This is a genomic window from Paracoccus sp. R12_2 (assembly GCF_017744015.1).
Lineage (GTDB): Bacteria > Pseudomonadota > Alphaproteobacteria > Rhodobacterales > Rhodobacteraceae > Paracoccus.
The window spans coordinates 1-56,085 of record NZ_JAGHRA010000002.1 but is presented as its reverse complement, the minus strand read 5'-3'; the positions used below and the strand labels follow the sequence as shown (position 1 = coordinate 56,085).

Below are 56,085 nucleotides of genomic sequence, written 5' to 3'. Positions count from 1 at the left end.
TGGCCGCGCCGAGGAGATCTATCTCATGCGCCCGGATCTGGTCATCGCCGGGCAATATGCGTCGGGTCCGACGGTCGCGATGCTGCGCAGGCTGGGTGTCCGGGTCGAGGTGCTGCCGCCCGCCGAAGACATCGACGCGATCCGGGCCGAAATCATCCGCATGGGCGGGCTTCTGGGACGCGAGGACAAGGCCGCCCAGGTTCTTGCACGGTTCGACCGCGGTCTGACCTTGGCTGAAAGCAATGCGGACCGCGGTCGCGCGGCGCTGTATTACGCCAACGGCTATACATCGGGGCGCGACACGCTGGCCGGCACGATCCTGACGGCGGCGGGATACCGCAATGTCGCCGACGATCTGGGGATCACCGACACACGCAGCCTGCCGCTGGAAATGCTGGTCATGGCGCGACCCGACCGGCTGATCACGGGGGCGAAATGGCCCGGCCAGTCGCGTGGCGAGGCGATACTGGATCATCCGGCGCTGGCACGGATCGCCCCCGAGACCGCCGAGGTCACCGATCGCGACTGGGTTTGCGGCACACCCTTCGTCCTGCGAGCCATCGAGGCGCTGAAGTGAAACGCCTGTTCGCCGCTCTCGCACTGCTGGTCGCGGCGCTGTTCGCGATTTCTCTGATGACCGGGCCGGCGGGGATCGGGGCGCTGGACGGTCTGCGGGCGCTGATCCTGGGCGGCGACGGCCCGATGCCCATTGTGATGCGTGAAATCCGGCTACCCCGCGCCCTTCTTGGGCTGGTGGTCGGGGCGGGGCTTGGCTTGACCGGCGCCGCGATGCAGGGCTATCTGCGCAACCCGCTGGCCGAGCCGGGCTTGATCGGTGTTTCTGGCATGGCGGCATTGGGCGCCGTGATCGCAATCCAGACCGGTCTGTCGCTTGGCACCGCACTGGCCCTGCCCGCCACCGCGCTGGCGGGCGCCGCGATCGGCGTCGGGCTGCTGGTCGCGCTGGCCGGGCCGCGCGGCGGATCGGTGACCTTGATCCTAGCGGGCATCGCCATCTCGGCCCTTGCGGGCGCGGGCACGGCGCTGGTCCTGAACCTGTCGCCCAACCCCTATGCCGCGAACGAGATCGTGTTCTGGCTGATGGGATCGCTGGCGGACCGGTCGATGGTTCATGTCTGGCTGGCGCTGCCGCCGATGCTGCTTGGGGCGGCGCTGATCTGGACGACCGGGCGCGGGCTGGATGCGCTGACACTGGGGGAATCGGCGGCATCGGCGATGGGTGTCTCAGCGACCTGGCTGCGCTGGCGACTGATCGCCGGTGTTGCGTTGATCGTCGGACCCGCGACGGCGGTTGCCGGGGCGATCGGCTTTGTCGGGCTGGTCGTGCCACATATCCTGCGCCCATGGGTTGCGGCCCGGCCATCCGCACTGCTGCCAGCCTCGGCGCTTGGCGGGGCTGCGCTGCTGCTTGCGGCAGACATTGCAGTGCGGCTGATCCTGCCGGAACGCGATCTGAAGCTGGGGGTTCTGACCGCGCTTGTCGGTGCGCCGCTGTTTCTGCACCTGATCTGGAAAACCCGCAGCGGAGGACGCGTCTGATGCTGGAACTGCAGGGCCTGACCGTCACCCGCCGCAAACGGCCGGTGCTGGATCGCGTCAGCCTGACCGTGGCAGCCGGTGAACTGGTCGGCCTGATCGGGCCCAACGGGGCGGGCAAATCCACCCTGATGGAGGCGGCGCTGGGACTGATCCCGTTCACCGGCGCGTCGAACCTTGCGGCGATGGCAGCGACCGACCGGGCGCGTGCCGCCGCCTATCTTCCGCAATCGCGCGAGATCGCCTGGCCCGTCAGCGTCGAGGATCTGATCGCCCTTGGCCGTATTCCCTGGCCCGGCGGCGGACGCGGCCCCGCCGATCGGGCGGCCATCGACGCGGCGATCGCGCGCATGGACCTGCAGGATTTCCGCACGCGCACTGCCCTGCGCCTGTCGGGGGGCGAACAGACCCGCGCCCTGATCGCACGCGCACTGGCCCAGGAAACACCACTGCTGATCGCGGACGAACCCATCGCCGGACTAGACCCCACGCAGCAGCTTGCCTGTCTTCGCCTGTTTCGCGCGCTGGCGACCGAAGGCCGCGGTCTGCTGGTCTCGATCCATGATCTGGGAATGGCCGCACGGTTCTGCACACGCCTTGTCCTGCTGGACAAGGGGCAGGTTCTGGCGGACGGCGCCCCGGATCAGGTTCTGACCGACGATCTGTTGCGCCGCGCCTTCGGGATTACCGCGCGGCGCATCGATACGCCGGATGGGCCCGCGATCCTGCCGATCTAGACCGCCGAACGCCTCCTCAGTTCCCGTCTTCCTCGACCGGTGCAGCGCCGTCCTTGGCAGCCTCGGTCGTGGTTTCATCGACCACCGGGTTGCCGGACCCACCCGCGACGGTCAGCCCCAGAAGCCGCCAGGTCTGCATCCCACCGCGATAATAGCTGATCCGGTCGGCGGGAAATCCCGCATCGATCATCGCCCGGATCGCGGTCGGAGACTGTCCGCACCACAGACCGTTGCAGAACAGGATCGCCCGGTCGGCATTGGCACAGTCGAACTGCCCGTCGAAATCTGGTTCGCAGCTCAGTTTGGCAAGCTGTTCGACCGCCTGGGTATAGGGAATATTGATCGCACCGGGGATCGTGCCGGTCGCGTACCAATCGGGCGTGCGGGAATCCACCACCGTCGCATCGCCGGTCTTCAGGGCGTCCAGCACCTCGAGTTCGCCGATGGTTTCCACGCCCTCGGCGGGTGTATTCGGCTGGATGCAGAATGGCGGACAGTCGCGCCCTACCAATGCCCAATCACCTTCCAGCGCAGCCCCCTCGGCCTGTTCACGCTTGATCTCGATAGGGCCATCGGCCGTCTCGACCGTCACGCTGGCCATGTCGGCAGTGATCCCCACGCGGGGTGCATCCTGCGCTTGCGCCAATTGCGGTGCGGCGACAAGCGCCGACAAAACGACAAGATTGCGAAACATTCCGTGCCTCCTCCTCGGATTTGAAGAAGCGTAACACGGATGGCTGCGAGAGGGCAGTTGATATTCTAATATCAGAATTTCAGCCGATGATCGACAGAACCTCGTCGGTCAGCGCCGTCACCTCGTCGCGCGCGGGGCCGGTGCGCGCACGCTCGATCGCGCCTAACCCTACGCCCAATGTCTCGGCATAGACGACGCGATTGGCGATCTGGGTATTCGCGACCGTCGCGCCCAGTTCGACGGCCTTTTCCGCGACCTCGACCGACAGGCGCGTGTTCGGACGCACGCGGTTCAGCACGACCAGCACAGGCGCCTTTTCACGCCGCGCAAGGTCCAGAACGCCCTCGGTCGCCCACAGATCGACATGACTTGTCGCGACCGGCACCAGAACCAGATCAGCGACCCGCAACGCCGGCCGCAGATCGCTGTCGATCTTTGGCGGCGTATCGACGATCACATAATCGAAGCGCTTCTTCAGCTTTTCGGATTCGTAGCTGGCCCCCCAGGCCGACGAGGTCGAGAAATCCATTGCCTCATCCTCGCCCTGCGCCTGCATCCGCTCTATGAACCAGCGGCCCATGCTGCCCTGCGGATCCGTATCGACCAAGGCGACCGAATGGCCGCGCCCATGCAGCGCAACCGCCAGGTTCACTGCCAGCGTCGTCTTGCCCGACCCGCCCTTCTGCTGCGCCACCGTGATGATCCTGCCTGCCATGCCTGCCGCTCCTTCACCGTGATTTTACCGGACGTTAGCGCCCCGTTGGCACGATTGCACGGGGTATTTGCACACGCAGCATCAGCCGTCGAAAACAGATTGCAGTTCGTACATGACCGGCTCGAAGCTTTTGCACATCGAGTGGATGGCGCGGTTGCGGGCGCGCATTTCATCGGTGCGCAGCATCGCCTGGTAGTCCTTGCGATCGCGCCATTGCGAATAGGTGGCGATCCGGGTCTGCGCGTCGTTCAGATGGATCGCGCCAGAGATGAATCCCGGCTGGACCCGGATCACCTGATCCCACGCATCGGTCAGCAGGTCCAGCACGTCATGGGCGCTGCCCGGCGTGACCTCGAACGTGCAGATGACGGTCTGGCCGTCGAAATCGGAACGGATATCGGGCATGGCTTGCCTCCCTCTGGCTGTGCCTTTGTCCCAGCCTAGGCGGATTTTCCCTGCTGACAAGCCACCAAGGTGCGGGGCATTGTCGCCGCCCCGCGCACGGTGCATGGTCGGCACAAAGCGGTAAAGGAGCCTTGCGATGATCCCGGTATTCGACGGCCACAACGATTTCATCCAGCGCGTCGTGGCGGCCGGCGCCGATGGCACGCGGGTCTGGCTGGAAGGCGATGGCACCGGCCATCTCGACCTGCCCCGGATGCGCGCGGGCGGCATGGTTGGCGGTTTTTTCGCGATCTGGATCCCCTCACCCTCGGGACCGAACGACGCCGAGACCGTCACCCTGATGCAGAATCCGCCCTTCGCGCTGCCGTTGCCGGACCAGATCGACCATGATACCGCCCTGCCCCACGCATTCCGACAAGCCGCCGCGCTGAAAGCGTTGGAGCGGACCGGCACGCTGGATATCGTGACCGATGCCGCCCATCTGCGGCGCAGCATCGATGCGGGCCGGATCGCGGCCATCATGCATATGGAGGGCGCCGAAGCGATCGGTGACATCGACGCGCTGCATCTGTGGCACGCCGCGGGTCTGCGGTCATTGGGGCCGGTCTGGTCGCGACCGACTGCCTACGCCGAAGGAGTGCCGTTCGCATTTCCGGCCGGACCCGATACCGGCAGCGGCCTGACGCCGGCTGGGAAGGATCTGGTCCGCGAATGCAACGCGCTGAAGATCATGCTGGACCTGTCGCATCTGAACGAGGCCGGTTTCAACGACATCGCGCGACTGTCGGACGCCCCGCTGGTCGCCAGCCACAGCTGCGTGCATGAGATCTGCCCCAGCGCCCGCAACCTGACCGACCGGCAATTGCAGGTCATCGCCGACAGCGGCGGGCTGGTCGGGCTGAACTATGCGTCAAGCTTTCTGCGTGAGGATGGCAAGCGCCTGCCGCTGGAAGAGCTGGATACGATGCTGCGGCATCTGGATCATCTGCTGGCGATTCTGGGTGAGGATGGCGTGGCGCTTGGATCGGATTTCGATGGGGCCCTGATGCCCCGCGATCTGCCCGATGCCTCGGCCCTGCCCGTGTTGCTTCAGGCGATGGCTGCGCATGGATACGGCGAGGCGCTGATCCGCAAGATCGCCAGCGAAAACTGGATCGGCGTCCTGCAGCGCAGCTGGGGCGGCTGACTGCGGACAATCAGATACTGCGCTGATGACCAGTCGCGGACGCGAAAGCAGCAGCGCATCTGCATCGAAGGGTTAAGGCCTCCTGCCCCGTCGTTCCGAACCCGGGACGACGGGCATCAGACCGGCGCGGGTTCAGACCACATTACTCGGTCGCCTGCGCCTCTAACCCCGTTGTGGCCGGGCTGGCCTGCGCGATCGAGACCATCTGCGCCAGTTCGGGATCGGCATCCAGATCGGCAAGCGCGAATTTCTCGCTGAGCGCGTCGGGTGCAAGTTCGATGTTCTTTACAACCTGCGGCCCGGGGGCGGCTGGACCATAGGTCTGACCATTGACGGCGAAATACACGGCCCCGGAATTGCCGGTCCGCAGCCTCGGCGCCTCTTCCAGTTTGGGCAGTGCAAAGCGTTCGCCTGCGTCCATGATCTTTTCCAGCAGCACGGTGCCATCCGCAGTCGTCACCCGGACCCACGCGGGACGAGCGGCCAGCAGCTCCAGTTGCGGTGCATCCTCGGCCAGAGTGCGGACGGGTGCAGACTGTTCATCGCCGTCATCAGGCATTTGCGGGCCATAGGCCATCGCGCGCGACGCCGGGGCGGATTGTGATGGGGCATCGCCCTGCGTCGTCGCATCGGAGGACGCAAGCGACAACTCTCCGGGCAGGCTAAGGCCCGGGTCGATGGCCGCGATGGGACCGTCGCGCGCGGTCAGCACCGGCGCTTCCAGCGTGCGCGGACGATAAAGCCTGTCCAGCGCCTCGGGCTGGGGCAGATTCTGGGCAAGGACCGCGACATCCGTCATATCAAGCGCGGGATCAGGCATCGACGCGCCCTCGACCGGGTCCAATGCGGTCACGACGCCGGGCCTGTCGTCGCCGGGCGTCAGCGTCACACGCTGCACCTCTTGCAGGACAGACCAGCCGCCATAGGCAAGACCGCACAGCAAGGCCACCAGCACCAGCAGCGATCCGATCGCGCGTGGCTCGACATCCGACCAGAAGCTTTCCTGCTTGGGCAGAAATAGCGCGTGCGGATTGGCCAAGGCCTCGGCCGGGTCGGAAGGACGCCTGCCCGGTTTCGGACCGGATGCGGACGCGGCCATTCCGTGGGTCGGCTGGAAACCCGATTCGGCACAGAACCGCCGGAACGTCCAGTCGGTGTCCATGCCAAGATAGCGCGCATAGGACCTGACATAACCCGAGACGAAGCTGGGCGTATCAAAGGCCGTCACATCGCAATTTTCTATCGCCGCAACATAAGAGGCGCGGATTCGCAACTCGCGCTGCACATCCAGCAGCGATTTACCCAAGGTGGCGCGTTCGCCTCGCATGATGTCGCCAAGGCGTGTGTCATCGTCGAGGAAATGATGCACCTCCTCCACCCGATCGCTCTCCTCTGCCGGGACGTCAGCCCGCAGCCTGCTCATTCCGTTTGCCTCATCTGCCCGGTGACAGGAACGCCCGAATCGGACGCTACCTTGGTTTGATTAATCCAAGGTTATCACGCTGGCGAGAGCAGTTCACCCGTCGATTTGGTCACGCGCTCAATTCATTGCGATTCAGCGCACAGTGCGACCACAGCGCATCCATCGCGCGCACCAGGTGATCGATCTGTTTCGGATCGTGCACCGGCGAGGGCGTAAAGCGCAGACGTTCCGTTCCGCGCGGGACGGTGGGGAAATTGATCGGCTGGACATAGATCCCATAGTCACGCAGCAGCATGTCGGACAGTTGCTTGCAGTGAACCGGATGGCCGACATGGACCGGAACGATGTGGCTGCCGTGATCGATGATCGGCATGCCAAGCGATTTCAGTCGCATCTTCAGGATCCGCGCATGCAGTTGCTGGGCATCACGCAGATGCTGTCCGCCTTCGCCTTTCAGGAAACGGATCGACGCCGCCGCACCCGCCGCCACGGCAGGTGGAAGCGACGTGGTGAAGATGAAGCCTGGTGCGTAGGACCGGATCGCATCGCACATCTTGGCCGAGCCGGCGATATAGCCGCCGAAAACCCCGAATGCCTTGCCAAGCGTTCCGTTGATCAGGTCGATTCGACCGGACAGACCATCACGCTCGGCGACGCCGCCGCCGCGGGGGCCATACATGCCGACCGCGTGTACTTCGTCCAGATAGGTCAGCGCGCCGAATTCCTCGGCCAGGTCGCAGATCGCCTCGACAGGGCCGAAATCGCCGTCCATCGAATAGATCGATTCAAACGCGATCAGCTTTGGCGCGGCAGGATCGTCAGCCTGCAGCAACTCGCGCAGATGGGCCAGATCGTTGTGCCGGAAGATCCGCTTGGCACCGCCATTGCGCTTGATCCCCTCGATCATCGAGGCATGGTTCAGCGCATCGGAATAGATGATAAGGCCCGGAAACAGCTTCGGCAGGGTCGACAGCGTGGCGTCATTGGCGATGTAGGCGGACGAGAAGACAAGCGCGGCTTCCTTGTCATGCAGATCGGCCAGTTCGGCTTCCAGTCGCTTGTGATAGACGGTGGTGCCGCTGATATTGCGGGTGCCGCCCGACCCTGCGCCGACCGCGTCCAGAGCCTCGTGCATGGCGGACAGAACGGCCTGATGCTGGCCCATGCCCAGATAGTCGTTGCCGCACCATACTGTGATTTCCTGCTGCTCGCCATCGGGGCGCGTCCAGACTGCCTGCGGAAACCGGCCCTTGTCACGTTCGATATCGATGAACGTGCGATAGCGGCCTTCTTCGTGAAGACGTCCTATCGCCTGATCCAAGGCAGCATCGTAATTCATTGCAGGCGTTCCCTTGCGTAGCTTGCTGGGTGCGATCATGTTCCGATCACGCGCGGCACGTCGTTGATACATGTCAAATCTTGAAAATGACAGGTCAAAATTGTCGCAGCGGGACCAAAGTCCCTATAGAAAACCAAGGAAATCAGTCAAAATAGGATGCGAAAAATGGGGCAAGGAACGGATCTTGATGCCGTGCTGGCGCGGCTGGATGCGGGGCGCGGGGCCGCCATCGACAGACTGCTGGAGTTCTTGCGCATTCCCTCGATCTCGACCGATCCGGCGCATAGCCAGGATGTGCGCTCGGCCGCGGAATGGCTGCAGAAGGAACTGACCGAACTGGGTTTCGATGCGACAATCCACGACACGACCGGGCACCCGATGGTCGTCGCACGCTCGCACGCAGGTACGGAACGGCCCCTGCTTTTCTACGGGCATTACGATGTCCAGCCGGTCGATCCGCTGGACCTGTGGCACCGCCCTCCCTTCGACCCGGCGGTTGAGGCGACCGACGACGGAGAGGTGATCCGTGGTCGCGGTGCGGCGGACGACAAGGGTCAGTTGATGACGTTCGTCGAGGCATTCCGCGCATGGCGCGATGTGCACGGTCAGCTTCCATCCGACCTGATCCTGCTGTTCGAGGGGGAAGAGGAATCCGGCTCGCCCTCGCTGCGGCCTTTCCTGCACGGCCACGCCGACGACCTGCGGGCGTCGCTGGCAATGATCTGCGACACGTCGATGTATTCGGACGGACGCCCCGCGATCACGACGCAACTGCGCGGGCTGGTCGGCGAGGAAGTCGTGCTTCGCGGCGCCGATCGCGATCTGCATTCGGGCAGTTTCGGGGGACTGGCCGCGAACCCGATCATGGTGCTGGCGCAGGCGCTGGGGTCGCTGAAGGATGCACAAGGCCGGGTCACGCTGCCCGGTTTCTACGATGGCGTCCACGACCTTGACGACGCGTTGCGCGACGATTGGCAGGCCCTGGGTTTCGACGCCGAGGCGTTCCTGGGACGCGTCGGGTTGCGCATCCCGATCGGTGAGGACGGCCGCCCCCCTCTGGAGATGGTCTGGAACCGCCCCACCTGCGAGATCAACGGCATCGCCGGCGGCTATGCGGGCGACGGCTTCAAGACCGTGCTGCCCGCCGAAGCCCGCGCCAAGGTCAGCTTCCGGCTGACCGGAACCCAGGATCCCGATGCCGTTCGCACGGCCTTCCGCGACCATGTCCGCCGCTTCGTGCCTGATGACTGCCAGGTCGAGTTCCACCCGCACGGCGCCAGCCCCGCCAGCGTCATGGACGTGTCCGATCCGGCCTTCGATGCCGCGAAAGCCGCGCTAGGCGAAGAATGGGGGCGTGAGGCAGCCCTTATCGGGGCGGGCGGCTCGATCCCCATCGCGGGCGATTTCAGGCAGATCCTGGGAATGGATTCGATGCTGATCGGTTTTGGCCGCGATGACGACCGTATCCATTCTCCGAACGAGAAATACGATGTCAGCAGCTTTCAGAAGGGCGCGCGGTCCTGGGCGCGTATCCTGTCCGCGCTGCGGCCTGCGCAGGGCAGCGGATCATCATGAAAAGCGGCGCCGCGCAAATTTCCACGGCGATTAACGACAAATTAAACATATCGAGACAAAAAGGCTGTGCGGAGATGGCAAGAAATCCAGATCCGCACCCAGCCAGTCACCCCGGTCCCCGCGCGGTCCCCTTCGCCGGAACCGGGGTGATCTTTACGACCGCGATCGAAATCGGCGAATAACCTTCGTGGGTTTCCGTGCGTGGAGCCAGAGGCGGGGAACGCATCCATTCCCGCCCGCATCCGGTTGAAAGCCAGCAACTTTCGTCGAATCAGATCTGACGTTCGGGCATCTGGACCACCAGCCCGTCCAGATCTTCGGACACCTTGATCTGGCAGGTCAGGCGCGACCGCGCGGGGTCGGGTTCATAGGCGAAGTCCAGCATGTCTTCTTCCATCGGGTCCTTCGCCGGCAGCTTTTCCAGCCACGCGGGATCCACATAGACGTGACAGGTCGAACAGGCGCAGGCCCCGCCGCAATCGGCGTCGATGCCGGGAATGCCGTTGTCGCGCGCGCCCTCCATCACGGTCATGCCGGGCTTGACCTCGACCTCGTGCCGGGTGCCGTTGTGTTCGATATAGGTGATCTTCGCCATGGCTCGTCTTTCCTTGCTGCGGATCAGATATTCAATCCCGGCCGCAATGAAAAGAGGCGGACCGGACGGCCCGCCTCGTCTGTGTCTCAGGCTTGGCGCCTTCGCGGTCAGTCCGACTGCGGAATCGGCAGCGCGACAAAGCGCGGCTCGCCCGCGCGTCGGATCAGCACCAGAAGCGACTTGCGCCCGGCTTCGCGCGCCTCATCGATCCGGTCGTTCAGATCGGACAGGCTGGCCACAGGCTGCTGACCGGCCTCGGTGATGATGTCACCGGCGGCAAGACCCTTGTCGGCGGCCACACCTTCGGGATCGACCGATTTCACCACCAGCCCCTGCCCATCGCCGTCGATGCCCAGTTCCGCGGCAATCTCTGGCGTCAACGTGGATAGCGTCATTCCCAGCAGATCGGATTCGCTCGGCGTCTGCGGGTTCGCACTGGGGGCTTCGTTGCCCTCGGCCACCTCGCGCCGCCCCAGCGTCACGCTGAGGGTCACGGGTTCGCCGTCGCGGTGAACGATCACGTCCACCGCCTCGCCAGCCGGTGCCTCGGCGACGCGACGGACAAGCCCGCGCGTATCCTCGACTTCGGCGCCGTCAAAGCTGGTGATCACATCGCCCGCCTTCATTCCGGCATCCTTCGCCGGACCGTCCGGCACGTCGGTGACCATCGCGCCCTGTTCTTCGGACAGTCCCAGCGCCTCGGCCATGTCGGGCGTCACGTCCTGGATCTTGACACCCAGCCATCCGCGCCGTGTTTCGCCGTATTCGCGCAGTTGGTTTACGACCTTGCTGACCACGTTCGACGCCATCGAGAAGCCGATGCCGATCGACCCGCCATTGGGCGACAGGATCGCCGTGTTCACCCCGATCACGTCGCCGTTCATGTCGAACAACGGACCGCCGGAATTGCCGCGGTTGATCGCCGCGTCGGTCTGCAGGTAATCGTCGTAGGTGCCCGACAATTCGCGATTGCGTGCCGACACGATGCCGGTAGAGGCCGAAAAGCCCTGTCCCAGCGGGTTCCCCAGCGCCAGCACCCAGTCGCCGACGCGTGCAACGTCGGAATCGCCGAATTTCACGAACGGAACCGGCTCGTCACTTTCGACCTTGAGAACGGCAACATCGGTATTCGGATCGGTGCCCACGACCTCGGCCGGAAGCGTGTTGCCGGAATAGAATTCGACCTCGATCTCATCGGCGCCGTCGATGACGTGATTGTTCGTCACGATATATCCGTCAGCCGAGATGACGAACCCGGACCCCAGCGCATTGGACCGCTGTGGCATCCGGCGCTGCTGGCCGTCGGGACCGGGCATGCCCGGAAAGCCGAAATCGCGAAACAGGTCGGAAAACGGGCTGCCCTCGGGGAACATCGGCCCCTGCCCGCCCGCAGGCTGGGTGACCACCGACGTGGTCGTGATGTTCACCACGGCGGGCGAAACCTTCTCGACCAGATCGGCAAAGCTGGCCTGCGCGGCCTGCGGATTGGCGCCGTCAGTGACGTTGGCCCCCAAGGGCTGGTTGTTGTTCGCCGCCTCCTGAGCCTGCTGGCTGGCTTCGGGCGAGACATCGGTTGTCGCCTGCTGCGCGCCTGCGATGCCAAGACCGACCGTTACGGCAAGAACCGACGCGGTCAGGAGGTGCCGAGGAGAAAGCGTCTTCATGCTGGATGTCCTCATCTTTCGGATTTCGTCGCAGCGCATCGGTTGCCCTGCGAACGGGTTTGATATGAAAGGGATTTGGTGGCGCGTTGCAAATAAACCACGCTCTCGGACAGTGAACTGATCGTGACTTTTGTTGCAGCATCCATTCCGCGCGTCAAATGCCGGCGACATGTGCTGGCTGTCGCATCGCACAAGGGACGGTCCTCGAAACCCACCGATCCGCACATTGCAGGCATCCGGCTGAAGCGGCTTGGCCGAAAAGAAAAGGGGCGGCCATGCAGCCGCCCCCGCATCTCAGTTCGTGGCAGGCGCCGGCGCGTCCTCTTCGGTCGCGGGGTCCTCGGTCGCGGAGTCGGCCGAACTCTCCGGATCTGCCGCGTCGGCCGCGGGGGCGCCCTGCCCCGTTGCATCCTCGGCTGCGTCATTCTGACCTTCATCGGCCGGTTCCTGCTGCGCGCCGCTGTCGGTGGCGGGCGGCACGACGCTGGAGGGCTGTTCCGGCGGTGTGGCAAGGCTTTCAGGCACGGGTGTCAGCTTGACCCCTGCCGATTCCCCCAGCTGATTGCCCTCGCGGTCGGTCACCTTCGGGGTCACCAACTCCTCGTCGGAATCGCCTGCGGCAGCGGACGATCCGGCGTTGCTTCTGGCCGACGATCCCGGCGGAACCGGGGTCGGTGCCGGTTCGGCGCGTTCAGAACCCGCATCGCGCAGATAGGTGAAGAATTCGCCGTCTGGCTGCATCACCATACTGCTGTTTTCGCCTTTCAGCGCGCGTTCATACGAGGTCATCGACCGGGTAAAGGCGAAGAACTCGGGGTCGCGACCGAATGCGTCGGCATAGATCGCGTTGCGTTCGGCGTCGGCCTCACCGCGGACGATCTCGGCCCGCTTCTGAGCTTCGGATGTCAGTTCGACCACGGTCCGGTCGGCAGCGGCGCGGACGCGCTGTGCGGCCTCGCCACCGCGGGCGATCTCGTCTGCGGCCTCGCGCTGACGTTCGGCGCGCATCCTTGCATAGGTTGCGTTCAGGTTCTGCTCGGGCAGATCCGTCCGGGTCAGGCGAACGTCGATGATCTCGACCCCCAGCCCGGACGAATTGTTCCGCGCCTCATCGCGGATCTGGTTCATCAATGTGGTCCGGTCATCGGACAGCACATTCGTGGATGGAACCGAACCCAGCACTTCGCGGATGGCCGCGTTCACGATCGGCTCCAACCGGCCCTGGGCGGCCTGGATGCCACCGGTGCCGACCGCCTGACGGAAGCGCACCGGATCGGTGATCCGCCAGCGCGCGAAGGCATCGACCACAAGGCGGCGGTCATCCAGCGGCGTGACTTCCAGGGGCGATGTCGGCAGGCCCAGAATACGACCGTCATACTTCACGACATTGTCCAGAAACGGCACCTTCACGCCAAGGCCCGGCTGTTCCTGCACATCAACGACCCGGCCCAGACGCAGGACCAGCGCCTTTTCGCGTTCGTCCACGATGAAGACCGAGGCGATGCCGACGACGCCCACCACGACCAGCGCGGGAATGGCGAGGGCTGAAAACTTCAAAGCGCGTGCCATCAGTTCGTCCCTCCGGTCGTCATCGAATTGCGATTGGTGTTGTCCGCGTTGCCGCTGTCACCGCCAGAGCCTTGCGACCGGCGCAACTGATCAAGCGGCAGATAGGGCACCACCCCGGAACCGCCCTCGGTCGTGCCATCGTCAAGAATGACCTTGTCCACGTCGCCCAGAACCTTTTCCATCGTCTCAAGATACATCCGTCTGCGCGTCACCTCGGGGGCCTTCACATATTCCTCGTAGATCGAGTTGAAGCGCGATGCCTCACCCTGCGCGTTGTTGACGGCCTCGGCACGATACCCCTCGGCCTGTTCCAGGGTCGCGGCGGCGTCGCCGCGTGCCTGCGCAAGGACGCGGTTGGCATAGGCATCGGCCTCTTTCTCAAGCCGGTCTCGTTCCTGCTGCGCGGCCTGCACCTCGCGGAAGGCGTCGATCACCTCGCTTGGCGGATCCGCGCGATCAAGGTTCACACGCACCACGTTGATCCCGGATTGATAGGCGTCCAGCGTGCGCTGCACGGCATCGCGAAGATCGCTGGCGATGGCGCCCCGATCGCGGTTCAGGATCGGTGCCAGTTCGGACCGCGCGATGATGTCGCGCATCGCGGATTCGGCAACCGCCCGGATCGTGTCCGAAGGGTCGGCAAGGTTGAACAGGTATTTCTCGGGGTCCGAGATGTTCCAGACGACCTGATATTCCATGTCCACGATATTCTGATCGCGGGTCAGCATCAGGCCACTGTCCATCGGGCCGGACCGGCCCGTGCCGATCTCGGTCACGCGTTCGTTCGTCACCGGCACGACCTCGGCGGTCACGAAAGGCCAAGGGGCAAAGTTCAGACCTTCGGTCCCGACGGCAACCGCACGACCGAACAGGAACTCGACGCTCTTTTCGTTGGTCTGGACGCGATAGAAGCTGGAAAAGCCCCACACCGCGACGGCGACAAGGCCGGCGATGGCAAGTGTGGAACGGTTCAGGCCGAAGCCGGGACCCGAGGGGCGCTTGCCGCCCCCGCCGCCACCGTTATTGCCGCCGCCCCGACCGCCCATCAGAACGCGCAGGCGTTCCTGGCCCTTCTTCATCAATTCCTCGATCTCGGGCATCTGCTCACCACCCTGACCGGGCCGGCGCGGGCCGCCGCGCGGGGGCTGCTGGTCGCCCCAGGGGCGGTTCGACGGACGCTTGCCGCGATCGTCGTCATCGTCCCCACCACCATTGCCGCCACCGCCCCAAGGGCCCTGATTTGCCATATGCTCGACCTTCCTTCCCTGATATTTCGTGCCAAGGAAACTGGGGTCCAGCGCACGAATGTGCAACCCTGATCGCCCTCGTTTCCCACCGGATTCCGTGCGGCGGACGGCCGCGCCTAGCTGTCGTCCGCAGGGTAGCGACGCGCGGGATGGCGCATTGTCACCAATTCTTCCGCTGCGGTCGGATGAACGGCCATGGTCGCATCGAAATCGGCCTTGGTGCAGCCCATCGTGATCGGAATCCCGACCAGCTGGATCATCTCGCCGGCCTCGGGGCCAAAGATCTGGCAGCCCAGCACCTTGTCGCTTTCAGGATCGACCAGCAGCTTCATCATGGTCCGCGCATCCGATCCCGCGAACATCGACCGCATCGGCCTGAAGACGGCCGAATACACATCCACCGGCCCGCGCTGCCGGGCCTGTTCTTCGGTCAGCCCGATGGCGCCCAATTCGCATGGGCGCAGATAGACCGCGCTGGCCACCGGCTCATGGCTGACCTTGCGCGCCTTGGCCCCGAACACCGTGTCGGCGAATGCGTGGCCCTCGCGGATCGCGACCGGCGTCAGGTTCACCCGGTCGGTCACGTCGCCGACCGCGAAGATCGACGGGACCGAGCTCTGCGACCATTCGTCCACCTCGATCGCGCCGCTGTCGCGCAGCCGGACCCCGGTATTCTCAAGCCCCAGATCGCCGGTATAGGGATCACGACCGGTCGCGAAGAACACCGCATCGAAATGGTCCGCGTTGCCATCGTCGAAATGCGCCATGATGCGGCCTGCGTCGCGTTCCAGTCGGGTCGGCGACACCCCGAGGCGCAGATCGACACCGATCGACTGCAATTGCAGCGTCGCCATTTCCCGCGCCTCGCGGTCAAACCCGCGCAGCACCGCATCGCCACGATAGGCCTGCGCGGTATCGACGCCCAGCCCGTTCAGGATGGTCGCGAACTCGCAGGCGATGAAGCCGCCGCCGATCAGCAATGCGCGACGCGGCAACTCATCCAGAAGAAACAGGTCGTCCGAGATCAGGCCCAGCTCTTCTCCGGGGATACCGATCTTCGAGGGTCGGCCACCAACGGCGATCAGGATGTGCTTTGCCGTCTTGCGGGTTCCGTCGGCCAGTTCGACGCTGTGATGATCGACAAGCCTTGCACGTTGATGAAAGATCTCGACCCCGGCCTTTTCCGCGTTCGCCCCGTAGGCGCGTTCAAGCCGGTTCAGTTCCTCGTCCAGTTTTTCGCGAAACAGATGCCAATCAAGATGCCCGCTTTCGGCCGCCGACCAGCCATAGCCTCGCATCTCCTCGGCCATCTGTGTTGCCTGGCTGGCAAAGATCATCAGCTTCTTGGGCACGCAGCCGCGAATGACGCAGGTGCCGCCCATCCGGCTTTCCTCGGCCAGACCGACCCGCGCGCCGTATTCGCCCGCTGCAATGCGCGCCGCACGCACCCCGCCCGAACCGCCGCCGATGACGAAAAGATCAAAATCGAATGTCACGGTTCTCAGTCTCCCTCGCCGGCCAGAAGATCGGCGTCAATTCCCTCGTCGCCATCCAGTTCGACGACCGTTCCGTCCGACTTGCCGATGATCGCCAGATCGCACATGCTCAGGAACAGCCCGTGTTCCACGACGCCCGGAATTGCCGATAACGCGCGGGCCAGCCCTACCACGTCGGGGATCGCCGCCAGATGCAGATCCAGGATAACGTTGCCTTCGTCCGTCACCCAGGGATCGCTGCCCTTCAGCCGCTGCATCACGTCATGCCCGCCCAGATCCAGCGTCTGCAACGCCCGCCGGATCAGGGTTCGGGTGGTTTCGAACCCGAATTGCAGCACCTCGACCGGCAGCGGAAAGGCGCCAAGCCGGTCGACGACCTTGCCCGGATCGGCGATCACCACCATCCGGTCGCTTGCGGCCGCGACGATCTTTTCGCGCAGATGCGCGCCACCGCCGCCCTTGATCAGATGCAGGTCGGGATCAACCTCATCCGCGCCGTCGATGGTCAGATCCAGCCAGCCGATCTGGTCCAGCGGCTCGACCTTCAAACCAAGGCTTTCGGCCAGGTCTGCGGTCGCCTGAGACGTCGCGGCGCAGCGCAGCTTCAGCCCCTCGGCCGCGGCACGGGCGGCCAGTTCGCGCACCATCACGCTGGCGGTCGAGCCGGTGCCCAGGCCCAGCTTCATGCCATCCTCGACCAACGCCACGGCGGCGCGCGCAGCCGCAAGCTTGGCGGGATCGGGTTGCGAAGATAGCGACATCGGAATTCCCTTCTTGACGGTTCGCAATGGTTATAGGCGATGGCGTCCGCGAGGGCGAGGGGTTGCCCGCCCGGCCCTTGCCGACCGTTTCCGTTCTAGGCTCGGGTCAGCTTCTCGGGCAGGATGACCGTAAAGCGGCTGCCCCCAGCCTTGCGGCTTTCGATCTTCAGGCGGCCGCGGTGGCGATTGACGATATGCTTGACGATCGCCAACCCAAGACCGGTTCCGCCCTGGGCACGCGAGCGATGCGTATCGACGCGATAGAAGCGTTCGGTCAGTCGCGGCAGATGGCGTTCCTCGATGCCCTCGCCCCGATCGGATATATCCACGGCCAGCGCCGGGCCTCGCATCAGCGGCTCATACTCGATCCGGCGCAGCCGCACGCCCAGATGACCGCCGCTTGCGCCGTATTTCAAGGCATTCTCGATCAGGTTCTGGAATACTTGCACAAGCTGATCGGGGTCGCCCGGCAGCAGACGGCTGCCTTCCAGCCCATCGGTTTCGACCTCGACCCCCGCTGCTTCGGCCGCCTGCGCCATCGTGGCCAGAACCCCGCGCAGCATCATCGGCAGATCGACTTCAGAGGAAGGCCGGCGGCGCTCCTCGGCCTGCACGCGGCTGAGTGACAGCAGATCGGCGACCAGCCGGTTCATGCGGTTGGCCTCACGCTCCATGATGTCCAGGAAACGGTCGCGGGCCTTCGGATCGCCGCGCGCCGGACCGCGCAATGTTTCGATGAAGCCGATCATCGCGGTCAAAGGCGTCTTCAGTTCGTGGCTGACATTCGCGACGAAATCGCGACGCATCTGTTCCGCCTCGTCGGCCACAGACTGGTCGATGATCGCAACCGTTGCACCACGACCCAGCGCGGCGGGCAGCGGGGCAACCGTTATCTCGGCGGCGATGTCGCGGCCATCCGCGATGACCTGGGCACGCAGGCTGACGACGCCTTCAGGCGGGGTCGGCAAGGCTGGATCGGGCGGCGGCGCAGGGTGCCTGTCGGGCTGCAACACCCAGTCCACGGCCTCGACCACGGCGGGATGGCGCAGGACCGTGACGAAGGGGCGATCCAGCAGATCGGGGCCGAACAGCGACGTGGCGGCGGCGTTGGCCGCAATCGTTCGGGCGCGCCCATCGACGGCCAGCATCGGCACCGGAACGCCGCTGAGAAAGGCGTCCGCATTGCGCTGTGTCGCGCGGCTCATTCCACGCGCCGCAGCCCGGCGCGGAACCGCGCGGCATTGGCGCGATACCGTGACGCCGATTGCAACAGGGTCGCGCGCGCTGCGTCGTCCAGCATCCGCACGATCTTGCCGGGCGTGCCCATCACCAAGGCGCCGGGCGGGATCTCTTTGCCCTCGGCGACCAGCGCGCCCGCCCCGATCAGCGCACCCGCGCCGATCACGGCGCCGTTCAGGATCGTCGCTCCCATGCCGATCAGCGCGCCGTCGCCAATGGTGCAGCCATGCAGCATCGCGCGATGCCCGATGGTGCAGTCCGCGCCAATGGTCAGGGGATAACCCATATCCGTGTGGCAGACGCATAGATCCTGCAGGTTGCTGCCACGGCCGAGGCGGATTTCCTCGTTGTCGCCACGCAGCACCGAGCCCCACCAGACCGACGCCTCGTCTTCCAGCACGACGCGCCCGATCAGTTGCGCGTCGGGCGCGGCCCAGGCGCTGTCCGCGATCTGCGGCGCGATGCCATCCAGTTCCCAGATCACGCGCTTTCCTCCTCCATCAGGCGCTTGACGAACCTGCCCAGACCCGCCTGCCGGTCACGCCGCAGCCTTTCGGCGGTCAGGATCGCACGCAGCCGTTCCTCGGTCTCGTCCAGATCTTCATTGACCAGAACGTAATCGTATTCTGCCCAATGGCTGATCTCGGACCGGCTTTTCTGCATGCGGCCCGCGATAACCTGATCGCTGTCCTGCCCGCGCGCGCGCAGGCGTCGCTCCAGCTCTGGCAGGGACGGTGGCAGCACGAAGATCGACACCACATGCCCGCCAAGCGCCGAGGCGCGGATCTGCTGGCCGCCCTGCCAGTCCACATCGAACAAAGTGTCGCGGCCCTGACGCATCGCCGCCTCGACCGGGCCGCGCGGGCTGCCGTAAAGATTGCCGAACACCTCGGCATGTTCCAGCATCTGTCCGTCGGCAACCATGTCGCGAAACATGTCGGGCGTGGTGAAATAATAATGCTGTCCGTCGATCTCGCCGGGACGCGGAGGCCGGGTCGTGGCAGACACGGAAAAGCGCAGATCGCCATCCCAATCCATCAGCCGGCGTGCAAGCGTCGATTTTCCCGCACCCGAAGGCGATGACAGGATGATCAGCAACCCGGTGCGGTCCATCAGCGTATTCCCTTTCGCACGGCTATCGCCGAACGGGATGGACCAGCGATGGGGAAGGGTCAAGTCCCCGGCCAGGGCGCCGGGCGCAGCATGCCGGGCCCGATCGGCAATCGCGCCTATTTCGACCTTCGCGTGGTTGTCTTAACCATTCGTTAGGAAACGACTCGGCAGGGGTGCGGGCTTCGGCGTATCCTGCCCACAGTCATACACCCGTGCGCAAATGGCAACGGGCCGGTATTCAGGTGTAACGAGGTTCCGGACGTGTCCGACGGCAAAGGCAAGGACGAACAGCAAGGCACGGGCGACCTTCCGCCGTCGGCGCAGCTTGTGCGGCTGTCGGACTTTGACCGAACCCAGCCCGCACGCCTTCTGGCCGAGATGCGCGATTACTGGCACGGGCTGCGGCGTGGACGCGCGATACCCGCGCGATCCGATATCGAACCGCGCGGCATTCATCGTGCGCTGGATCATGCCTTCATCCTGGAACGCATCGCGCCCGGGGCGGCGCGTTTCCGGCTTGCCGGGCGGCACCTGATTGACCTGATGGGCATGGAAGTGCGCGGCATGCCGCTGTGCGCGTTCCTTAACCCCGGATCCCGCGGACGGCTGTCGGACGTGCTGGAAAGCGTCTTCAAGGCGCCCCAGATCGCCGAGCTGCGCCTGCACGGCAAGGCGGATTATGCCCGCCCGGAACTGCAGGCGCGGATGTTGCTGCTGCCGCTGAGATCGGATCTGGGCGACGTCACGCGCGCCCTGGGTTGCCTGATCGCCGAGGGTCAGACCGGCGTCGCACCGCGCCGGTTCGATCTGATTTCGGAAGAGATCAGCCCGATCATCGAGGGTGGAAAGGTCCTGGCACCATCACCTTCAGTTGCCGGTTTTGGCGAGGATGGCGCACCGTTCGCCCGTCGCGCAAGGCGGGCCAAGCCTGCACGACCTGATCCCTCCGGCACGGTCAAGGACGATCCCGAACGGGCGCAGGACGGCCTGCCCGAGGCCGATGGGCTGCGGCCTTCGGCACCCCGAACCCCTGAAGAGCGGCGGGCGATGTTCAAGGTGATCCCGGGCAGCGGCAGCTAAAGCCGCGAACGCCAATCCCAGCGATACAGCGCGGCAGGCGCCGCTTCGTCACGACCGCAGGATTTCAGCATCCCGTCCTCGACCCGTTGGAAGCCCAGATTCTTCAGCAACCGCCGCGATGCCATGTTGTCCAGAAACACATCGGCCAGCAGTTGCTGCGGATCGAACCGATCCTGGATTTCGTCCAGGAACGCCCCGACCATTTCCTGTCCAAGCCCCTGCCCGGCTAGCGCCGGATCCAGCCAATAGAAGATCCGCGGCGGATCGCCCGCACTGATCCCGATCGATCCGATAACCCGGTCCCGATGCCGCACGGTCAGACGCATCGGCGGCAGCAATGCCTGATCGTCAAAGATCGTGGTCATCTCATCCAGGCTCATGCCGGGGCGAAACCTCAGCAGCATTCGGGCCACGTCAGGCCGCGTGGTTATGCGGTGCAGGGGTTCAAGATCGGCTGGACGGAAAGCGTCGATGACCAACCTCGCCGTCGTCAGTGAAATACCGTGCCGCGCGGCGAAATCTGCGCGGCTCAGGTGCAGCGTGACCGTCGGCATCATCCGCCCCTCGGGCACCGACCAGCTTTCGCCTTCACCCGTTTGGCGAAATCCCAGCCGCGCCAGAAGCCGCGCGGATCGGTGATTGCCGACCAGATGACGCGCGTCGATGCCGTCGTGACCTGCGGCGAACCACCGCGTCAGTCCCAGAACCGCCGCCCGCAGCGCGATGCCGCGCCCCTGAAAACCCGGTGCAACCCAATAGCCCAGATTTTCGGTCAGCCGGATCACGCCCGCAAGCCTGTCACCCGTCCGGATCGCCAGTTCGTCCGGACCGGTGGAATCGATGAACGCCTCGGCCTCTGGCGGCCCATAGGGCCAGGGCAGCGCGGTCAGCCAGCGTGCCATGTCCCAGTCGTTCAGAACGCCCGCGATCTGGGGCGCGTCCTCGGGTCGCAGCCGGCCAAGCGTGACCCGCATCGTTCTAGTCTGCCGGCACGACGCGCACCGCACCGTCCCGGGCCGACAACGCGATTTCACCCGCCGCAAGGCGCAACGCGTCCTGTCCGAACACTTCCGCGCGCCAGCCGTTCAACGCCGGAAGATCGCGCTGGCCGGTGGCGATGGCATCCAGATCCGCCGACGACGCGATCAGCTTCGGCGCGACGCCTGCGGCATCGGCCTTGGCTTTCAGAAGCACGCGCAGCAGATCGGACAGGGCCGCGTTGCCGGGTTTGCCGGGTTCTTCCTTCTTGGGTTGCGGCAGGTCCTTTGCCTCCAGCCCGGCTTTCACGGACGCGATGATGCCCGCCGCGATATCGCCCCGGCGCGCCTCGCGCAGCAGCAGGCGCGACCGGCCCAGATCCGCCTCGGACGCGGGCTTGGTCGATGCGATCTCGATCATCGCATCGTCCTTGAAGACACGGCTTCGCGGAATGTCGCGTTCCTGCGCATAGGTTTCGCGGAACTGCGCAAGCTCTCGCAGGATCGCAAGGAAGCGCGGAGAATTCGTGCGGGTGCGGACTTTCAACCAGGCATCTTCGGGCCGGTTGATATAGGTCTCGGGGTCTTCAAGGACCGCGATCTCTTCGGCCAGCCAGCTTTCGCGATCGTTCTTCTTCAACTCGGCGGCAAGGAATTCGTAGATCGCCCGCAGATGGGTCACATCCGCCAGCGCATAGGCCTTTTGCGCGTCCGACAGGGGCCGGCGCGACCAGTCGGTAAAGCGCGATGACTTGTCCAGGCTGGCCTTGGCGATCTTGCGGACCAGCGTTTCATAGCCGACCTGCTCACCAAAGCCGCAGACCATCGCGGCGACCTGCGTGTCGAAAAGCGGTTCGGGAAACAGCTTGGCGTCGTGAAAGAAGATCTCCAGGTCCTGGCGCGCGGCGTGAAAGACCTTGACGGTCTGCCGGTGGCGGAACAGGTCGTAAAGTGGTTCCAGCGACAGCCCATCGGACAGCGGATCGACCAGCACCGCCTCTCCGCCCGGCTCTTTCGCCGTCGAAGCGGGCGGGATCGCAAGCTGGATCAGGCACAGCTTGGACCAGTAGGTCCGCTCGCGCAGGAATTCGGTATCGACAGTGACATAGGGCGCGGATTTAGCGGTCTCGCAGAAGCGGGCGAGGTCATCGGTGCGGGTGATGGTGATGATGTCTTGGCTCATTCGGCTCTTTCAGGCTTTGGGCGGGTCGTCCGCCGATCCGCAGAGGCATAAGCGCAAGCGCGGCAGATGGAAAGAGACAGAGCTTGCGAAGCCGGATTCCTGCCCGAAAAGACTAGATCGGTGGAATGTCGCCTTCGGCGCGCGTGGCGTGAAACGCGGCGACGAAGTCATCGAGGCGCTGCCCGGCGATGGCCGCACGCAGTCCCGACATCAGATCCTGATAATAATGCAGGTTGTGCCATGTCAGCAGCATGCCGCTGATCATCTCGCCGGCGCGGAAAACGTGATGCAGATAGGCGCGGGAATAGCTGCGGCAGGCAGGGCAGCCGCAATTCTCGTCCAGCGGGCGCGGATCGTCCTGATGGCGGGCATTCTTGATGTTGATCTGCCCGCGCCGGGTCCAGGCCTGTCCGGTCCGACCGGACCGCGAAGGCAGCACGCAATCCATCATGTCCACGCCGCGCTGCACAGCACCCACGATATCATCCGGCTTGCCGACGCCCATCAGGTAACGCGGCTTATCCGCAGGCAGGAAATCCGGTGCATAATCCAGAACGCCGAACATCGCCTCTTGCCCCTCGCCCACGGCCAGGCCGCCAATGGCATAGCCGTCAAAGCCGATCCCGGTAAGGGCCTCGGCGGATTCCGCGCGCAGGTCGCGGGTGACGCCGCCCTGCATGATGCCGAACAGGGCATGACCGGGTCGGTCGCCGAACGAGTCGCGCGACCGCCGCGCCCACCGCATCGACAGGCGCATGGATCTGGCCACATCATCCTCGGTCGCGGGAAGTGCGGGGCATTCGTCGAACGCCATCACGATATCGCTGCCCAGAAGACGCTGGATCTCCATGCTGCGTTCGGGGGTCAGGTGATGCTTGCTGCCGTCGATATGGCTGGCAAAGGTCACCCCTTCCTCGGTCAGCTTGCGCAGCGGACCCAGGCTCATCACCTGAAAACCGCCCGAATCGGTCAGGATCGGCCGGTCCCAGTTCATGAATTTATGCAGCCCGCCCAGACGGTCGATCCGCTCGGCGCCGGGCCGCAGCATCAGGTGATAGGTGTTGCCCAGAAGAATGTCCGCCCCGGTCTGACGCACGGATTCAGGCAGCATCGCCTTGACCGTCGCGGCGGTGCCCACGGGCATGAAGGCCGGCGTGCGGACCTGGCCGCGCGGCGTGTCGATGACGCCGCTGCGCGCACGCCCGTCCGTGGCCTGCAACGTGAAGGAAAATCGGTCGGACATCGCGGGTGACTGCCTCTGGCGGAAAACCGTGGGTGCTTACCCGCTTTGACGGCGGGGCGCAACGACGGGCACGCTCTGGACCCAAGGCGGGTGTTGCCCTATATAAACGGTTGGAATTGTCAGGATGACGCGATGACCCAACCGATGATGGAAGGCGCCCCTCTGATCGCGCCTTCAAGCACCGATCACCCGCTTTACGAACAGATCGTCGAAGCGTGCAAGACCGTGTACGACCCCGAGATCCCGGTCAATATCTACGACCTGGGCCTGATCTACACGGTCGAGATCAATGACGCGAACGAGGTGCGGGTGATCATGACGCTGACCGCGCCCGGCTGCCCCGTCGCAGGCGAGATGCCGGGCTGGGTCGCGGATGCGATCGAACCGCTTGCCGGTGTGAAGCAGGTCGATGTCGAGATGACCTTTCAGCCGCAATGGGGCATGGACATGATGTCCGACGAGGCCAGGCTGGAACTGGGCTTCATGTAGGACGACGAAGCAGGTCGCAGGCCCGCGCCGCAAGGCCCGGTGCAGGCTCTGTCAGATGTTTGCGCGAAGACGATGCCCGCCGACGGGGGGGGTTGAGACGTCCCGCCGCGGCACCTATCTTGGTGTCAGGACAAAGAGAAGGTTCCTGCGATGTTTGCCATGCCCGGCACCTCACCCGTGACCATTACACCCGCAGCCGAGCGCCAGATCGCGCGGCTGATGTCAGGCAAGAACGCCTTCGGCCTGCGCATCGGGCTGAAAAAGGGCGGTTGCGCCGGCATGGAATACACCATGGAACTGGCCAAGGCGCCGGACGCGAACGAGGAAGTCGTCGAACAGGGCGCCGCCCGGGTCATGATTGCGCCAATGGCGCAGATGTTCCTGTTCGGAACCGAGATCGATTATCAGACCGATCTTCTGGAATCCGGGTTCAGGTTCCGCAATCCCAACGTCACCGATGCCTGTGGCTGCGGCGAATCCGTTCGGTTCGAACCGCTTGAGGGAAGTCGCGCCCAAGAGCTTTAGGGCGGCGGCATGCCTGATTACTGCCATGGTTGCGACGCTATCATGATTGCGCCCCAAGTCTTCCCCGCATAAGCCAGAGAGGCAGAAAACGGAGGAAACCATGTCACCACGGCGGCTTGCGGCGGGAAACTGGAAGATGAACGGCGATCTGGCGGCCTTGTCCCAGATTGATGCCTTGTGCGACGCGTTCCCGGATCCCGGCTGCGATATCCTGATTTGCCCGCCTGCCCTGTTGATCCATCCGATGAAGGGACGCATTGGCGCGCACCCGGTCGCCTTGGGCGGTCAGGATTGCCACGCCCGATCCTCCGGGGCGCATACCGGCGACATTTCGGCCGTGCAGTTGAAGGATGTCGGTGCGGATTACGTCATCGTCGGCCATTCCGAACGCCGCGCCGATCATGGTGAAACCGATGATGACATTGCCGCCAAGGCGGCAGCCGCGCACGAGGCCGACCTGATCGCGATCATCTGCGTGGGCGAGACCGAGGCGCAGCGCGATGCCGACCAGACCTTGGAGGTTATCGAGACCCAGCTTGCAGGCTCGGTCCCTCCGGGCGCCACTGCCCAGAACACCGTCATCGCCTACGAGCCGATCTGGGCGATCGGCACCGGACGCACCCCGACGAACGATCAGATCGCCGAGGTCCACGGTCGCATGCGCGCCGTTCTTGCCCGAACGATCCGCGACGCCGCCGATCTGCGCCTGCTGTATGGTGGCAGCGTCAAGCCGTCGAACGCCGCCGAGATCTTTGCGATCACCGATGTGGATGGCGCGCTGGTGGGCGGTGCAAGCCTGAAAGCCGATGATTTCGGCGCAATCATCCAGGCCCTGAGCGACGCCGAATGACGGGGACGCAAGGCCGGACCTGAACCGATCTCTCAGCCGCCCGCCGGCAGGATGACGTCATGATCCGTCACGATCATGTCCAGCCGCTGGTCGAAAGCCTCGACCGGGATCGATTGCAGTTCCTGCGACGCAAATGCCAGACCGATCGCCACGCAGGCTCCGTCGCGGCGCAAAACCTCAAGCGTTCGGTCGTAATAGCCGCCGCCATAGCCGATCCGGTTTCCGGTGCGATCGAACGCGGCCAGCGGAACGATCAAAACCCGGGGCGACAATTCAGGCGCAGATGCTGGCGGGTGCGACGTGCCGAACGGACCGGGCTCAAGGGCCTTGCCGTCCCATGCCCGAAAGATCAGCGGGACGGCCTTGCCGGTGACGACCGGCAGGCACAATGGCCCGGAATGCGCCGCCATGGCCGGCAGGGGATCGGCCTCGCCGCGCATCGGCCAGTATCCCGACAGGATCTTTCCGGCATGAGGGCGCAGAACGCCCGCCAGATTGCGGGTGATCCCGTCCTGATCTCCGCCAGATTGCAAACGTGCCGCAAGCGCGCGGGCGCGCAGCTGTACCTTTTCCGCCGCGCTCACAGCAGGACCGCCGACGCCAGCCCGAGAAACGCGAAGAAGCCCACGACATCGGTCACGGTGGTGACAAACGTGCCCGAAGCCAGTGCGGGATCCGCACCCGCCTTTTCAAGGGCCAGCGGGATCAGGATGCCTGCCAGCGCCGCAACGGCAAGGTTGACGATCATCGCGATGCCGATCACCGCGGCCAGCGACACGCCCTCGAACCAGATATAGGCGACGATCCCCATCACCACGGCAAAGGCCAGCCCGTTCAGGACGCCGACGATCGCCTCTCGTCGGACGACCCGCCAGACATTGCCGCCGGTCAGGCTTTTCGTCGCCAAGGCCCGTACCGCCACGGTCAGCGTCTGGGTGCCCGCATTGCCGCCCATCGAGGCGACGATCGGCATCAGCACGGCCAGTGCCACGACCTTCTGAATGGTGGCCTCGAAGACCGCGATCACCAGCGACGCCAGCACCGCCGTCAGAAGATTCACCATCAGCCAGGGCAGTCGCTGTCGCAGCGTCTCGGTCACGCTGTCGGTGATCGCCGATTCCTCGCCGACACCGGCAAGTCGCAGGATGTCTTCTTCGTGTTCCTCGTCCATCACGGCCATCGCGTCGTCCATCGTGATGACGCCCACCAACCGGTCGTCAGCATCCACCACGGGTGCCGAGATCAGATGGTACTGGTTGAACGCGTACGCCACGTCGCCTTCCTCGGCATAGGCGCTGATCGGGCGAAAGCTGTCTTCGGTGATCTCGCTCAGCGCGGTCGCACGGGGCGAGGACAGCAACCGTCCCAGCGCGACATATCCGATCGGGTGACGGCGCGGATCGACCAGAATGATGTGATAGAACTGTTCGGGCAGCCATTCCTCGGCGCGCAGGAAGTCGATGGCTTCGCCCACCGTCCAGTGTTCGGGCGCGGTCACGACCTCGGATTGCATCAGGCGACCGGCCGAGTATTCGGGATAGGCCAGCGATTGCTGGACCGCAGCGCGATCGGAATCGTCCAGCGCCGCAAGAATGCCGGCACGTTCCGCCTCGTCCATGTCCTCGATCAGGTCGACGACATCGTCGCTGTCCATCTCGCGGACAGCTTCCGCAAGCACCTCGGGCGGCAGGAATTCCAGGACCTCTTCGCGAATGCCTTCGTCGATCTCGGACAGGATCTCGCCGTCGATCTCGCCCGAATACAATTGCAGGAAATTGCGCCGGTCGGCACCGTGCAGCCGTTCGATGATGTCGGCGATATCTGCCGCATGCATCGGTTCCAGCAGGGCATTCAGCCTGTCGCGATCCTCGGCCTCGATAGCCTCGTCAATCTGGTCCAGAAGCTCGCGTCGCGGCAGAAATTCGTCCTCATCCGGATCTGCGACCGGATTTTCGGTAGCCTGATCCTGCTGATCCGGACGTTCCTCTTCTGCCATGCGCGCCTCCTGTCGGTTTTCGTTTTTCTTTCTCGCGGGTCGGAAACGATACCGCGGTCAGCTGCGCAACATCTCCAGCGCCTGCGCATGCAGGTCGCGCGAGGCAGCGGCGATCACCTGCCCGCCCTTTGCGGCGGATCCGCCCTGCCAGTCGGTCACGATGCCGCCTGCCGCCTCGACCACCGCCAAGGGCCCTGCAATGTCGTATTGCTGCAACCCGGCCTCGATCACCAGATCGACCTGGCCAAGCGCCAGCATCGCATAGGCATAGCAATCCAGACCATAACGGGTCAGCCGCACGCGGTCCGCAATGCGACGGAACGCCTGCGACTCGGCGGGTGAGCCGATTTCAGGAAAGGTGGTCATCAGCGTGGCACCGCTCAGTGTGACGCCCTGCCGCGTGACCAGCGTCCGTTCGCCATCCGGTCCGACCAGCCGAGCGCGACCAAGGCCACCTTCGAAACGCTCGCGCAGGTAGGGCTGATCGATCAGGCCGTAGCGGATTCCGCACGCGTCGCCCAACCCGATCAGCACGCCCCAGCTTGGCGCGCCACACAGGAAGGCGCGCGTGCCGTCGATCGGGTCGAGGATCCAGGTCAGTCCGCTGTCGCCTTCGGTCCGACCGAATTCCTCGCCGAAGATCCCGTCCTGCGGTCGACGTCGCGACAACACGTCACGCATCGCGGCTTCGGCGGCCCGATCAGCTTGCGTGACGGGATCAAAATCCTCTGGCCGCTTGTTGTCCGTGATGATGCTGGACGACCGGAACAGCGGCAGGATGGCCTTGCGTGCCGCGTCGGCCATTTCGTGCGCGGTGTCGATGATCTGCTGTGCGTCTTGCATCGCTGTCCCCCGCCGCCCGTGGTGTTCCGTCAGCGACAGGTCTAGCGGCAAGTGACCGCGCCTGCCAGTGGCCGAAGGCACAGAAAACCACTCTGTTCAGGGAAAGCTGACGCCAATGCGTCAAAGACGATCCTGCCGAACCGCTGTCGTGCTCGGCCGGATCAACGTTTGTTCAGGCGGCGTCCGAAAGAACCCGCGCCAGTTCGAAGATCTGGCGGCGCTGTGCCGCGGGCATCGCGTAATAGGCGCGAACCAACTGCAGCGCTTCCTTGTCGGCCAGGATGTCGCCCTCGACCGCGGCCGCAATCTCGCCTTCGTGCAAACCTTCGAAAAAGAAGCTGACCGGAACATCCACCGCCCGCGCGATATCCCAAAGGCGGGACGCGGAAACACGGTTCATTCCGGTTTCGTATTTCTGAATCTGCTGAAATTTGATACCGACCTTGTCGGCCAGTTGCTGTTGCGTCATTCCGATCATCCAGCGACGATGACGGATACGCTTACCAACATGAACATCTACACCGTGTTTCATCGTTAACCCCATTCAATCTAAAGAGGCAGTAGCCCAACCCGCCGCAATTATCGAGTGTCAACATGGTTAACCGGACCGTTTCTGACCAAAAAGACAGGTGTCGTATTGCGCGTCGTGCAGCTTTGGGATGAACAGGCCAAGCAGGTGAACTCATTGTCTTATTTTTCCGGAGATCGTGATGACTGAGCAGATACGAATCGCCCGCGTCGAGGCGCTGGGTCAGGACCCTGTCGTCCTGCGCCATTCCGCACCGCGGTCTGCAGATGGAAAGGTTCTTGTGCGCATGCGGGCTGGCGCGCTGAACTTTGCCGATTTGCTGAAGGCAAAAGGACAGTATCAGGAACCACAGGACGCCCCCTTCGTCGCCGGGCTGGAAGGCGCGGGCGAGGTGATCGAGGCACCCTCATCCAGCGGGCTGTTCGCCGGGGACCGCGTGGCGGTGTCGTTTCCCGGAACACTGGCCGAGGTGATCGCCGTACCTCCCGTCGCCTGCCATGTCATTCCGGACAAAATGAGTTTCGAACAGGCAGCGGGCTTTCTGGTCGCCTACGGCACCAGCCACCTGGCGTTGACGATGCGCGCCGGGCTGCGCGAAGGCGAGACGCTGGCCGTGCTTGGGGCGGCGGGCGGCGTCGGTCTGACGGCGGTCGAAATCGGACACGCGCTTGGCGCCCGCGTCATCGGGATCGCCCGCGGCCCCGAACGCCTGGAAACCGTGCGTGCCGCCGGTGCCGCCGATGTGATCGACAGCACGAACTGCCCGGATCTGAAGTCGGCGCTGAGGGACATGGGAGGCGTCGATGTCGTCTATGACCCGGTCGGCGACACGGCAGGATTGCAGGCGTTCGGCGCCCTGCGGCGCGGCGGCAGGTTCCTGGTGATCGGATTTGCCGGGGGCAAGCCATCCGCCCTGCCCCTGAACCACGCACTGGTCAAGAACATCGCGATTCACGGATTTTATTGGGGTGGCTATCGTCAGTTGGATCCGCAAGCCATCAGGACAAGCGTGGACGACCTGCTGCGGATGTTCGAAAACGGCCGTCTGGCGCCTGTCGCCGGTCAGGTTCTGCCGCTGGAGCGGCTGTCCGAAGCCTTTCAGCTACTGCGCAGCCGGAAATCGGTTGGAAAGATCGTGATAACCATGTGAAATGCGCGGTCCGGGCATCGTTTCGGCATTGAAACGGGGCGTCAGCCTGCCAATATGGTTCGCATATGCAGGGGCATTGCCCGCAACGCCTGAGAGGGAGACATTGATGGCAGATTACAACACATACCGAACCGCGCAGGGCGTTGGCAGCCGCAGCGCGGCCGTTGACGAAGGCCTGCGGGCCTACATGAACAAGGTTTATGGGCTGATGGCGGTCGGCATGGGTGTGACCGCCGTCGCAGCCTACGGCATCAGCACGGCTGCCGTCGATGCAAGCGGGCAGCTGACCCAGCTTGGCATGGCGATCTATGCCTCGCCGCTGAAATGGGTGATCATGTTCGCCCCGCTGCTGATGGTGTTCGCCTTCGGCGCGGCGATGAACCGCCTGTCGGTGCAGGGCGCGACGTTCATGTTCTACGCCTTCGCGGCACTGATGGGCCTGTCGATCAGCTCGATCTTCCTGGTCTATACGCCGTTCTCGATCGTGCAGACCTTCCTTGTGACGGCGATCGCCTTCGCGGGCCTGTCGCTGTGGGGCTATACCACCAAGAAGGACATCTCGGGCTGGGGCAGCTTCCTGATCATGGGGGTGATCGGCCTGATCGTCGCCTCGATCGTGAACATCTTCCTGCAAAGCTCGGCGATGCAGTTCGCGATCTCGATCCTGGGCGTGCTGATCTTTGCTGGCCTGACCGCCTATGATACGCAGAACATCAAGAACACCTATCTGCAGATGGCCGGTTCGGACAAGGACTTCATCGGCAAGACCGCGATCATGGGCGCGCTGCGCCTGTATCTGGACTTCTTGAACCTGTTCATGTTCCTTCTGCAGTTCATGGGCAACCGCGAGTGATCGTCTGATCCCGTGACAGGATGCGAAAGGCCGGGCGATTGCCCGGCCTTTTCAGTTCGCGCCTCGCCGCTGCGATTCAGGCGTTGAACAGGAAGTGCAGGACGTCGCCGTCCTTGACCTCGTAGGACTTGCCCTCGACTCGCAGCTTGCCGGCCTCGCGCGCGCCCGCCTCGCCATTGCCGGAGATGTAATCGTCATAGGCCACGGTTTCCGCGCGGATGAAGCCCTTTTCGAAATCGCCGTGAATCACGCCCGCAGCCTGGGGAGCCAACGTGCCCTTGGTGATCGTCCAGGCGCGGGCCTCTTTCGGGCCGACGGTGAAATAGGTCTGCAGACCCAGCAGATCGTAGCCCGCGCGGATCAGCCGATCCAGCCCGGCTTCGTCCAGCCCCATCTCGGCCAGAAACATCTGGGCCTCTTCGGCCTCAAGCTGGCTGATCTCTTCCTCGATCCTTGCCGAGATCACGACATGGCCCGCGCCCTGCGCCTTGGCCATCTCTGCAACCTTATCGGACAGGGCATTGCCCTTGGCGGCGTCGTCCTCGGCCACATTGCAGACATACAGCACCGGCTTGGACGTCAGCAGCTGCAACATGTTCCACGTCTTGCGCTCATCCTCGGCGATGTCCACCGTGCGGGCGGGTTGACCGTTTTCCAGCGCGGCAAGGGCGCGCTTCAGCAGGTCCTGTTGTTCAGCGGCCTCTTTGTCGCCGCCCTTCAGCTTGCGCGCCAGATTGGCCAGACGACGCTCGACCGACTCCATGTCGGCGATCATCAGCTCGGTTTCGATCACCTCGGCATCAGCGATGGGATCGACGCGCCCCTCGACATGGGTGACGTCGCCATCCTCGAAGCAGCGCAACACATGGGCGATGGCATCGACTTCGCGGATATTGGCCAGGAACTGGTTGCCCAGCCCTTCGCCCTTGCTGGCGCCCTTCACCAGACCCGCGATATCGACAAAGGTGATCCGCGTCGGGATGATCTGCTTGCTGCCCGCGATCCCGGCCAGCCTGTCAAGGCGCGGGTCGGGCACGGCCACCTCGCCCACATTCGGCTCGATCGTGCAGAAGGGGAAATTGGCGGCCTGTGCGGCAGCGGTTCTGGTCAGCGCATTGAACAGCGTGGACTTGCCCACATTCGGCAGCCCGACAATTCCCATCCGAAAGCCCATGATCGCACCCTTTCCTGAATTTCGCCGCTACTTAGGCCCCATGCGGCGCCAAGTCCAGCCTGCGCGGATTGCGCATGGCGGGCATCAAGGCTAGTGCTGAGACAACGGAAGACGGGGACGGACATGACCAGAATCGACAAGCGTTTCGCGGCGTTGCAGGCCGAGGGAAAGAAAGCCTTCGTGGCCTACATGATGGCATCTGATCCCGACGACGCAACCGCGCTTGAGATCATGTCCGGACTGCCAGCCGCAGGCGTCGATATCATCGAACTGGGGATGCCGTTCACCGATCCGATGGCTGACGGTCCGACCATTCAGGCGGCCGGTCAGCGTGCCCTGACGCAGGGCGGCAGCGTGTCCCGCACGCTGGACATGCTGCGCGCGTTCCGCAAGCACGACGACGAGACGCCTGTCGTGTTGATGGGATATTACAATCCCATCTATGCGCGCGACGGCGGTGTCGATCAGTTCCTGAAAGACGCTGCCGAGGCCGGCGTGGACGGGTTGATCGTGGTCGATCTGCCGCCCGAGGAAGACGCCGAACTGTGCATTCCTGCAGGCCGCGCCGGGTTGAACTTCATCCGTCTGGCGACGCCCACCACCGACGACCGGCGTCTGCCCGCCGTGGTCAAGAACACCAGCGGCTTTGTCTATTACGTCAGCGTCACCGGCATCACCGGCGGCCCCGCCGCAGATGCAGCCGAGGTCGCCCCCGAGGTCGCGCGCATCCAGAAGGCCGCGAACCTGCCGGTGGTGGTCGGGTTCGGCATCTCGACCCCGGAAGCCGCCGAACAGGTCGCCTCGGTCGCCGATGGCTGCGTCGTCGGCAGCGCCATCGTCAAGCTGATCGGCGAACGTCGTCCGGTCCCCGAGATCCTGGATTTCGTCCGTGATCTGGCTGCCGGGGCGCATCGCGGATAGCCACAAGGCGCACTTTGGTTCAGATGGATCGTCGAGTTGTCGGGTCGTCCCATGATCCTGCATGAATGTCCCGCAATCTCGGCAGGCGGCCGCAAATCCGCGGCCGCGGTCTTGTGGCGCAACCCGTTGGCGCAGGACAGGTTCAGTTCAAAGACTTGAAATTGGTGCGGGTGGTCGGACTCGAACCGACACTCCTTGCGGAAAGGGTGTTTGAGACCCTCGCGTCTACCATTCCGCCACACCCGCACCGGGTGGATCGCCGCGCAAACGTGGCAATCATGTCAACGCCGTGATCAGGGAAACCGAAGGGCTTGCGCCTCATGAACCCGCCGAACCGATCGTCGATGTCTGACCTTCGCCTAAGCCGCAGCGCGCCGATTTGCAAGAGGTCAGATGCGCGTTTCACATCAACCGGCCCGACCTTGCGGCAGGCATGTTCAGGCCTGCCTCAGGCCAGCCCCAGCTTGGCCAGCCGCGCGGCGCGCAACTGCGCGAAATCGTCGCCGGCATGATAGGACGAGCGCGTCAGCGGGGTCGCCGACACCATCAGGAACCCCTTGCCGTAGGCGGATTTTTCATAGCTAGCGAATTCGTCGGGCGTCACGAAGCGATCCACGCGGTGATGTTTGGGGCTGGGCTGCAGATACTGCCCGATGGTCATGAAATCCACGTCGGCGGCGCGCATGTCGTCCATGACCTGCAGGACGCCCTGACGATCTTCGCCCAGTCCGACCATGATCCCCGACTTGGTGAACATCGACGGATCCAGTTCCTTGACCCGCTGCAGCAGCCGCAGGGAATGGAAATACCGCGCACCCGGCCGAACCGTGGGGTAAAGCCCCGGCACCGTTTCAAGATTGTGGTTGAAGACATCCGGGCGTGCCTCGACCACCATTTCCAGAGAGCCCGGCCTGGATTTCAGGAAGTCGGGGGTCAGCACCTCGATGGTCGAATCGGGGCTGCGATGGCGGATCGCGCGGATCGTCTGCGCGAAATGTTCGGCACCGCCATCGTCCAGATCGTCACGGTCCACACTGGTGATGACGACATGGTTCAAGCCCAGCTTCTGGACCGCATGCGCAACGCGGCCGGGTTCGAACACATCCAGCTCATTCGGGCGCCCCGTCGAGACGTTGCAGAACGTGCAGCCGCGCGTGCAGATCTCGCCCATGATCATCATGGTCGCGTGACCCTGGCTCCAGCATTCGCCGACATTCGGGCAGCCTGCCTCTTCGCAGACCGTCGAAAGGCGATGTTCCTGCATGATATCGCGCGTGCGCTTGTAGCCTTCGCTGACCGGCGCCTTCACGCGGATCCAGTCTGGCTTTTTCGGCTGCGCCTGATCGGGCCGATGCGCCTTTTCGGGATGGCGAAGACGGGGCAGTTGCGGCGCGGTGATCTCGGTCATGTCCGACCTTTCGCTGAGTTTCGTTCTATCTAATCCCAAACCGGGGCTTGATCAACGCCACGCGGCATGCTGCATGTGCATTCTCCACGCTGCATCGCGGCATGGGACGGGGGGAGGAAACAATGCAGATGTATAGGAATATCAGGATGAAGATTGGCAGCACACTTCCCCAGGTGACGTTCAGGACGCGGGTCCGCGACGAATCGGTGGGCGGGCCGAACCCGTTCCGCTGGCAGGACATGACGACGGCGGATTACTTTGCCGGCAAGCGCGTGGTGCTGTTCTCGCTGCCGGGTGCTTTCACGCCGACTTGCTCGACCTACCAGCTGCCGGGCTTCGATCTCGCGTTCGACCAGATGCGCGATCTGGGGATCGACGCGATCTACTGCATGTCGGTCAATGACAGCTTCGTGATGAATCAGTGGGCGAAGGCACAGGGACTGCGGAACGTGACGGTCATCCCCGACGGGTCGGGATCGTTCACCGAAAAGGTCGGCATGCTGGTGCGCAAGGACAATCTGGGCTTCGGCGCGCGCAGCTGGCGTTATGCCGCCGTGATCAACGACGGGATCGTGAAAAAGTGGTTCGAGGAACCCGGCCGTTGCGACGATTGCGCAGACGACCCCTATGGCGAGACCTCGCCCGAGACCGTGCTGGGCTATCTGCAAACCGCGCGCGTGTCAGAACCCGCCTAAGGGCGCAGAGACCCGGGGGCCGCGTCCTGCGCGGCCCTTCGTTTGGCTACAGCAAGTTTCGCGCGGCGGCGCGCAGCGTGTCGGCAAGCTCATCAAACCATCCCTCGGCAGGCGTCGATGCCCTTCGGATCAACACGACCTCGCGCAGGGGTTGCGGATCCGGGAACGCGATGGCCGTCAGACCAGGCGCTGCCGCAATTTCCTGACGAAGCGCGATCTGCGGCAGGAATGTCAGGCCCATGCCCTGCGCGGCCAGTCTGCACAACGTCGAAAGCGAGGCGGCGCCCAGATCAAGATGGCTTGACCGGCGGTTCAGTCCGCACACCTCCAGCGCCTGATCGCCCAGACAATGCCCTTCGTCCAGCAGCAGAAGCTGACCGGGATCCAGTTCCTTGGGTGCAACCGCGCGCCCCTGAATCTGCGCGATCCGCGCGGCACTGCCGGCCAGCAGAAAACGATCGGTGAACAGCGGCGCCGCGACCATGCCCCTGCCCTCGGGCGGGGTTGCCACCACGACGGCATCCAGACGACCGCAATCCAGTTCGTCCAGCAGACGGTCTGTCTGCGCCTCGCGCAGATGCAGATCGCGGCCGACATCCCTTGCACGCAGCACCGGCAATGCCTCGGGCAGCAGATAGGGCGCGACCGTCGGGATCATGCCCAACATCAGCCGACCGCCTTCGCCCGGTTGTCGCAGCCCCTGTTCCAGGCCCGCCATCGCGGCCATGACCCGGCGCGCATGGGCTGCCAGTTCGCGACCGCGCGGCGTCAGAACCACGCCACCCGTGATGCGTTCGACCAAAGGCCCGCCGGCGATTTCCTCCAGCGCGCGGATCTGCATGGACAGGGCTGGCTGGCTGACATGGGTCACCTCGGCGGCGCGAGTGAAATGCCCGTGATCGGCCAAGGCCAGGAAATAACGCAGCTGGCGAAGGGTAATGTTCATAAACTCACCTGATCATATGCCGCAGTCTGCGCTTGCATCCCTTATCGCGCCGCCCATGTTCCTGGCAATCGGCACCTGAATCGAAATGGGATGCCGTTTGCGGCATCCCATTCATCGTGATCCCCGGCGATCCCTAGCCGATCATGGGCAAACCCGTGCCGTAGGTTTCGTGATAGTGGCGCTCAAGACGCATCAGGGCAAGACGCAGAACAACCTTGCCCGATCGCGCCGACCAGCCCAGACGCCTTTCGGTCAGCTCGATCCCTTCCAGAAAGCAGCAGACTCGCAGCACGATGTCGCCCATTCCCGGCCCCAGATCCCGCAATGCAAGGGCAACGCGATTGCGCGCGGATTCCGAGCCGCCGCGATAGCCCGCGCCGTTGCGTGAGACGTCGATCCCGGCGGTCATGAAGCCATCCCAGTTCTGGGTGACACGCGGTCCCATCTGCGCCAGTTCGAAATCCTCGCGCAGCCGCTCGCCTGCCCCGACCATTCCGGAGGACAGGAAAGGCTGACCGTTCTGGTCGCGCCGGCGGGCAAGCAGCAGCAGCGGGCTTTCCGCGACATTGACGCGTGCGGATCTGCGACGCCCGTCATCGGGATCCTGAATCATGCGGTCTTCGAAGACGCGGTGACGTTCGGCGTGTTCGAATCCGGCCTGATCCTCGGCCATGCCTTGTGCTGGCTGGGCCTGCACCGGACTGGCCTGACGGAAATCAGCGGGTCCGGGCACCGCTTCGCGCTGTCGCGGCGAACGCAGCATCCGGCGCAGCGCCTCGCGTCCGGCAGGGGCCAGAACATATCTGCGGATGCGCCCGCCCTGCCCGCTTTGAACGACCCATCCCCGCAGCGCCAGATCCTCGGCCATGTGGCGGTCCAGAACGGCAGTGCGAATGTCGTCCCGGGTGACGATCGCCTTTTCCATCCCCTCGGCGGAAGCCAGAACCGCGCCCGGTTCGGCCAGCCGGCGCAACAGGCGCAGCGCCGCGCGGTCGTCCATCCTTGCCGGGTCCACAGGACGGTCCGACAATGCCCCATCGACCAGCGGATCGTCGCGACGCGCCTCGAAACGGCGAATGCGCCGCAGGATCGTCGAGGCATGACAACCCGCCTCTCGGGCCAGCGCGCGGATCGTTTCTCCGTGCTCGACATGGCGCAGATACAGTTTGGCATCTTCCGGCAAATCGTCACGTCCGGCCGCGCCGACACTGATCTGCGATCGGTGGTCTGCGCCTCCCGTGTCGATTGCGAAGTCGCCGGTCAATATGGTCATGTCTGGTCCCTTGTCGTCCTCGGGCAGCCCGGCAGAAGACCACCCTGGGTTGCGTTAAGTCCTGTGGATGACAGGCTGCTTTCTGCACATAGCCGCAACATTCCCTAACAAATCCTAAAGATTCCTTGCCCCTGCGCGCGCTGCATCAAGGCTTTCGGCAACACACGCATTGGTTGTGTCATGGTCAATCACATCGACAGCCAGGAGGATCTTGCCATGACCGCGATGCAGAATGTGATCGCCTTCCGCCCACGCCCGCTGCATTCCGGCCTGCGCCGCCCTGCATCGCTGATCCGTGCCGCGCGCGAGGGTCAGCAGGGGTGGCGGCGCAGCCGCGACCTGCCACGTCTTCTGCGTGCCGAGCGGTGCCCGGCGCCGGGCGCGGCGCTGCCAAGGCTGCGCGCCGAGGAAGCATTGCTGAACGATGCGCGCCGCAACCACGATGCGGATTATGACATGCAGCGCCATGTCATGCTGATGATCGCGATCCTGGCCGAAATGCGAGCCGCCGTCAGCAGCGTCCCTCAGCCTGTCGGTGCGGGAACGACAATCGACCGCTTGGCAAAGGTCGGTGCCGTGGCGCTCAGCGCCCTCGGAAAAGCGACCCCAGCACACCCCTGACCAGCGCCTGCCCGGATTTCGTACCAAGTTGCCGGGCAAGGCTTTTGCCGAATGTTTCGGCAATGCTGTCGCTGCGAGAGCTGCGCCGCCTGCTGCCCGATGCAGCCTCTTGGCGCGGCTCGTAGCGACGGGCGTTCTGATACTCGTCACGGCTCATGTCGAACAGATCGTCATCCGCGCCGACATTCTGCTTTGCCGCCAGACTTTCCTGTGCAGCCTGATCGGCGCGCTTGGCCAGGATCTCTTTCGCGGATTCACGGTCCAGACCGAGGTCATATTTCGCGCCCATCGGCGAGGCGGCCAGTACCGCCTTGCGTTCGGCCTCGTCGACCGGGCCGAGGCGACTGAAAGGCGGACGGATCAGGGTCCGCTGCGCGATGCCGGGCACGCCCTTGGCTTCAAGCAACGAGGTGACCGCCTCGCCGGTGCCGACAGACTGGATCGCCTCGGCGATGTCGAAATCAGGATTGTTGCGATAATTCTGCGCAGCCAGACGCAGCGCCTTCTGATCCTTGGCGGTAAACGCCCTCAGACCGTGCTGCACCCGATTTCCCAATTGGCCCAGGACATCCTCGGGGATATCGGCAGGGTTCTGGCTGATGAACCAGACACTGACCCCTTTGGATCGGATCAACCGGGCCACCTGTTCGACCTTGTCGATCAACGCCTTGGGGGCATCATCGAACAGCAGATGCGATTCGTCGAACAAAAACGCGACGCGCGGCCGATCGGGATCGCCGACCTCGGGAAGCTGCTCGAACAGCTCGGACAGAAGCCACAGAAGGAATGTCGCGTAAAGCCGCGGTGAATTCATCAACCGGTCGGCAGCCAGAATATTGACGACCCCGCGGCCGGCCTGATCCACGCGCAGCAGATCGGCCAGTTCCAGCGCCGGTTCCCCGAACAGCTTGTTGCCGCCCTGATTTTCCAGAACCAGCAACGCGCGCTGGATCGCGCCGACACTGGCGGTGCTGACATTGCCATATTGCAGCGACAGATCGGCAGCATTCTGGCCGACCCAGACCAGCATCGCCTGAAGATCGCCCAGATCCAGCAAGGCCAGCCCCTGCTCATCCGCGACGCGGAAGGCAATGTTCATCACGCCTTCCTGGACATCGGTCAGATCCAGCAGCCGCGACAGCAGAAGCGGCCCCATCTCGGCAGGTGTGGTGCGGACCGGATGTCCCTTTTCGCCCCAGACATCCCAGAACGTCACCGGAAAGGACTGATACTCCAGCGTCAGCCCGATCTGGTCTGCCCGTTTCCGGAACGCGTCGTGCAATGGCGCATCCTGACTGCCGGATTGCGACAGGCCCGCAAGATCACCCTTCACGTCGGACATGAACACGGGCACGCCCGCAAGAGACAGGCTTTCAGCCAGGGTCTGCAGGGTGACCGTCTTCCCGGTACCGGTGGCGCCGGCGATCATGCCATGACGATTTGCATATTTCAGCAGCAGCGATTGCGGTGATGCATGGTCCCTGCCGGCCCCGCCCACGAAAACCGTTCCAGCCTGTTCGTCCAGTACCGCTGTCATATCTGCTTCGTCCCTGTCGCTTGCCAGTAGCCGCACGCGAAGTGCGCGCGATGCGACAATACAATCTTAACGGATTCGTGCCATATTGGATTTGTCCGGGGATCATTGCCGTGACCCGGACCTTCCTCCCTGTTGGACTGCCGCGCCCTCGGGCGCGGCTTTTTTGTGATCGAGGATGCCGCAATGCGCTGTTGACGGATCACGGCTGCGCGACTAGCGTGCAGCCAATGATGACCGGCCAGTCCGGCAGGGAGAGGACGCCTCAGGCGTAGGGGTCGCAGGGAAATCTGCGACCCTATTCTTATATGAATCGCCCCGAAGCCGACGCGACGCTGTTCCTGAATAGATGGGTCGCCGCGCCAGACGCGACAAGACGAAGCGCCGGGATTTCCCGCCAGCGGCAAGGATCCGCCTGTCACGCGACCGGATGGATCACGGGTCAAGCCAAGGTGAAGAAGCGTGGGGATCTTGATCCTGACAAAGATCCAGAGACATGCTAGGCGACTGAAAAGCATCGAGCAAAGGGAAGACATGAATATGCCGATCAAACCCTCGCAGGCACTGTTGGCCGCGCTGGCCGTGATTGCTGCCCCGGCTTTCGCACAGGACAGCGCGACACCGGCCGAACCCGACAGCGCCGCCCAGTCCAGCACCGCCGAAGCGCCCGCCACGGAGGCGCCTGCGGCCGAGGCACCAGCCACCGAAGCGCCTGCCGCGGAAACATCTTCCGGCGAGGATGCGACCGCCGACGCACCCGCAGCCGACGCCCCGGATGCCGACGAACAGCCCGCCGCTGCGGCACCCGCCACCAGCGCCGCGGGCGCTGCTACGGCGACAGACGAGGCCGCGTCGGGCGAGCCGAAGGTGGGCAGCTACTATGCCAAGTCCTCGCATACTGACTGGACTGTCCGCTGCATCAAGGCGGAACAGGGCAAGGATCCCTGCGAACTGTATCAACTGATGCAGGACGCCGACGGAAATTCGGTCGCCGAACTGACGCTGATCCCGCTGACCAATGGCGACGTCGCCGCAGGCGCGACGCTGGTCGCACCGCTGGAGACCGACCTGATTCAAGGCCTTGGCTTTGCGGTCGATAACGGCAAGCCGCGCGGCTACCCGTTCAGCTTCTGCGCGCCGGTCGGCTGCGTGTCGCGGATCGGCCTGTCGGCGGAAGAGCTGGGCCAGATGAAACGCGGCAGCGCAGCGACCGTGACGCTGATGCCATTCGGCGGCGACCCGAAGCAACCGGTCGAACTGGGCCTGTCGCTTGCAGGCTTTACCGCCGCATTCGACGAACTCAGCGCCTATGCCGCGAAAGACGCAGCTGCGGCCGAATAGGCCTGCCGATCACCACCGGCCATCACATCGCAAACCGCGCCCTGATCGGGCGCGGTTTTATGTTGAACAAGCGGGGTGAAGGAACAGGTCAGATCCTGCGCAACGCGATGACCGCGTTCAGGCCGCCGAATGCGAATGCGTTCGACAGGACCGCATCGACCGTCGCCTCGCGGGCCTCGTTCGGAACGACATCCAGGGCGCATTCCGGATCGGGTTCCTGATAGCCGATGGTGGGTGCTATGATCCCGTCGCGCAGTGCCATGATGCAGGCCAGCAGTTCGACCGCGCCGGTGCCGCCGATCAGATGCCCATGCATCGACTTCGTGGACGATATCATCAGCCGGTCCGCGTGATGACCGAAAGCATGCGCGACGGCGGCGCATTCGGTCTTGTCATTGGCGGCCGTGCCGGTGCCATGCGCATTGATATAGCCGATCTGATCGGGGTTCAGCCCCGCATCGCGCAGCGCGCCGGTGATCGCACGTTCGGCGCCCTGCGCCGACGGCATGACGATATCCTGCGCATCCGACGACATGGCAAAGCCCACCACTTCGGCCAGGATCTCGGCGCCGCGCGCACGGGCATGGTCATAGTCCTCGAACACGAAGACGCCCGCGCCCTCGCCCTGCACCATGCCGTTGCGGTTTGCACTAAACGGGCGGCAGGCATCTTTCGACATGACCCGCAGCCCTTCCCAGGCTTTCACGCCGCCAAAGCACAACATCGCCTCGGAACCGCCGGTCAGCATGACCTGCGCCGCCCCCGAGCGCACCATCTGGAACGCAAGTCCCATCGCATGGTTGGAACTGGCACAGGCCGTCGCGACCGTGAACGAAGGCCCGCGCAACCCGAATTCCATCGAGGTATGGCTGGCGGCGGCGTTGTTCATCAATTTCGGAACGACAAAGGGATGAACCCGGTTCTTGCCCTCTTCATAGACCGCCCGGTAATTGTCGTCCCAAGTGTTCAGCCCGCCGCCGGCGGTGCCCAGGATGACACCGGATCGCAGCCCCAGCGCCCCGTGAAAGGCCAGGCCGGACTGCGCGACCGCCTGCTTGGCCGCCAACAGCGTGAATTGGGTGAACTTGTCATACAACAGGATCTGCTGGCGGTTGAAATAGTCTTCCGGGCGCCAGTCATGGATCTGCGCGCCGATCTGGATGGACAGCCGGTCCACATCGCGGAAGTTTAGCGCGGTGATGCCGCTGCGCCCCTCGCGGAACGCGGCCAGAGTGGTGTCGACATCATGGCCAAGCGCATTGATCGTGCCGGCACCGGTGATGACCACACGGCGCAGTCCGTCCCCTCGCGGCGATGCGGACCTGTCGCCAGCGCCGACAGATTGTTCTCGGGCGGTCTTCTTGCCGGTTTTCTTCGGACTCATGCAGCTTTTTGCGCCACCAGGCGCTGGACCGCCGCGATGATCGTGCCCATGTTCGAGATGTCGAAATCAGACTTGTCCGGTTCGTTCGCGTTGAACGGAATCGAGATGTCGAATTCCTCTTCCAGCGCAAAGATCGATTCGACCAGGCCCAGGCTGTCTATGCCCAAATCCTCGGGCGTCGAATCGTCGCTGATCTGATCAGGTTCCAGCATCGCCTGTTCCGCGATGATGGATTTGATACGGGATTTGATCGTGTCGGTCATGGAGCCTCCTGCTCAGGCCTTTTCCAACAGTCGTGTAACAGTTTCCTGAAGCTTTGCTAGCTGTTGTGCGAAACGTGGCAACCGGCGCATGGCTTTCTGGATTTCCATCTGGGTCTCCATTTTCACCGCCGGATTGCCCAGAATGACGCGGCCCGCCGGAACACGGGTAAAGATCTTCGTCGCGCCGCCGGCGATCACATCGTCGCCGATCTCGATATTGTCGTTCACGCCGACCTGACCGGCAAGCACCACCCTATCGCCGATGCGCGACGATCCCGCGACACCCACCTGCGAACACAGCAGGCAGTCGCGACCGACGACGACATTATGTCCAAGCATGACAAGATTGTCGATCTTCGTGCCGTCGCCGACGCGGGTCGCCCGGATCGTTCCACGGTCGATCGTCGCGTTAGCCCCGATTTCGACGTCGTGTCCCAGTTCGACCCCGCCCAGGGAATGGATGCGCGTCCAGTGCTGCTGCCGAATATCTTCGCGCGCACCAAGGGTTCGCCGTATTTCCTCGATTCCCGACTCCTCGGGGGTGACAAATGAAAATCCGTCCCCGCCGATGACCGCCCCGGACTGGACGATCAGTCGGTCCCCCGCGTACACGTCATGCGCGATCCGCGCACCGGCATGGATCAAGGCATGCTCGCCTATCCTTGCGTTGCGTCCGATCGACACATGCGGCCCGATCCGGACGCCTGCACCGATCTGGACCCCTGCGCCGATAACGACAAAGGGGCCGATCGCCGCATCCACCCCGATCATGGCCGAAGGATCGACGACCGCAGTCGGATGAATGCCCGGCGCGATGTCCGGCCCGGCATCGAAGGCGCGTGTCAGCCCGGCCATCAGCAATCGCGGCCGGGGCGCGAAGATCGCCGCTTTCAGCCCGTAAGCTTCGGGGTCCATCCCTTCGGCAAGGATCGCCATGCTGCCAGGCTTCAACGCCTCGGCATATTTCGGAGCCATGGCCAGCGCGATCACACCGCCATCGGCCCCCACCGGCGATGTCGCCGCCGGTTCGGCCGCGCCGGTCACAGGCAGCGCCGCGTCACCCCAGCTTCGCGCATCCAATGCGCGGGCCAATTCTCCGATTGTTACCGATCTTGTCATCGCACCCTTCTTTCAGGGGGCGATCTAATCGCTTTCGCTGTTCAAATCCAGTCCGGCAACTTGCAGACGATCCCAAATGGCGGCATCGCGCCCGTAAACGTCGTCGAAAAAGCGGATCTGGCCGGTCTCGTCCGGGAATGCCGTGAAATAGACCAGATGCACGGGGACGTTCGGGGTCAGTTGCAACCACACCTCGCGGTCACGCGCCAAGGCGCGGTCGAACATCCCGCGCGGATCCTGGCTTTGCTGTGACAGCAATTGCGTCGCCAGATCGAACGGATCGCCCACGCGGACGCAGCCATGCGAATAGGCGCGCCTGCTTTGGCTGAACAGATGCTTGGTCGGCGTATCGTGAAGATAGATGTTCCAGGGGTTGGGGAAGATGAACTTCACCAACCCCAACGCATTGTCATCACTGGGTTTCTGGCGCATGCGGTAGGGAAAGTTCGACGCCGTGTAGCGGGCAAAATCGATCCGGTCGCGGGCCACGACATTGCCGCGCCCGTCAATCACGTCCAGATGCGATACGGCATAGCGATTCGCCTTCAGTCGCGGCAGATATTCCTTGACGGTGATCGAGCGTGGCACGTTCCAGCGCGGATTGACGACGACATGTTCCATCTGGTCGGAAAATTCCGGCGTGCGCATATCATGCTCGGTCTTCCCGACCACCACGCGGGTCCGGAATACCTCGTGCCCGCCATCCATGATCCGGGCGGTGTATTCCGGAATATTGACCCACACATGGCGCGCATCCAGATCCTCGCCTGCCATCCACCGCATCCGCTCCAACGCGACGATCAGCATGCGGCTGCGACGGTCGCTTCTGGCCGCGGGATCGCCATTCAGCGCCGCGATGGTCTGCGGACCGGCAACCCCGTCCGCAGGCAGTCCCGCCGCGTCCTGATATCGCGCGACCGCATCCGACAACGCGGCGTCATAAAGCCGCGGATCCTGCGACGGTGCCGAAAACCCGATGCTTTCCAGACGCACCCGCAGCGGCAGGACGCCGTCGCCGCGCATGCCGACGCGCCAGATCGCGGGCGGCACTGACGGAAGATGGTCGGGAACGGTCAGATCGGGCGCGCCTGCCAGCGCGTCCTGCAGGGCAAGATATGCCGGATGGTCCGGCGCGACAGACGCAAGATAGGATGCCGGATCAGCGGCATCGACAAATGCGCGGATCAGCCCGGAGATGTCTGGACGCCGCACCTGCCGCCTGATCTGCGGATCTGCATCGGACGGTCGGATGGCCCCGCCCGTCATGTCGCGCAGATAACGCACCAACACGCTGGCATGGATCACCTCGGCCCGCAGTCCTTGCCCGGCGTCGGCAAGTAGTTCGGGACGATAGCGCTCGACCGGCAAGCCATGCCGGGGCGCAGACCGGATCGCCTGATGCAGCGCCTTGCGCAATCTGGCGCCGTCTTCGCCCTGGAAAATCGGGCGCAACCCATGACTTCCATAGAACGCGGCCAACTGAGGACGGTCGGCAACAGCGTTTGCCAGAGCCATTTCGTCAGAGGTGAAATGCAGCTGTGGCGCCAGCGCAACGCCCGCCGCACGCCCCGGAACCAGTCCGGACTGTGCAATCGCCGGTTGCACAGTCATGGTCACCATCAGAAGGCCGACGACAGGCAGGAATCTACGCGATCGCATCACAACACCCGGAAAATACAACATCAATCCTGCCATTCGGACAGGATTCGAACCAGCGCCTGTTCACGCGACAACGACTTCGGCAAGCCGATGGTTGCCAAAAAGACACATGCATGCGGCGGTTTTGGCACGCAGTTCCGATTGGCAAATTTTCGCCTATCGCGTGAAAAATCTCAGGCCGGCGCGCGGAAACAGTTCCTGACTGCACGTTCTTTTGACATATTGTTAGGAAGTTGGGGATAAACCTCGGCGAAGCCGCGATACAACGCGGCAAAAAACGAAGCAGGACAGGCGATCTGACATGACAATGGACCTTATCTCGCGCCGCGGCATTCTTGGGGTGTTCGCAGCCACCAGCGTGGCGGCAGCCCCGGTGATGGCCAACGCGTTCGGCTTTCTTCGCGGTGCAGGCGACATGCGGCGCGTTCGGATGTATAACGGCAGGACAGGCGAAAGCCTAGATACCGTGTACTGGGTGAACGGCAAGTATGTTCGCGAAGCCCTGAATGAAATCAACATCTTCATGCGTGACTGGCGGACCGGGACGGCGATCGGCATCGACCCGCGCACGATCGATGTGGCGGCGGCCTCGCACCGGCTGCTGCAGACGAATGAACCCTACATGATGCTGTCGGGCTATCGCTCGCCGCAAACCAACGCGATGCTGCGCCGCAGATCGGGTGGCGTGGCGAAGAATTCGTTGCACATGTCCGGCAAGGCCGCGGATCTGCGTCTGAAATCGCGCTCCGTCAACCAGATGTACCAGGCCGCGATGGCCTGCAAGGCTGGCGGCGTCGGCAAGTATTCGCGTTCGAACTTCGTGCATATGGATTGCGGACCTATCCGCAGCTGGGGTTCCTGACCTTACACGACCCCGGATCGCTTTTCTGCGCCGCCGTCCGCCAAGTCATGCGCGGGCGGCGCAGCGCGTTCGATCCCGCGTGCGCGACGCCTTCTTGCAAGTTGATGAGCTAATCGCTTGACGGGTCTGTTTTCTTCCTGAACGCTGGTCCAACCTCGCCAGCGCACAGACGGATGCACCCCCCTCAGATGAGCCCACAGACAACCCGCCGCTATCGCACCGCCAAGAAAATTCAGGCCGCCGCCATCGATCTGGCGGTTCGCGACGGCCTTGCGAATGTCACGACCGAGGCGATCGCCCGACATTCGGGTATCAGCACGCGGACATTCTTCAACTACTATCCCTACAAGGAAGCCGCGCTGGTCGGACCGCCGCCGGACTACCCCGCCGACGCCGTCGAACGATTCGTGGCTGGGACGGGCCGGTTGATCGACGATCTGGACCGGCTGATCGAGGCACATCTGCTGCGCTTTCTGGACGAACGCCAGATGCTGGCCCATCTGTTTCGCCTGGCCGATACCGACCCAAAGCTTGGCGCGTTGCGCAACAGCGCGATCCTGGCGCGCCGCGCGCAGATGCGCGAATTGCTGAGCCGCCGAATGCCCGGCGCCGAACCGCAGATGATCGAGATTCTCGCCGCCGCGATCGTGGCCGCGACAAATGCGGCGACCAAGCAATGGTTGTCGGGCGAAAGGGACGATTTTGTCGCCACGGCCCGTGACAATCTGGCCCTTATCCTGCCAGCCGCGCGCATGCTGGACCGGGGGTCGGTGCAAGCCGGACGCAGCTAGACCTCCAGCATGCGCCGGAACATGTTCTCAAGATAGATCTCTGCCTCGGCAAAGGGGTCGTGCCCCGGCCCCAGCACGGCACGCACCTGCACCTCGAAATCCGCATAATGCTGGGTCAGCGCCCAGATCGAGAAGATCAGATGGTGCGGATCGACAGACGCCAGCCGCCCCGATCCGATCCAGCCGGCAAGGATCGCGACAGCGTCATCGACCAGCAGCCGAAGCCTGCCTCCCAGGATCTCGCTGAGATGGGGGGCACCTTGCAGGATCTCGTATGCAAAAAGCCTGCTCTCGCGCGGAAAATCGCGTGACATGTGCAGCTTGGTGCGGACATAACGCAAGACCTCGTCCAGCGGATCGCCGTCGGGGTTCAGGTTCAGCATCGGGGCAAGCCACATGTCCAGCAGCGCGGTCAGCAGCGTCTTGTGGATCTCGTCCTTCGAGCCGAAGTAATACAGCACGTTCGGTTTCGACAACCCGGCGGCCTCGGCGATCTGGTCGATGGTCGCCCCCCTGAACCCGTTGGCTGAAAACGCGGTCAACGCGCCTTCCAGGATTCGTTCGCGGTTGATCTGCTGGATTCGGGTCAGTTGGGGTTCATTCTGATCTGTCATCGTCTATCCCGCTCTGGCATGATCCTTTTTTGGGCAGGGGAATGCGATTTGTCACGCACTGGTTCTGCGTGCTTGACTGGCCAAGGCCCCGTGCTAGCCTGATCCTGACCGTATGGTCAATAATTCTCGAGGTTCATCAGATGCCGCTTGACCGCAAATCCGCGCCCAATGACCTGCGCGCCTTCTGGATGCCCTTCACCGCGAATCGTCAGTTCAAGTCCGCACCGCGGATGCTGGTGGCGGCCAAGGACATGTACTACACGACATCGGACGGGCGGCAGATCCTGGATGGCACGGCCGGGCTGTGGTGCTGCAACGCCGGCCATTGCCGCCCGAAGATAACCGAGGCCGTTCAGGCGCAGGTGGCCGAAATGGACTATGCGCCTGCATTCCAGATGGGCCATCCGCTGGCCTTCGAACTGGCCAATCGGATCGTCGATATCGCGCCTGACGGGATTGAGCATGTCTTCTACTGCAATTCCGGCAGCGAGGCCGTGGATACCGCGTTGAAGATCGCGCTGGCCTATCACCGCGCGCGCGGTGATTCGGCGCGCACGCGCCTGATCGGGCGCGAGCGCGGCTATCACGGTGTCGGATTCGGCGGCATCTCGGTCGGCGGGATCGTCAACAACCGCCGCTTCTTCGGCAGCCTGCTGACGGGCGTGGACCACCTGCCCCATACGCACCTGCCCGAGAACGCCTTCACCAAAGGCCAGCCCGAACACGGCGCCAATCTGGCCGACGAGTTGGAGCGGATCATCGCGCTGCACGGCGCGGAAACGATCGCCGCCGTCATCGTCGAACCCATGGCTGGCTCGACCGGCGTGCTGTTGCCGCCCAAGGGATATCTGAAACGTCTGCGCGAGATCACGCACAAGCACGGCATCCTGCTGATCTTCGATGAGGTCATCACCGGCTTTGGCCGTCTGGGCAGCCCCTTCGCCGCCCAGCATTTCGATGTCATGCCCGACATGATCACCTGCGCCAAGGGCCTGACCAACGGCGTCATCCCGATGGGTGCGGTGCTGACCACGGCCCAGATCCACGACGCCTTCATGCAGGGCCCGGAACATGTGATCGAGCTGTTCCACGGCTATACCTATTCCGGAAATCCGGTCGCCTGCGCCGCCGGTCTTGCGACGCTGGATACCTATGCCGAAGACGGCCTGCTGACACGCGCCGCCGATCTGGAAACCTACTGGCAAGAGGCGCTGCACGGCCTGAAGGGGCTTCCGCATGTCGTTGACATCCGCAACATGGGCCTGATCGGCGCGGTCGAACTGGCCCCGATGGAGTGCCAGCCGGGCAAGCGCGCCTTCGACGTGTTCGTGAAGGCGTTCGAGGCCGGGATCATGATCCGCATCACCGGCGATATCATCGCGATGTCGCCCCCGCTGATCATCAGCAAGGAACAGATCGACGAACTGGTCGGCACGCTGGCAGAGGTTCTGAGACAGGCGGGCTGAGATCGCCAATCCGGGGCACGCGGCGTTCCGCGTCGTCCCCGCCGCCCCCACCGATCACGCCGATCCCGCACAAAGACGGGACGGCCAGACAGGAAGGACACGACATGACAGACACCGCTGCGGCGGGCCCCGCCGCGAACATGAAAGTCGATGGCGACAGGCTGTGGGACAGCCTGATGGAGATGGCGAAGATCGGCCCCGGCGTCGCGGGCGGCAATAATCGCCAGACCCTGACAGATGCCGACGCCGAGGGGCGTGCGCTGTTCCGCATGTGGTCGGAAGATGCCGGGATGACGATGGGCCTTGACCGGATGGGCAACATGTTCATGCGCCACGAGGGGACCGAACCGGATCTGGATCCGGTCTATATCGGCAGCCATCTGGACACCCAGCCCACCGGGGGAAAATACGACGGCGTGCTGGGCGTGCTGGCCGGGCTGGAGGTGATCCGTTCGATCCGCGACATGGGCATCCGCACGCGCCGGCCGATCGTCGTGGTCAACTGGACCAACGAGGAAGGCACCCGTTTCGCGCCCGCGATGCTGGCCTCGGGCGTGTTTGCGGGGATGCACAGCGAAGACTATGCCAATAGCCGCGAGGACGCCGACGGCAAGACATTCGGTGCCGAACTTGACCGGATCGGCTGGCGCGGGGACGAGGAACCGGGCAAGCGCCCCATCCACGCGATGTTCGAGTATCACATCGAACAGGGTCCGATCCTCGAGGCTGAGGGAAAGGAGATCGGTGTCGTCACCCATGGCCAGGGCCTGTGGTGGCTGCAGGTCACGCTGACCGGCAAGGACGCGCATACGGGCAGCACGCCCATGACCATGCGGGTCAACGCGGGGCTGGGCATGGCGCGCATCACCGAGGCCGTCCACCGGATCGCCCTGGATCATCAGCCAAACGCCGTGGGTGCGGTCGGCCAGGCCAATGTCTACCCCAACAGCCGCAACGTGATCCCCGGCCGGGCGGTTTTCACGATCGACTTCCGCAGCCCGGATCTGGACAAGCTGACCTCGATGCGGTCGAGATTGGAGGCCGAGGCCTTTGAAATCGCTCGCGATCTTGGCCTTGGCATCGAGATCGAGCCGGTCGGCCATTTCGACCCGGTGACCTTTGATCCGGAACTTGCGCAGAAGCTGCGCAGCGCCGCTGACCGGCTGGGATACAGCCATATGGATATCGTCAGCGGCGCCGGTCACGACGCCTGCTGGATCAACCGCATCGCACCGACGGTGATGATCATGTGCCCCTGCGTGGACGGCCTGAGCCATAACGAGGCCGAAGAGATCAGTCCCGAATGGGCCAAGGCGGGCGCAGATGTCCTGCTGCATGCGGTTCTGGACGCCGCCGAGATTGTCCGCTGACGCGGACGCGTGCCGGGGGTGCCGCCCTCCGGACCCCCGGGGTATTTGAACAAAGAAGAAGAGGTTGGCGATGAGCACGATCATCAGGAACGGAACCATCGTGACGGCGGATCTGACCTACAAGGCGGATGTGCTGATCGAGGGCGGCAAGATCGCGGCGATCGGCGAGGGGCTGGTGGGCGATCAGACCCTTGATGCGACCGGCTGCTATGTCATGCCGGGCGGGATCGACCCGCATACGCATCTGGAAATGCCCTTCATGGGGACCTACTCGGCCGATGATTTCGACAGCGGCACCCGCGCCGCGCTGGCGGGCGGCACCACGATGGTCGTGGATTTCGCGCTGCCCTCGCCCGGACAGGGACTGCTGGACGCGTTGCAGATGTGGGACAACAAGTCGGGGCGCGCGCATTGCGACTACAGCTATCATATGGCGATCACCTGGTGGGGCGAACAGGTCTTTGACGAAATGCAGGCGGTCGTCGATCGCGGAATCACCAGCTTCAAGCATTTCATGGCCTACAAGGGCGCCTTGATGGTGAATGACGATGAATTGTTCGCGTCCTTCCGCCGCGTCGGCGATCTGGGCGGCATCGCCATGGTCCATGCCGAGAACGGCGACGTGGTGGCCGAATTGTCTGCGCGGCTGCTGGCCGAGGGCAGTACCGGACCCGAGGCGCATGCCTATTCCCGCCCGCCCCAGGTCGAGGGCGAGGCCACAAACCGCGCCATCATGGTAGCCGACATGGCGGGCGTTCCGCTGTACGTGGTGCATGTCAGTTGCGAGGACAGCCACGAGGCGATCCGCCGCGCCCGTCAGCAGGGCAAGCGGGTCTGGGGCGAACCGCTGATCCAGCACCTGACGCTGGATGAAAGCGAATATTTCGACAAGGACTGGGACCACGCCGCCCGCCGCGTCATGTCTCCGCCCTTCCGCGACAAGAAGCATCAGGACAGCCTGTGGGCGGGACTGCAATCGGGCAGCCTGTCGGTCGTTGCCACCGATCACTGCGCCTTCACCACCGAACAAAAACGCACTGGCGTGGGCGATTTCACCAAGATCCCGAACGGCACTGGCGGGCTTGAGGATCGGATGCCGATGCTGTGGACGCATGGCGTCGGTACCGGGCGCCTGACACCGAACGAATTCGTCGCAGCCACCTCGACCAACAGCGCCAAGATCCTGGGCATGTATCCGAAGAAGGGCGCGGTGCTGGTCGGCAGCGATGCCGATCTGGTCATCTGGGATCCCGAGGCGGAAAAGACCATCTCGGCCGGCAGCCAGCAATCGGCCATCGATTACAACGTCTTCGAAGGTCAGAAAGTCAAGGGCCTGCCGCGTTTTACAATCACGCGGGGCGTCGTCGCGGTGACCGAGGGCAAGATGGACAGCCGCGAAGGACACGGCGAGTTCGTCGCCCGTGAACCGCGCGGAACGGTGAACCGCGCATTGTCGCAGTGGAAACAGCTTACCGCGCCGCGGGCCGTGGAACGGTCGGGCATTCCGGCGACGGGGGTCTGAACTTGGCCGCATCGGTGATCGAGGCAAGCGGTGCCGGCCTGACATTCCAGACGACGGATGGTCCGGTCCACGCGCTGAAGGATGTGGACCTGACCATCGGTCAGGGCGATTTCGTCAGTTTCATAGGACCGTCGGGATGTGGCAAAACGACCTTGCTGCGGGCCATCGCCGCGCTGGAGACGCCGACCGCCGGGCGCCTGAGCGTGAACGGGATGACCCCGGATGCGGCGCGCAAGGCGCGGGCCTATGGCTATGTCTTTCAGGCGCCGGGGCTCTATCCGTGGCGGACGATTGCCGGAAATATCGGTCTGCCGCTGGAGATCATGGGTTTTGACCGGACCGAACGGCGGCAGCGGATCGATCGCGTGCTGGATCTGGTCGATCTGGCCGGATTCGGGGGGAAATATCCGTGGCAGCTTTCGGGGGGAATGCAGCAGCGCGCCAGCATTGCCCGCGCGTTGGCCTTCGACGCCGACATCCTGTTGATGGACGAACCCTTCGGGGCGCTGGACGAGATCGTGCGCGACCGGCTGAACGAGGCGTTGCTGGAGCTGTGGGCCAAGACAGGCAAGACCATCGGCTTCATCACCCACTCGATCCCCGAGGCGGTCTATCTGTCCACGCGGATCGTGGTGATGAGCCCGCGTCCCGGCCGCATCACGCGGATCATCGAAAGCCCCCTTCCCCGCGAACGCCCGCTGGACATCCGCGACACGCCCGAGTTCATCGCGCTGGCCCACGAGGTCCGCGAGGGGCTGCGCGAAGGACACAGCTATGACTGAGGCGACCGCGCCGGGCGGCGTCGCGGGGCTGATGCGTCTTGGCACGCAGGGTCGCACGATCCCGGTGCTGACCGTGCTGCTGGCCATCGTCGCGATCTGGTATGTCGCGGCTGTCGGCATGAACGCGCAATGGGTACGCGATCAGGCGGCGCGCAGCGATACCGTGCTGACAACCACGCAGTTCATCGGCCAGACGCTGACGCTGGATCGTCCCGTGCTGCCCGCGCCGCACCAGGTCGCGGTTGGACTGTGGGACGGGATCGCGGGACAGAAGGTCACCTCGAAACGCAGCCTGATCTATCATGGCTGGGTCACCTTGTCGGCCACGCTGGCGGGGTTTGCCATCGGCAGCCTTGCGGGCATCCTTCTGGCCGTCGGCATCGTGCATAACCGCGCCATGGACCAGTCGGTGATGCCCTGGGCGGTCGCCAGCCAGACCGTGCCGATCCTTGCCATTGCGCCCATGGTGATCGTGGTCTTCGCCAGCGCCGGCGTCACCGGCCTGCTGCCAAAGGCGATCATCGCTGCTTGGCTGTCGTTCTTTCCGGTGCTTGTCGGCATGGTAAAGGGCCTGCGGACACCCGACGCGATGCAGCTTGACCTGATGCGATCCTGGAGCGCCAGCCAGGGCCAGCAGTTCTGGCGACTGCGCCTGCCATCGTCGATGCCCTATCTGTTCGCCAGCCTCAAGGTGGCCGTCGCCGCGGCGCTGGTGGGCACCATCGTGGGTGAATTGCCCGCCGGCGCCAGCTCGGGGCTTGGCGCACGCCTGTTGTCGGGCAGCTATTACGGCCAGACGGTCCAGATCTGGTCCGCGCTGTTCACCGCCGCCGCGCTGGCGGCCCTGCTGGTGACGCTGATCGGATGGGCGGAAAAGCTGACCTTGCAGCGTATGGGATTGGCCCGATGAACGCGATCCCGATCCTTGCTGTCTGGATCGCTGGCTGGGCGCTGAACGCGTGGTTGGCACGTTTCGACACACGACTGACACGATTTCTGGTCGCGGTCATTTTTGGCACTACGCTGATCTTGTTGTGGGAAATGATCGTGCGGATCTACCAGGTCCCGTCGGTCATCCTGCCCGCGCCCAGCCAGATCGCCGCCAGCTTCGCGGCCAATACCGGCATTCTGTGGACCGATTTTGTCCAGACGATCCTGAGGGGCGCGCTGACCGGCTGGCTGATCGGCGCATCGGCCGCGATCCTGACCGCCATCGCCATTGATCGCAGCCCGTTTCTGCAACGCGGCCTGCTGCCGATCGGAAACTTCGTCGCCGCGCTGCCGATCGTGGGCATCGCCCCGATCCTGGTGATGTGGTTCGGGTTCGACTGGCAGTCCAAGGCCGCCGTGGTGGTGGTTATGGTGTTCTTCCCGATCCTTGTGAACATGGTCGCGGGCCTTGCGGCCACCGATCCCATGCAGCGCGACCTGATGGCGACATGGGCGGCACCTTATCGTGCGTCGCTGTTGCGGATGCGGCTGCCGGCCGCAATGCCGTTCCTGTTCAACGGTCTCAAGATCACCACGACGCTTGCTCTGATCGGCGCGATCGTGGCCGAGTTCTTCGGCAGCCCCACCAAGGGGATGGGGTTTCGGATCTCGACCGCTGTCGGGCGCCTGGACCTGCCGCTGGTCTGGGCGGAAATCCTTGTGGCGGCGATCGCCGGATCGCTGTTTTATGGCATCGTCGCGCTGATCGAGAAGAAGGTGACGTTCTGGCACCCGTCGCAGCGCAATCAACGGGGCTAGACCCCACCAACAGGAGAGTGAGCCATGAAGAAAACCATGCTGGGCGCGGTCGCCGCGACACTGGTCGCGGGTACGGCCTGGGCCGATGCCGAATATGACCTGACGCTGCAACTGAAATGGGTCACGCAGGCGCAGTTCGCCGGCTATTACGTCGCCAGGGACAAGGGCTTCTACGACGAGGAAGGGCTGAACGTCACCATCAAGCCCGGCGGCCCCGATATCGCACCGACGCAGGTATTGGCCGGGGGCGGCGCCGACGTCGTCGTCGAATGGATGCCCGCCGCACTGGCCGCGCGTGAAAAGGGGCTGCCGCTGGTCAATATCGCGCAACCCTTCAAATCCTCGGGGATGATGCTGACATGCCTCAAGGAATCCGGGATCAGCGATCCGCAGACCGATTTCGCAGGCAAGACGCTTGGTGTCTGGTTCGCTGGCAACGAATATCCCTTTCTCAGTTGGATGAGCACGCTTGGCCTGTCGACCGAGGGCGGACAGGACGGCGTGACGGTGCTGAAACAGGGCTTCAACGTGGACCCGCTGCTGCAGAAACAGGCCGCCTGCATCTCGACCATGACCTACAACGAATACTGGCAGATCATCGACGCCGGCATCCCCGCCGAAGAGCTGGTGACGTTCAAGTATTCCGATCAGGATGTCGCGACGCTGGAAGACGGGCTGTATACGCTGGATTCGACGCTAGAAGATCCCGACAAGGTCACCGCGCTGGTCCGCTTTGTCCGGGCCAGCATGAAGGGATGGAAATACGCCGAGGAGAATCCCGAGGAAGCAGCCGAGATCGTGCTGGAAAACGACGAGACCGGCGCCCAGACCATCGAGCATCAGACCCGGATGATGAGCGAGGTCGCCAAGCTGACCGCGGGTTCTGACGGCACGCTGGACGATGCCGATTATCAGCGCACCGTCGATATCCTGATGGCCGGCGGTTCGGATCCGGTAATCTCGGCCGCGCCCGAGGGGGCATTCTCGCATGTCATCACCGACCGCGCCTTCGACTGAGACGGGCACGACCGGGCGCGCGATACGGGCGCCCGGTCGTGGAATTGCGGACGTTTCTCGGCATCGCCGCGTTACTTGAAAGCGGGGACCTGCCTGGCGGTTGGTGCGGTAATCCCCCCATTTTTGTGGGGGCTTGGTCGTAGAATTTACGCGGCCATTCTCAGTTTCTGTGCGGGTGTCATCCCGCCGTTGCCCATGTTTGGGCGCTCATTGTTGTAGGACCAGAGCCATTCAGTGGCAATCCGCTGCACCTCGTCGATGCTTTCGAAGATGTAGAGGTCCAGCCATTCATGCCGGACCGTCCGGTTGTATCGTTCGACGTAGGCGTTCTGCTGCGGTTTGCCTGGCTGAATGTAGGACAAGCTGATACTCTGGCTTTCTGCCCATTCCATCAAAGTGCCACTGACATATTCCGGGCCGTAGCATGTTGGGAATAGCGCGCCGTTGAAGGTTATGGCCGCCTGCGCAGCCACCAAAATTGCGCAGCAGGCGGCCATAACCGGATCTCGGGTCTCTATGGTGGTTTTGCGAACCACACCAC

General features: G+C 64.1%; 55 protein-coding genes, 1 tRNA gene and 1 pseudogene (1 of these 57 only partly in view). 24 read left to right on the top strand and 33 right to left on the bottom strand.

Annotation, left to right across the window (positions count from 1 at the left end):
• The 3 genes in view from J7359_RS02945 to J7359_RS02935 are tightly spaced (each overlapping or abutting the next) and all read left to right on the top strand, a layout consistent with a single transcriptional unit that may run on beyond the window.
• Window positions 1–577, top strand: partial view of an ABC transporter substrate-binding protein gene (locus J7359_RS02945; protein WP_348524328.1) — the 3' portion only. 239 nt of this gene lie to the left of the window's left edge; the window shows 577 of its 816 coding nt (coding positions 240–816); the start codon falls outside the window, past its left edge; its stop codon occupies window positions 575–577.
• Window positions 574–1,560 carry an iron ABC transporter permease gene (locus tag J7359_RS02940; protein ID WP_348524327.1) on the top strand — a complete coding sequence of 329 codons (987 nt, stop codon included), beginning with the start codon at window positions 574–576 and terminating at the stop codon, window positions 1,558–1,560. Before J7359_RS02945 ends, J7359_RS02940 begins: the two co-directional genes overlap by 4 nt.
• Complete coding sequence (locus J7359_RS02935; protein ID WP_209055048.1) at window positions 1,560–2,294, top strand: ABC transporter ATP-binding protein; 735 nt, start codon at window positions 1,560–1,562, stop codon at window positions 2,292–2,294. Before J7359_RS02940 ends, J7359_RS02935 begins: the two co-directional genes overlap by 1 nt.
• A 16-nt stretch (window positions 2,295–2,310) precedes the next feature.
• Here the strand turns inward: J7359_RS02935 and J7359_RS02930 are convergent, their stop codons facing one another.
• The 3 genes from J7359_RS02930 to J7359_RS02920 form a co-directional block, all read right to left on the bottom strand.
• A complete protein-coding gene (locus tag J7359_RS02930) occupies window positions 2,311–2,988 on the bottom strand; it encodes a rhodanese-like domain-containing protein (protein ID WP_209055047.1) in 678 nt (225 codons plus the stop codon).
• 79 nt (window positions 2,989–3,067) lie between these two features.
• Window positions 3,068–3,703, bottom strand: coding sequence for a ParA family partition ATPase (gene parA, locus J7359_RS02925; protein WP_209055046.1), 636 nt, complete (start codon window positions 3,701–3,703; stop codon window positions 3,068–3,070).
• A gap of 81 nt (window positions 3,704–3,784) precedes the next feature.
• Window positions 3,785–4,108 (bottom strand): antibiotic biosynthesis monooxygenase family protein, encoded by a 324-nt coding sequence (locus tag J7359_RS02920; protein WP_209055045.1) that lies wholly within the window; start codon window positions 4,106–4,108, stop codon window positions 3,785–3,787.
• A gap of 136 nt (window positions 4,109–4,244) precedes the next feature.
• On the opposite strand from J7359_RS02920, the gene J7359_RS02915 reads away from it, so the two are divergent.
• Window positions 4,245–5,294 (top strand): dipeptidase, encoded by a 1,050-nt coding sequence (locus J7359_RS02915; RefSeq protein WP_209055044.1) that lies wholly within the window; start codon window positions 4,245–4,247, stop codon window positions 5,292–5,294.
• A 142-nt stretch (window positions 5,295–5,436) separates the two neighbouring features.
• On the opposite strand, the gene J7359_RS02910 is transcribed toward J7359_RS02915, so the two are convergent.
• Complete coding sequence (locus tag J7359_RS02910) at window positions 5,437–6,717, bottom strand: helix-turn-helix domain-containing protein (protein WP_209055043.1); 1,281 nt, start codon at window positions 6,715–6,717, stop codon at window positions 5,437–5,439.
• A gap of 109 nt (window positions 6,718–6,826) precedes the next feature.
• Entirely contained in the window at window positions 6,827–8,056 is a 1,230-nt protein-coding gene (hemA, locus tag J7359_RS02905) for a 5-aminolevulinate synthase (RefSeq protein ID WP_209055042.1), read from the bottom strand.
• A gap of 165 nt (window positions 8,057–8,221) precedes the next feature.
• Between hemA and J7359_RS02900 the strand changes: the two genes are divergently transcribed.
• Window positions 8,222–9,631, top strand: coding sequence for a M20/M25/M40 family metallo-hydrolase (locus tag J7359_RS02900; protein WP_209055041.1), 1,410 nt, complete (start codon window positions 8,222–8,224; stop codon window positions 9,629–9,631).
• Between the two features lie 271 nt (window positions 9,632–9,902).
• On the opposite strand, the gene J7359_RS02895 is transcribed toward J7359_RS02900, so the two are convergent.
• The 9 genes and pseudogenes from J7359_RS02895 to gmk form a co-directional block, all read right to left on the bottom strand.
• Window positions 9,903–10,226, bottom strand: a complete 324-nt coding sequence (locus J7359_RS02895; RefSeq protein WP_209055040.1) for a 2Fe-2S iron-sulfur cluster-binding protein — start codon at window positions 10,224–10,226, stop codon at window positions 9,903–9,905.
• A gap of 107 nt (window positions 10,227–10,333) precedes the next feature.
• Window positions 10,334–11,890 (bottom strand): DegQ family serine endoprotease, encoded by a 1,557-nt coding sequence (locus tag J7359_RS02890; RefSeq protein ID WP_209055039.1) that lies wholly within the window; start codon window positions 11,888–11,890, stop codon window positions 10,334–10,336.
• Between the two features lie 609 nt (window positions 11,891–12,499).
• Window positions 12,500–13,447, bottom strand: a pseudogene (locus tag J7359_RS02885) (protease modulator HflC); the annotation flags it as partial.
• An 11-nt stretch (window positions 13,448–13,458) separates the two neighbouring features.
• Window positions 13,459–14,706 carry an FtsH protease activity modulator HflK gene (gene hflK, locus J7359_RS02880; RefSeq protein ID WP_209055038.1) on the bottom strand — a complete coding sequence of 416 codons (1,248 nt, stop codon included), beginning with the start codon at window positions 14,704–14,706 and terminating at the stop codon, window positions 13,459–13,461.
• Window positions 14,707–14,822: 116 nt separating this feature from the next.
• The gene (gene gorA, locus J7359_RS02875; RefSeq protein WP_209055037.1) at window positions 14,823–16,202 is read right to left on the bottom strand and encodes a glutathione-disulfide reductase; all 1,380 of its coding nucleotides are present in this window, start codon (window positions 16,200–16,202) and stop codon (window positions 14,823–14,825) included.
• Window positions 16,203–16,207: 5 nt separating this feature from the next.
• On the bottom strand, window positions 16,208–16,963 hold the full coding sequence (rpiA, locus tag J7359_RS02870) for a ribose-5-phosphate isomerase RpiA (RefSeq protein WP_209055036.1): 756 nt from the start codon (window positions 16,961–16,963) through the stop codon (window positions 16,208–16,210).
• 95 nt (window positions 16,964–17,058) lie between these two features.
• On the bottom strand, window positions 17,059–18,168 hold the full coding sequence (locus tag J7359_RS02865; protein ID WP_209055035.1) for an ATP-binding protein: 1,110 nt from the start codon (window positions 18,166–18,168) through the stop codon (window positions 17,059–17,061).
• Window positions 18,165–18,686, bottom strand: a complete 522-nt coding sequence (locus tag J7359_RS02860) for a gamma carbonic anhydrase family protein (protein ID WP_209055034.1) — start codon at window positions 18,684–18,686, stop codon at window positions 18,165–18,167. The genes J7359_RS02865 and J7359_RS02860 overlap by 4 nt, the downstream gene beginning before the upstream one ends.
• A complete protein-coding gene (gene gmk, locus J7359_RS02855) occupies window positions 18,683–19,315 on the bottom strand; it encodes a guanylate kinase (RefSeq protein WP_209055318.1) in 633 nt (210 codons plus the stop codon). Before gmk ends, J7359_RS02860 begins: the two co-directional genes overlap by 4 nt.
• A 261-nt stretch (window positions 19,316–19,576) precedes the next feature.
• On the opposite strand from gmk, the gene J7359_RS02850 reads away from it, so the two are divergent.
• Window positions 19,577–20,395, top strand: a complete 819-nt coding sequence (locus J7359_RS02850; RefSeq protein WP_348524325.1) for a PAS domain-containing protein — start codon at window positions 19,577–19,579, stop codon at window positions 20,393–20,395.
• Here the strand turns inward: J7359_RS02850 and J7359_RS02845 are convergent.
• From J7359_RS02845 to tgt, 3 genes are all read right to left on the bottom strand, one after another.
• Window positions 20,392–21,369 carry a GNAT family N-acetyltransferase gene (locus J7359_RS02845; protein WP_209055033.1) on the bottom strand — a complete coding sequence of 326 codons (978 nt, stop codon included), beginning with the start codon at window positions 21,367–21,369 and terminating at the stop codon, window positions 20,392–20,394. The two genes, J7359_RS02850 and J7359_RS02845, sit on opposite strands and share 4 nt — an antisense overlap.
• Window positions 21,370–21,373: 4 nt before the next feature.
• Complete coding sequence (gene rnd / locus J7359_RS02840; protein WP_209055316.1) at window positions 21,374–22,543, bottom strand: ribonuclease D; 1,170 nt, start codon at window positions 22,541–22,543, stop codon at window positions 21,374–21,376.
• Between the two features lie 124 nt (window positions 22,544–22,667).
• On the bottom strand, window positions 22,668–23,798 hold the full coding sequence (gene tgt, locus J7359_RS02835; RefSeq protein ID WP_209055032.1) for a tRNA guanosine(34) transglycosylase Tgt: 1,131 nt from the start codon (window positions 23,796–23,798) through the stop codon (window positions 22,668–22,670).
• A 132-nt stretch (window positions 23,799–23,930) separates the two neighbouring features.
• Between tgt and J7359_RS02830 the strand changes: the two genes are divergently transcribed.
• From J7359_RS02830 to tpiA, 3 genes are all read left to right on the top strand, one after another.
• The gene (locus tag J7359_RS02830; RefSeq protein WP_209055031.1) at window positions 23,931–24,287 is read left to right on the top strand and encodes an SUF system Fe-S cluster assembly protein; all 357 of its coding nucleotides are present in this window, start codon (window positions 23,931–23,933) and stop codon (window positions 24,285–24,287) included.
• Window positions 24,288–24,437: 150 nt separating this feature from the next.
• Entirely contained in the window at window positions 24,438–24,812 is a 375-nt protein-coding gene (locus J7359_RS02825) for an iron-sulfur cluster assembly accessory protein (protein WP_209055030.1), read from the top strand.
• Window positions 24,813–24,912: 100 nt separating this feature from the next.
• Window positions 24,913–25,662, top strand: a complete 750-nt coding sequence (gene tpiA / locus J7359_RS02820) for a triose-phosphate isomerase (RefSeq protein WP_209055029.1) — start codon at window positions 24,913–24,915, stop codon at window positions 25,660–25,662.
• 32 nt (window positions 25,663–25,694) lie between these two features.
• Here the strand turns inward: tpiA and J7359_RS02815 are convergent, their stop codons facing one another.
• From J7359_RS02815 to J7359_RS02800, 4 genes are all read right to left on the bottom strand, one after another.
• Entirely contained in the window at window positions 25,695–26,246 is a 552-nt protein-coding gene (locus tag J7359_RS02815; protein ID WP_209055028.1) for a 5-formyltetrahydrofolate cyclo-ligase, read from the bottom strand.
• Complete coding sequence (mgtE, locus tag J7359_RS02810) at window positions 26,243–27,658, bottom strand: magnesium transporter (protein WP_209055027.1); 1,416 nt, start codon at window positions 27,656–27,658, stop codon at window positions 26,243–26,245. Before mgtE ends, J7359_RS02815 begins: the two co-directional genes overlap by 4 nt.
• A 57-nt stretch (window positions 27,659–27,715) precedes the next feature.
• A complete protein-coding gene (gene hisN, locus J7359_RS02805; RefSeq protein ID WP_209055026.1) occupies window positions 27,716–28,501 on the bottom strand; it encodes a histidinol-phosphatase in 786 nt (261 codons plus the stop codon).
• Between the two features lie 172 nt (window positions 28,502–28,673).
• Window positions 28,674–29,033 (bottom strand): helix-turn-helix transcriptional regulator, encoded by a 360-nt coding sequence (locus J7359_RS02800; RefSeq protein WP_209055025.1) that lies wholly within the window; start codon window positions 29,031–29,033, stop codon window positions 28,674–28,676.
• Between the two features lie 178 nt (window positions 29,034–29,211).
• Between J7359_RS02800 and J7359_RS02795 the strand changes: the two genes are divergently transcribed.
• The gene (locus J7359_RS02795) at window positions 29,212–30,180 is read left to right on the top strand and encodes an NADPH:quinone oxidoreductase family protein (RefSeq protein ID WP_209055024.1); all 969 of its coding nucleotides are present in this window, start codon (window positions 29,212–29,214) and stop codon (window positions 30,178–30,180) included.
• Window positions 30,181–30,286: 106 nt separating this feature from the next.
• A complete protein-coding gene (locus tag J7359_RS02790) occupies window positions 30,287–31,033 on the top strand; it encodes a Bax inhibitor-1/YccA family protein (RefSeq protein WP_209055023.1) in 747 nt (248 codons plus the stop codon).
• Window positions 31,034–31,109: 76 nt separating this feature from the next.
• Here J7359_RS02790 and ychF read toward each other — a convergent pair whose 3' ends face one another.
• Complete coding sequence (gene ychF / locus J7359_RS02785) at window positions 31,110–32,207, bottom strand: redox-regulated ATPase YchF (protein ID WP_209055022.1); 1,098 nt, start codon at window positions 32,205–32,207, stop codon at window positions 31,110–31,112.
• A gap of 123 nt (window positions 32,208–32,330) precedes the next feature.
• Here ychF and trpA point away from each other — a divergent pair, with 123 nt between their 5' ends.
• Window positions 32,331–33,128 carry a tryptophan synthase subunit alpha gene (gene trpA / locus J7359_RS02780; protein ID WP_209055021.1) on the top strand — a complete coding sequence of 266 codons (798 nt, stop codon included), beginning with the start codon at window positions 32,331–32,333 and terminating at the stop codon, window positions 33,126–33,128.
• A 162-nt stretch (window positions 33,129–33,290) separates the two neighbouring features.
• Here trpA and J7359_RS02775 read toward each other — a convergent pair.
• Window positions 33,291–33,374, bottom strand: a tRNA-Leu gene (locus tag J7359_RS02775).
• A 202-nt stretch (window positions 33,375–33,576) separates the two neighbouring features.
• Window positions 33,577–34,527: a lipoyl synthase gene (gene lipA, locus J7359_RS02770; RefSeq protein ID WP_209055315.1), complete on the bottom strand. Its 951-nt coding sequence runs from the start codon at window positions 34,525–34,527 to the stop codon at window positions 33,577–33,579.
• A gap of 155 nt (window positions 34,528–34,682) precedes the next feature.
• Between lipA and J7359_RS02765 the strand changes: the two genes are divergently transcribed.
• The gene (locus J7359_RS02765) at window positions 34,683–35,231 is read left to right on the top strand and encodes a peroxiredoxin (protein WP_209055020.1); all 549 of its coding nucleotides are present in this window, start codon (window positions 34,683–34,685) and stop codon (window positions 35,229–35,231) included.
• Between the two features lie 46 nt (window positions 35,232–35,277).
• On the opposite strand, the gene J7359_RS02760 is transcribed toward J7359_RS02765, so the two are convergent.
• Complete coding sequence (locus J7359_RS02760) at window positions 35,278–36,177, bottom strand: hydrogen peroxide-inducible genes activator (protein WP_247740146.1); 900 nt, start codon at window positions 36,175–36,177, stop codon at window positions 35,278–35,280.
• Window positions 36,178–36,310: 133 nt separating this feature from the next.
• On the bottom strand, window positions 36,311–37,450 hold the full coding sequence (locus J7359_RS02755; RefSeq protein ID WP_209055019.1) for a DUF6456 domain-containing protein: 1,140 nt from the start codon (window positions 37,448–37,450) through the stop codon (window positions 36,311–36,313).
• Between the two features lie 180 nt (window positions 37,451–37,630).
• Between J7359_RS02755 and J7359_RS02750 the strand changes: the two genes are divergently transcribed.
• The gene (locus J7359_RS02750; RefSeq protein WP_209055018.1) at window positions 37,631–38,071 is read left to right on the top strand and encodes a DUF6477 family protein; all 441 of its coding nucleotides are present in this window, start codon (window positions 37,631–37,633) and stop codon (window positions 38,069–38,071) included.
• Here the strand turns inward: J7359_RS02750 and J7359_RS02745 are convergent.
• The gene (locus J7359_RS02745; protein WP_209055017.1) at window positions 38,034–39,608 is read right to left on the bottom strand and encodes a helicase HerA-like domain-containing protein; all 1,575 of its coding nucleotides are present in this window, start codon (window positions 39,606–39,608) and stop codon (window positions 38,034–38,036) included. The two genes, J7359_RS02750 and J7359_RS02745, sit on opposite strands and share 38 nt — an antisense overlap.
• A gap of 531 nt (window positions 39,609–40,139) precedes the next feature.
• On the opposite strand from J7359_RS02745, the gene J7359_RS02740 reads away from it, so the two are divergent.
• Complete coding sequence (locus tag J7359_RS02740) at window positions 40,140–40,946, top strand: invasion associated locus B family protein (RefSeq protein WP_247740145.1); 807 nt, start codon at window positions 40,140–40,142, stop codon at window positions 40,944–40,946.
• An 88-nt stretch (window positions 40,947–41,034) separates the two neighbouring features.
• Here J7359_RS02740 and J7359_RS02735 read toward each other — a convergent pair whose 3' ends face one another.
• From J7359_RS02735 to J7359_RS02720, 4 genes are all read right to left on the bottom strand, one after another.
• Window positions 41,035–42,243 carry a beta-ketoacyl-[acyl-carrier-protein] synthase family protein gene (locus tag J7359_RS02735; protein WP_209055312.1) on the bottom strand — a complete coding sequence of 403 codons (1,209 nt, stop codon included), beginning with the start codon at window positions 42,241–42,243 and terminating at the stop codon, window positions 41,035–41,037.
• A gap of 83 nt (window positions 42,244–42,326) precedes the next feature.
• Complete coding sequence (locus J7359_RS02730) at window positions 42,327–42,593, bottom strand: acyl carrier protein (RefSeq protein WP_209055016.1); 267 nt, start codon at window positions 42,591–42,593, stop codon at window positions 42,327–42,329.
• A gap of 12 nt (window positions 42,594–42,605) precedes the next feature.
• Window positions 42,606–43,712 carry a UDP-3-O-(3-hydroxymyristoyl)glucosamine N-acyltransferase gene (gene lpxD, locus J7359_RS02725; RefSeq protein WP_209055015.1) on the bottom strand — a complete coding sequence of 369 codons (1,107 nt, stop codon included), beginning with the start codon at window positions 43,710–43,712 and terminating at the stop codon, window positions 42,606–42,608.
• 24 nt (window positions 43,713–43,736) lie between these two features.
• Window positions 43,737–45,371 carry a L,D-transpeptidase family protein gene (locus tag J7359_RS02720; RefSeq protein WP_247740144.1) on the bottom strand — a complete coding sequence of 545 codons (1,635 nt, stop codon included), beginning with the start codon at window positions 45,369–45,371 and terminating at the stop codon, window positions 43,737–43,739.
• Between the two features lie 301 nt (window positions 45,372–45,672).
• On the opposite strand from J7359_RS02720, the gene J7359_RS02715 reads away from it, so the two are divergent.
• Entirely contained in the window at window positions 45,673–46,233 is a 561-nt protein-coding gene (locus tag J7359_RS02715; RefSeq protein ID WP_209055014.1) for a DUF882 domain-containing protein, read from the top strand.
• 188 nt (window positions 46,234–46,421) lie between these two features.
• Complete coding sequence (locus J7359_RS02710) at window positions 46,422–47,024, top strand: TetR/AcrR family transcriptional regulator (RefSeq protein WP_209055013.1); 603 nt, start codon at window positions 46,422–46,424, stop codon at window positions 47,022–47,024.
• On the opposite strand, the gene J7359_RS02705 is transcribed toward J7359_RS02710, so the two are convergent.
• Window positions 47,021–47,638, bottom strand: coding sequence for a TetR family transcriptional regulator C-terminal domain-containing protein (locus tag J7359_RS02705; RefSeq protein WP_209055012.1), 618 nt, complete (start codon window positions 47,636–47,638; stop codon window positions 47,021–47,023). The two genes, J7359_RS02710 and J7359_RS02705, sit on opposite strands and share 4 nt — an antisense overlap.
• Window positions 47,639–47,778: 140 nt before the next feature.
• Between J7359_RS02705 and J7359_RS02700 the strand changes: the two genes are divergently transcribed.
• The 7 genes from J7359_RS02700 (at window position 47,779) to J7359_RS02670 (ending at window position 55,544) form a co-directional block, all read left to right on the top strand.
• Window positions 47,779–49,104: an aspartate aminotransferase family protein gene (locus J7359_RS02700; protein ID WP_209055310.1), complete on the top strand. Its 1,326-nt coding sequence runs from the start codon at window positions 47,779–47,781 to the stop codon at window positions 49,102–49,104.
• Between the two features lie 104 nt (window positions 49,105–49,208).
• The gene (locus J7359_RS02695; protein WP_209055011.1) at window positions 49,209–50,474 is read left to right on the top strand and encodes a Zn-dependent hydrolase; all 1,266 of its coding nucleotides are present in this window, start codon (window positions 49,209–49,211) and stop codon (window positions 50,472–50,474) included.
• 70 nt (window positions 50,475–50,544) lie between these two features.
• Window positions 50,545–51,996: a dihydropyrimidinase gene (hydA, locus tag J7359_RS02690; protein ID WP_209055010.1), complete on the top strand. Its 1,452-nt coding sequence runs from the start codon at window positions 50,545–50,547 to the stop codon at window positions 51,994–51,996.
• Window positions 51,993–52,778, top strand: coding sequence for an ABC transporter ATP-binding protein (locus J7359_RS02685; RefSeq protein ID WP_209055309.1), 786 nt, complete (start codon window positions 51,993–51,995; stop codon window positions 52,776–52,778). Before hydA ends, J7359_RS02685 begins: the two co-directional genes overlap by 4 nt.
• Window positions 52,779–52,809: 31 nt before the next feature.
• Window positions 52,810–53,688 carry an ABC transporter permease gene (locus J7359_RS02680; protein WP_209055308.1) on the top strand — a complete coding sequence of 293 codons (879 nt, stop codon included), beginning with the start codon at window positions 52,810–52,812 and terminating at the stop codon, window positions 53,686–53,688.
• Entirely contained in the window at window positions 53,685–54,527 is an 843-nt protein-coding gene (locus J7359_RS02675; protein WP_209055009.1) for an ABC transporter permease, read from the top strand. The genes J7359_RS02680 and J7359_RS02675 overlap by 4 nt, the downstream gene beginning before the upstream one ends.
• A 36-nt stretch (window positions 54,528–54,563) precedes the next feature.
• A complete protein-coding gene (locus tag J7359_RS02670) occupies window positions 54,564–55,544 on the top strand; it encodes an ABC transporter substrate-binding protein (RefSeq protein ID WP_247740168.1) in 981 nt (326 codons plus the stop codon).
• A 146-nt stretch (window positions 55,545–55,690) separates the two neighbouring features.
• Here J7359_RS02670 and J7359_RS02665 read toward each other — a convergent pair.
• Window positions 55,691–56,085, bottom strand: a 395-nt coding sequence (locus J7359_RS02665) for an integrase core domain-containing protein (protein WP_247740143.1), incomplete at its 5' end; no start/stop codon positions are given.

Excerpts from the sequence above, each read along its gene's own strand:
- rpiA (WP_209055036.1), bottom strand. The coding sequence starts at position 16,963 with ATGTCGCTATCTTCGCAACCCGATCCCGCCAAGCTTGCGGCTGCGCGC.
- J7359_RS02705 (WP_209055012.1), bottom strand. The coding sequence starts at position 47,638 with ATGACAGATCAGAATGAACCCCAACTGACCCGAATCCAGCAGATCAAC.
- J7359_RS02900 (WP_209055041.1), top strand. The coding sequence starts at position 8,222 with ATGGGGCAAGGAACGGATCTTGATGCCGTGCTGGCGCGGCTGGATGCG.
- J7359_RS02920 (WP_209055045.1), bottom strand. The coding sequence starts at position 4,108 with ATGCCCGATATCCGTTCCGATTTCGACGGCCAGACCGTCATCTGCACG.
- hisN (WP_209055026.1), bottom strand. The coding sequence starts at position 28,501 with ATGCAAGACGCACAGCAGATCATCGACACCGCGCACGAAATGGCCGAC.
- hydA (WP_209055010.1), top strand. The coding sequence starts at position 50,545 with ATGAGCACGATCATCAGGAACGGAACCATCGTGACGGCGGATCTGACC.
- J7359_RS02910 (WP_209055043.1), bottom strand. The coding sequence starts at position 6,717 with ATGAGCAGGCTGCGGGCTGACGTCCCGGCAGAGGAGAGCGATCGGGTG.
- J7359_RS02760 (WP_247740146.1), bottom strand. The coding sequence starts at position 36,177 with ATGAACATTACCCTTCGCCAGCTGCGTTATTTCCTGGCCTTGGCCGAT.
- J7359_RS02740 (WP_247740145.1), top strand. The coding sequence starts at position 40,140 with ATGAATATGCCGATCAAACCCTCGCAGGCACTGTTGGCCGCGCTGGCC.
- J7359_RS02750 (WP_209055018.1), top strand. The coding sequence starts at position 37,631 with ATGGTCAATCACATCGACAGCCAGGAGGATCTTGCCATGACCGCGATG.
- J7359_RS02720 (WP_247740144.1), bottom strand. The coding sequence starts at position 45,371 with ATGCGATCGCGTAGATTCCTGCCTGTCGTCGGCCTTCTGATGGTGACC.
- J7359_RS02830 (WP_209055031.1), top strand. The coding sequence starts at position 23,931 with ATGACCCAACCGATGATGGAAGGCGCCCCTCTGATCGCGCCTTCAAGC.
- parA (WP_209055046.1), bottom strand. The coding sequence starts at position 3,703 with ATGGCAGGCAGGATCATCACGGTGGCGCAGCAGAAGGGCGGGTCGGGC.
- J7359_RS02935 (WP_209055048.1), top strand. The coding sequence starts at position 1,560 with ATGCTGGAACTGCAGGGCCTGACCGTCACCCGCCGCAAACGGCCGGTG.
- J7359_RS02930 (WP_209055047.1), bottom strand. The coding sequence starts at position 2,988 with ATGTTTCGCAATCTTGTCGTTTTGTCGGCGCTTGTCGCCGCACCGCAA.
- J7359_RS02710 (WP_209055013.1), top strand. The coding sequence starts at position 46,422 with ATGAGCCCACAGACAACCCGCCGCTATCGCACCGCCAAGAAAATTCAG.
- ychF (WP_209055022.1), bottom strand. The coding sequence starts at position 32,207 with ATGGGCTTTCGGATGGGAATTGTCGGGCTGCCGAATGTGGGCAAGTCC.
- J7359_RS02865 (WP_209055035.1), bottom strand. The coding sequence starts at position 18,168 with ATGAGCCGCGCGACACAGCGCAATGCGGACGCCTTTCTCAGCGGCGTT.
- J7359_RS02915 (WP_209055044.1), top strand. The coding sequence starts at position 4,245 with ATGATCCCGGTATTCGACGGCCACAACGATTTCATCCAGCGCGTCGTG.
- J7359_RS02715 (WP_209055014.1), top strand. The coding sequence starts at position 45,673 with ATGACAATGGACCTTATCTCGCGCCGCGGCATTCTTGGGGTGTTCGCA.
- J7359_RS02765 (WP_209055020.1), top strand. The coding sequence starts at position 34,683 with ATGAAGATTGGCAGCACACTTCCCCAGGTGACGTTCAGGACGCGGGTC.
- J7359_RS02845 (WP_209055033.1), bottom strand. The coding sequence starts at position 21,369 with ATGCGGGTCACGCTTGGCCGGCTGCGACCCGAGGACGCGCCCCAGATC.
- J7359_RS02680 (WP_209055308.1), top strand. The coding sequence starts at position 52,810 with ATGCGTCTTGGCACGCAGGGTCGCACGATCCCGGTGCTGACCGTGCTG.
- J7359_RS02890 (WP_209055039.1), bottom strand. The coding sequence starts at position 11,890 with ATGAAGACGCTTTCTCCTCGGCACCTCCTGACCGCGTCGGTTCTTGCC.
- lpxD (WP_209055015.1), bottom strand. The coding sequence starts at position 43,712 with ATGACAAGATCGGTAACAATCGGAGAATTGGCCCGCGCATTGGATGCG.
- J7359_RS02695 (WP_209055011.1), top strand. The coding sequence starts at position 49,209 with ATGACAGACACCGCTGCGGCGGGCCCCGCCGCGAACATGAAAGTCGAT.
- J7359_RS02700 (WP_209055310.1), top strand. The coding sequence starts at position 47,779 with ATGCCGCTTGACCGCAAATCCGCGCCCAATGACCTGCGCGCCTTCTGG.
- trpA (WP_209055021.1), top strand. The coding sequence starts at position 32,331 with ATGACCAGAATCGACAAGCGTTTCGCGGCGTTGCAGGCCGAGGGAAAG.
- mgtE (WP_209055027.1), bottom strand. The coding sequence starts at position 27,658 with ATGGCAGAAGAGGAACGTCCGGATCAGCAGGATCAGGCTACCGAAAAT.
- tpiA (WP_209055029.1), top strand. The coding sequence starts at position 24,913 with ATGTCACCACGGCGGCTTGCGGCGGGAAACTGGAAGATGAACGGCGAT.
- tgt (WP_209055032.1), bottom strand. The coding sequence starts at position 23,798 with ATGTCCGACCGATTTTCCTTCACGTTGCAGGCCACGGACGGGCGTGCG.
- J7359_RS02670 (WP_247740168.1), top strand. The coding sequence starts at position 54,564 with ATGCTGGGCGCGGTCGCCGCGACACTGGTCGCGGGTACGGCCTGGGCC.
- hflK (WP_209055038.1), bottom strand. The coding sequence starts at position 14,706 with ATGGCAAATCAGGGCCCTTGGGGCGGTGGCGGCAATGGTGGTGGGGAC.
- J7359_RS02825 (WP_209055030.1), top strand. The coding sequence starts at position 24,438 with ATGTTTGCCATGCCCGGCACCTCACCCGTGACCATTACACCCGCAGCC.
- J7359_RS02895 (WP_209055040.1), bottom strand. The coding sequence starts at position 10,226 with ATGGCGAAGATCACCTATATCGAACACAACGGCACCCGGCACGAGGTC.
- J7359_RS02730 (WP_209055016.1), bottom strand. The coding sequence starts at position 42,593 with ATGACCGACACGATCAAATCCCGTATCAAATCCATCATCGCGGAACAG.
- J7359_RS02675 (WP_209055009.1), top strand. The coding sequence starts at position 53,685 with ATGAACGCGATCCCGATCCTTGCTGTCTGGATCGCTGGCTGGGCGCTG.
- hemA (WP_209055042.1), bottom strand. The coding sequence starts at position 8,056 with ATGAATTACGATGCTGCCTTGGATCAGGCGATAGGACGTCTTCACGAA.
- gmk (WP_209055318.1), bottom strand. The coding sequence starts at position 19,315 with ATGGACCGCACCGGGTTGCTGATCATCCTGTCATCGCCTTCGGGTGCG.
- J7359_RS02800 (WP_209055025.1), bottom strand. The coding sequence starts at position 29,033 with ATGAAACACGGTGTAGATGTTCATGTTGGTAAGCGTATCCGTCATCGT.
- J7359_RS02795 (WP_209055024.1), top strand. The coding sequence starts at position 29,212 with ATGACTGAGCAGATACGAATCGCCCGCGTCGAGGCGCTGGGTCAGGAC.
- J7359_RS02790 (WP_209055023.1), top strand. The coding sequence starts at position 30,287 with ATGGCAGATTACAACACATACCGAACCGCGCAGGGCGTTGGCAGCCGC.
- J7359_RS02745 (WP_209055017.1), bottom strand. The coding sequence starts at position 39,608 with ATGACAGCGGTACTGGACGAACAGGCTGGAACGGTTTTCGTGGGCGGG.
- J7359_RS02755 (WP_209055019.1), bottom strand. The coding sequence starts at position 37,450 with ATGACCATATTGACCGGCGACTTCGCAATCGACACGGGAGGCGCAGAC.